The 43,030-nt window shown below is 60.1% G+C and carries 40 protein-coding genes and 1 pseudogene; 14 read left to right on the top strand and 27 right to left on the bottom strand.

What is annotated here, in order from left to right; genetic code table 11:
• Positions 1–287 (bottom strand): annotated as a pseudogene (locus tag AB5Y76_RS01245) (IS3 family transposase); the annotation flags it as partial.
• A gap of 105 nt (positions 288–392) precedes the next feature.
• Positions 393–1,787 (bottom strand): PepSY domain-containing protein, encoded by a 1,395-nt coding sequence (locus AB5Y76_RS01240; RefSeq protein WP_263719164.1) that lies wholly within the window; start codon positions 1,785–1,787, stop codon positions 393–395.
• 268 nt (positions 1,788–2,055) lie between these two features.
• Between AB5Y76_RS01240 and AB5Y76_RS01235 the strand changes: the two genes are divergently transcribed.
• On the top strand, positions 2,056–2,463 hold the full coding sequence (locus tag AB5Y76_RS01235; protein ID WP_005335923.1) for a hypothetical protein: 408 nt from the start codon (positions 2,056–2,058) through the stop codon (positions 2,461–2,463).
• A gap of 27 nt (positions 2,464–2,490) precedes the next feature.
• On the opposite strand, the gene AB5Y76_RS01230 is transcribed toward AB5Y76_RS01235, so the two are convergent.
• Entirely contained in the window at positions 2,491–2,781 is a 291-nt protein-coding gene (locus tag AB5Y76_RS01230; protein ID WP_005335921.1) for a YkgJ family cysteine cluster protein, read from the bottom strand.
• Between the two features lie 89 nt (positions 2,782–2,870).
• Positions 2,871–4,250: an ATP-dependent RNA helicase DbpA gene (gene dbpA / locus AB5Y76_RS01225; protein ID WP_115544615.1), complete on the bottom strand. Its 1,380-nt coding sequence runs from the start codon at positions 4,248–4,250 to the stop codon at positions 2,871–2,873.
• 542 nt (positions 4,251–4,792) lie between these two features.
• Here dbpA and AB5Y76_RS01220 point away from each other — a divergent pair.
• Complete coding sequence (locus AB5Y76_RS01220) at positions 4,793–5,998, top strand: NupC/NupG family nucleoside CNT transporter (RefSeq protein ID WP_005363118.1); 1,206 nt, start codon at positions 4,793–4,795, stop codon at positions 5,996–5,998.
• A gap of 64 nt (positions 5,999–6,062) precedes the next feature.
• On the opposite strand, the gene AB5Y76_RS01215 is transcribed toward AB5Y76_RS01220, so the two are convergent.
• Together AB5Y76_RS01215 and AB5Y76_RS01210 are read right to left on the bottom strand one after the other, a co-directional pair.
• Positions 6,063–6,563: a metal-dependent hydrolase gene (locus tag AB5Y76_RS01215; RefSeq protein WP_069526960.1), complete on the bottom strand. Its 501-nt coding sequence runs from the start codon at positions 6,561–6,563 to the stop codon at positions 6,063–6,065.
• 125 nt (positions 6,564–6,688) lie between these two features.
• Entirely contained in the window at positions 6,689–7,138 is a 450-nt protein-coding gene (locus AB5Y76_RS01210) for a YaiI/YqxD family protein (protein ID WP_005335916.1), read from the bottom strand.
• Between the two features lie 140 nt (positions 7,139–7,278).
• Here AB5Y76_RS01210 and zntB point away from each other — a divergent pair, with 140 nt between their 5' ends.
• Both zntB and AB5Y76_RS01200 read left to right on the top strand, forming a co-directional pair.
• Entirely contained in the window at positions 7,279–8,244 is a 966-nt protein-coding gene (gene zntB / locus AB5Y76_RS01205; protein ID WP_021231682.1) for a zinc transporter ZntB, read from the top strand.
• Positions 8,245–8,257: 13 nt separating this feature from the next.
• Positions 8,258–8,770, top strand: a complete 513-nt coding sequence (locus AB5Y76_RS01200) for a mechanosensitive ion channel domain-containing protein (protein ID WP_005354921.1) — start codon at positions 8,258–8,260, stop codon at positions 8,768–8,770.
• Positions 8,771–8,830: 60 nt separating this feature from the next.
• Here AB5Y76_RS01200 and AB5Y76_RS01195 read toward each other — a convergent pair whose 3' ends face one another.
• The 7 genes from AB5Y76_RS01195 to lpxL form a co-directional block, all read right to left on the bottom strand.
• A complete protein-coding gene (locus AB5Y76_RS01195; RefSeq protein ID WP_005354919.1) occupies positions 8,831–9,079 on the bottom strand; it encodes a hypothetical protein in 249 nt (82 codons plus the stop codon).
• Positions 9,080–9,143: 64 nt separating this feature from the next.
• Positions 9,144–9,716: a DNA-J related domain-containing protein gene (locus tag AB5Y76_RS01190; protein ID WP_103251428.1), complete on the bottom strand. Its 573-nt coding sequence runs from the start codon at positions 9,714–9,716 to the stop codon at positions 9,144–9,146.
• Complete coding sequence (locus AB5Y76_RS01185) at positions 9,713–11,500, bottom strand: sodium:proton antiporter (protein ID WP_103251427.1); 1,788 nt, start codon at positions 11,498–11,500, stop codon at positions 9,713–9,715. The genes AB5Y76_RS01190 and AB5Y76_RS01185 overlap by 4 nt, the downstream gene beginning before the upstream one ends.
• A 190-nt stretch (positions 11,501–11,690) precedes the next feature.
• Positions 11,691–12,212, bottom strand: coding sequence for an MltR family transcriptional regulator (locus AB5Y76_RS01180; protein ID WP_263719163.1), 522 nt, complete (start codon positions 12,210–12,212; stop codon positions 11,691–11,693).
• Positions 12,213–12,345: 133 nt separating this feature from the next.
• Positions 12,346–13,491, bottom strand: coding sequence for a mannitol-1-phosphate 5-dehydrogenase (locus AB5Y76_RS01175; protein ID WP_047436917.1), 1,146 nt, complete (start codon positions 13,489–13,491; stop codon positions 12,346–12,348).
• Between the two features lie 37 nt (positions 13,492–13,528).
• Positions 13,529–15,451 carry a PTS mannitol transporter subunit IICBA gene (locus AB5Y76_RS01170; protein WP_064335382.1) on the bottom strand — a complete coding sequence of 641 codons (1,923 nt, stop codon included), beginning with the start codon at positions 15,449–15,451 and terminating at the stop codon, positions 13,529–13,531.
• A gap of 626 nt (positions 15,452–16,077) precedes the next feature.
• Positions 16,078–17,001 carry an LpxL/LpxP family Kdo(2)-lipid IV(A) lauroyl/palmitoleoyl acyltransferase gene (lpxL, locus tag AB5Y76_RS01165; protein ID WP_021231687.1) on the bottom strand — a complete coding sequence of 308 codons (924 nt, stop codon included), beginning with the start codon at positions 16,999–17,001 and terminating at the stop codon, positions 16,078–16,080.
• Positions 17,002–17,205: 204 nt separating this feature from the next.
• Between lpxL and hldE the strand changes: the two genes are divergently transcribed.
• Positions 17,206–18,633 carry a bifunctional D-glycero-beta-D-manno-heptose-7-phosphate kinase/D-glycero-beta-D-manno-heptose 1-phosphate adenylyltransferase HldE gene (gene hldE, locus AB5Y76_RS01160; protein ID WP_263719162.1) on the top strand — a complete coding sequence of 476 codons (1,428 nt, stop codon included), beginning with the start codon at positions 17,206–17,208 and terminating at the stop codon, positions 18,631–18,633.
• 116 nt (positions 18,634–18,749) lie between these two features.
• Here the strand turns inward: hldE and tolC are convergent, their stop codons facing one another.
• Positions 18,750–20,069, bottom strand: a complete 1,320-nt coding sequence (gene tolC / locus AB5Y76_RS01155; protein ID WP_005335902.1) for an outer membrane channel protein TolC — start codon at positions 20,067–20,069, stop codon at positions 18,750–18,752.
• A 304-nt stretch (positions 20,070–20,373) separates the two neighbouring features.
• On the opposite strand from tolC, the gene nudF reads away from it, so the two are divergent.
• The 7 genes from nudF (at position 20,374) to AB5Y76_RS01120 (ending at position 28,730) form a co-directional block, all read left to right on the top strand.
• Positions 20,374–21,015 (top strand): ADP-ribose diphosphatase, encoded by a 642-nt coding sequence (gene nudF / locus AB5Y76_RS01150; RefSeq protein WP_005335901.1) that lies wholly within the window; start codon positions 20,374–20,376, stop codon positions 21,013–21,015.
• 1 nt (position 21,016) lies between these two features.
• Positions 21,017–21,466, top strand: coding sequence for a DUF1249 domain-containing protein (locus tag AB5Y76_RS01145; protein WP_005335899.1), 450 nt, complete (start codon positions 21,017–21,019; stop codon positions 21,464–21,466).
• Between the two features lie 22 nt (positions 21,467–21,488).
• Positions 21,489–22,307 (top strand): 3',5'-cyclic-AMP phosphodiesterase, encoded by an 819-nt coding sequence (gene cpdA / locus AB5Y76_RS01140; RefSeq protein ID WP_041202814.1) that lies wholly within the window; start codon positions 21,489–21,491, stop codon positions 22,305–22,307.
• A 12-nt stretch (positions 22,308–22,319) separates the two neighbouring features.
• Positions 22,320–22,907 carry a YqiA/YcfP family alpha/beta fold hydrolase gene (locus tag AB5Y76_RS01135; protein WP_263719161.1) on the top strand — a complete coding sequence of 196 codons (588 nt, stop codon included), beginning with the start codon at positions 22,320–22,322 and terminating at the stop codon, positions 22,905–22,907.
• Between the two features lie 132 nt (positions 22,908–23,039).
• Entirely contained in the window at positions 23,040–24,950 is a 1,911-nt protein-coding gene (gene parE / locus AB5Y76_RS01130; RefSeq protein ID WP_100645015.1) for a DNA topoisomerase IV subunit B, read from the top strand.
• Positions 24,951–25,033: 83 nt separating this feature from the next.
• The gene (parC, locus tag AB5Y76_RS01125) at positions 25,034–27,328 is read left to right on the top strand and encodes a DNA topoisomerase IV subunit A (protein ID WP_263719160.1); all 2,295 of its coding nucleotides are present in this window, start codon (positions 25,034–25,036) and stop codon (positions 27,326–27,328) included.
• A gap of 148 nt (positions 27,329–27,476) precedes the next feature.
• Positions 27,477–28,730 (top strand): hypothetical protein, encoded by a 1,254-nt coding sequence (locus AB5Y76_RS01120; protein WP_263719159.1) that lies wholly within the window; start codon positions 27,477–27,479, stop codon positions 28,728–28,730.
• Between the two features lie 538 nt (positions 28,731–29,268).
• On the opposite strand, the gene AB5Y76_RS01115 is transcribed toward AB5Y76_RS01120, so the two are convergent.
• The 8 genes from AB5Y76_RS01115 to AB5Y76_RS01080 form a co-directional block, all read right to left on the bottom strand.
• Positions 29,269–30,756: a peptide MFS transporter gene (locus tag AB5Y76_RS01115; protein ID WP_263719158.1), complete on the bottom strand. Its 1,488-nt coding sequence runs from the start codon at positions 30,754–30,756 to the stop codon at positions 29,269–29,271.
• 633 nt (positions 30,757–31,389) lie between these two features.
• Positions 31,390–31,773: a hypothetical protein gene (locus AB5Y76_RS01110; RefSeq protein WP_263719157.1), complete on the bottom strand. Its 384-nt coding sequence runs from the start codon at positions 31,771–31,773 to the stop codon at positions 31,390–31,392.
• Positions 31,774–31,987: 214 nt separating this feature from the next.
• Entirely contained in the window at positions 31,988–32,890 is a 903-nt protein-coding gene (locus AB5Y76_RS01105; RefSeq protein WP_042032641.1) for a hypothetical protein, read from the bottom strand.
• 11 nt (positions 32,891–32,901) lie between these two features.
• A complete protein-coding gene (locus tag AB5Y76_RS01100; RefSeq protein WP_005335887.1) occupies positions 32,902–33,669 on the bottom strand; it encodes a hypothetical protein in 768 nt (255 codons plus the stop codon).
• A 12-nt stretch (positions 33,670–33,681) separates the two neighbouring features.
• Positions 33,682–34,224: a hypothetical protein gene (locus tag AB5Y76_RS01095; RefSeq protein WP_005363079.1), complete on the bottom strand. Its 543-nt coding sequence runs from the start codon at positions 34,222–34,224 to the stop codon at positions 33,682–33,684.
• Between the two features lie 23 nt (positions 34,225–34,247).
• Entirely contained in the window at positions 34,248–34,532 is a 285-nt protein-coding gene (locus AB5Y76_RS01090) for a DnaJ domain-containing protein (RefSeq protein ID WP_005343121.1), read from the bottom strand.
• Positions 34,533–34,826: 294 nt separating this feature from the next.
• Positions 34,827–35,567 (bottom strand): SDR family NAD(P)-dependent oxidoreductase, encoded by a 741-nt coding sequence (locus tag AB5Y76_RS01085; protein WP_263719156.1) that lies wholly within the window; start codon positions 35,565–35,567, stop codon positions 34,827–34,829.
• A complete protein-coding gene (locus AB5Y76_RS01080) occupies positions 35,564–36,442 on the bottom strand; it encodes an NAD(P)-dependent oxidoreductase (protein WP_263719155.1) in 879 nt (292 codons plus the stop codon). Before AB5Y76_RS01080 ends, AB5Y76_RS01085 begins: the two co-directional genes overlap by 4 nt.
• A 130-nt stretch (positions 36,443–36,572) precedes the next feature.
• On the opposite strand from AB5Y76_RS01080, the gene AB5Y76_RS01075 reads away from it, so the two are divergent.
• A complete protein-coding gene (locus AB5Y76_RS01075; protein WP_263719154.1) occupies positions 36,573–37,397 on the top strand; it encodes a LysR family transcriptional regulator in 825 nt (274 codons plus the stop codon).
• 76 nt (positions 37,398–37,473) lie between these two features.
• On the opposite strand, the gene AB5Y76_RS01070 is transcribed toward AB5Y76_RS01075, so the two are convergent.
• From AB5Y76_RS01070 to AB5Y76_RS01055, 4 genes are read right to left on the bottom strand one after another with little or no spacing between them, the layout of a single operon-like run.
• Positions 37,474–37,989: a protein disulfide oxidoreductase gene (locus AB5Y76_RS01070; RefSeq protein ID WP_263719153.1), complete on the bottom strand. Its 516-nt coding sequence runs from the start codon at positions 37,987–37,989 to the stop codon at positions 37,474–37,476.
• A gap of 3 nt (positions 37,990–37,992) precedes the next feature.
• Positions 37,993–38,736 carry a DsbA family protein gene (locus tag AB5Y76_RS01065; protein WP_263719152.1) on the bottom strand — a complete coding sequence of 248 codons (744 nt, stop codon included), beginning with the start codon at positions 38,734–38,736 and terminating at the stop codon, positions 37,993–37,995.
• 9 nt (positions 38,737–38,745) lie between these two features.
• Positions 38,746–40,788 (bottom strand): protein-disulfide reductase DsbD, encoded by a 2,043-nt coding sequence (locus AB5Y76_RS01060; RefSeq protein WP_263719151.1) that lies wholly within the window; start codon positions 40,786–40,788, stop codon positions 38,746–38,748.
• Between the two features lie 52 nt (positions 40,789–40,840).
• On the bottom strand, positions 40,841–41,218 hold the full coding sequence (locus AB5Y76_RS01055; protein WP_101530226.1) for a hypothetical protein: 378 nt from the start codon (positions 41,216–41,218) through the stop codon (positions 40,841–40,843).
• 185 nt (positions 41,219–41,403) lie between these two features.
• Here AB5Y76_RS01055 and AB5Y76_RS01050 point away from each other — a divergent pair, with 185 nt between their 5' ends.
• Positions 41,404–42,132, top strand: coding sequence for a 1-acylglycerol-3-phosphate O-acyltransferase (locus tag AB5Y76_RS01050; protein WP_005335875.1), 729 nt, complete (start codon positions 41,404–41,406; stop codon positions 42,130–42,132).
• A gap of 49 nt (positions 42,133–42,181) precedes the next feature.
• Here AB5Y76_RS01050 and AB5Y76_RS01045 read toward each other — a convergent pair whose 3' ends face one another.
• The gene (locus AB5Y76_RS01045) at positions 42,182–42,595 is read right to left on the bottom strand and encodes a hypothetical protein (protein WP_263719150.1); all 414 of its coding nucleotides are present in this window, start codon (positions 42,593–42,595) and stop codon (positions 42,182–42,184) included.
• Positions 42,596–43,030 lie beyond the last annotated feature (435 nt).

Here is a 43,030-nt window from a genome sequence, read left to right as displayed (position 1 = left end):
TGACTCATCAGCGCCAGCTGCTGCTCGAGTTCCTTGATGCGCTGTTCGGGCGTCTGGTTGTCGGGGTCAGGCATGGTGATGCTCCTGCCGGCGCGTACAGAAGCCCCCTGGCTCCAATCTTGCCGACCATGTTTACGCAACCATACCAGAACGGTGGAGCGGCCCTGAATGCCATAACGCACCTGAGCCTGTTTGTAGGTGAGCTCGCCTTTTTCAATCTGCTCGACCAGTGCCAGTTTAAAAGTCAGCGAGTAATCGCGCTGTGTCCGTTTCACACCTTGTCCCATCGGGTTCTCCATTTATTGGGGGGAAAGGTGTAAACCATATTCAGGACGGGACACGAATAATGAAAAGGGCTCCTGAGATGGGAGCCCTTTTTGGTTTTAGCGGGTTTAGCTGGCGCGCGCCACCTTGAGGGGGCGACGGGAGAAGAGCAGGGTATCCAGCAGCCAGATGGCGACCATGGAGGCGCCCACCAGCGGGAAGGCGATCCCCAGCAGGATAAGCAGGGTGATGGCACCTCGCATCGGCGGGAGTTTGGCGGGCAGCGGCGGCGCGGCGAGACGGCCCTGCGGACGGCGGCACCACCAGATCCAGAGGCCGCTCACGGCGCTGGCCAGCACCATCAGGCAGATAAGCAGCATGGCGAGCTGATGGGGCCAGCCGTAGAGCTTGCCCATGTGCAGCATGACGCCACTCTCTACCGTCTTGGCGACCGGGCCGTAATCCTGCCAGCGCACATCGGCCAGCACCTTACCGCTGTATTGATCGATATGCAGGGTGGCATCGTTGCGCGGATCATCGGCAAAGATCGCGATGGTATAGATACCGGTGGCGCCGACCGGCGGGGTGATGCTGTACCCCGGACTCACTTTCCGGGCAGTGGCGATATCCACCACTTGTTGCAGCGGAATCCGCTGGCTGGCCATCACCACTCCCTCATGCTCGCCGTGGTTCATGGCACCGTGATCGTGCCCCTCATCGACCGGCTGCGAGCTGGGCATAGGGGTGTTCTCCACCGCCCAAGGGACGGTCTGCTCGTGGGCCTGATTCAGGCTTCGGGCCAGCGGTGCCGATTTGGGCACCTCATTCCACATGGTGGCGGGGAAGCGGTTCCAGACCGCGGCAAACTGATCGCCCCAGAAACCGGTCCAGGTCATGCCGCTCAGCAACAACAGCAGCAGGAAACCGGCGCCCCAGAAGCCGACCACTGCGTGCAGATCCCGCCACCAGAGGCGGCCGCGCTGGCTCACTCTGGGCCAGAGGATGCCGCCTACCCCGGGCCCCTTGCGTGGCCACCAGAGGTAGAGGCCGCTCAGCTGCAGTACCAGCCCCCAGCCTGCCGCCAGTTCGATCAGCCTGTCCCCCGTGGTGCCGAGCAGCAGGTCGGCGTGCAGGGAGCGAGCGACCGCTTGCAGATTCCACTTGTTATCCATGGTGCCGAGCAGGGCACCGCTGGCGGGATCCATAAACAGGGTCAGTTCCTGCTCACCCCGATTGACGATGAACTGGGCGCTCTGGTCGGGAGCGACAGGCGGCAGGTATTTACGCAGGCTGGCATCGGGCATGGTCATCATCGCCTTGGCCAGCAGTTGGTCGGCACTCAGGGTCTGGCTGGCGGGGGCGACCTTCATCAGCTCGGGGTACATCAGGTTGTCGAGCTGGGGTTTGAACAGATAGACGATCCCGGTCAGTGACAGCAGGATCAGGAAAGGGGCAACAAAGAGACCGGCGTAGAAGTGCCAGCGCCAGATCCGTTGGTAATGACTCGAGTCCCTGTTTTTCATTGCACATCCTTGTTGGGGTGCCAAACCTTTCGGCAGGTGGAATGTTTGTGGCGGCGCGGATAATAGCAGTAACGTTTCGTTAACTGCAATCACACATCTCGAGATCGATTCAGTGCGGGATGTGGGTAACATAAGGTGCCGACGGCTTGCTGGATAGGATGAGCCCGCTTTGGGGAAAGTCTGTTTGCTGCTGGACTTTTCCTTATAAATTATTACCTTGTGGTAACAATTTGCAGGCGATGGTGGTGGTAACGGAATGGGAGCAGTCATGCAGCCACATGGGCAATTTGACATGGAGCGCAGGGGCCAGATGCTGATCTGCCGCCCGAGTGGCCCCTTCAATCTGGCTGGTGCCATGGCCTATGAGGCGCGCTTTCGTCACGAACTGGCCGGATTGATGGATGGCCCTTGGGGGATTGTCGAGGTCGCGACCGAGTTTGAAGCGGCCGGGCCCGAGGTGCTGGCCCGTTTTCGTCGCCAGTTTGGCTGGTGTGCCGAGAGTGGCTGTCAGTTTCTGGCGGTGGTTTTCGTAGGGGGCTTCAAGCGCTATCTGGCGGATAACATCTTCAAGGGATTGCCCTTTCGGGCGGTACGTTACTTCGAGCAGGAGGCAGCGGCCATCCAGTGGCTGGGGGAGCAGCTCAACACCGCTCCCTGTGAACCTGCGAGCGCTTGACCACCCCGCTCCCCGCATGGACGGGCTTCACTCCAGCTTGATAAACCACTTGTCCCGTTCGTCAACGCAGTCGGGTTCACCCATTTCGAATTCGCGGCAGATCAGCGGTCGCACCTCGTAGATACGGCACATCATGGTGTTGCGGTCGAGGGCGGCGCACCAGCCATCGTCCAGCCGGCGCATGACCGGTATCTCGCCATCCCGTTCCAGTACATAACGGTCCGGCACGCCGGTATCGGTAAAGAGCATCACTTCGAGGCGGCAGCAGCAGGCTTCGCAGTTCTGGCAGCTCACATCGGTTTGGATTGCTTGGGTCATGGTGCCTGTCTTGCCGCATGGCGGCATCGGAGATATGAAACAGGCGCCTGTCAGGCGCCTGTGGTCTGGCTAACGGCTTGCAAAGAACCTTAGCCCAGTTTGCGGACGCGGTAGCTGCGACCCTTGATCTTGCCTTCCTGCAACCGCTTGAGGGCGGCGCTCGCCACGCTGCGCTTCACGGCGACGTAGGAGTACTGCTCGGAGATCTGGATCTTGCCCACATCGGCGCCGGCAATGCCGCCTTCACCGGTCAGGGCGCCCAGAATGTCACCGGCCCGCACCTTGGTCTTGCGGCCTGCATCGATGGAGAGGGTCACCATCTGCGGGGCGATCGGCTTGATGTCGCGGCCGATGCTGTCGAGATCACCCAGCGGCATCGGAGCCTGCTGGTACTCTTCGATAAAGTTGACGCGCTGGGCCTCGTTCGGCTGATAGAGACTCAGGGCCAGACCCTGTTGGCCGGCACGACCGGTACGACCGATGCGGTGCACGTGCACTTCCGGATCATAGGTCAGCTCGTAGTTGATGACGGCGCCCAGCTCCTTGATGTCGAGACCACGGGCCGCCACATCGGTGGCCACCAGAATGGTGGCGCTGCCGTTGGCAAAGCGCACCAGCACCTGATCCCGCTCGCGCTGTTCCAGATCGCCGTTCAGCGCCAGCGCCGAGAAGCCCTTGGCGGCCAGATGGTCGGCCACGTCGTTACAGGCGCGCTTGGTGTTGCAGAACACCACGCAGGAGCTTGGCTGGTAGTGACTCAGCAGCCAGGTGAGGGCGTCGAGGCGCTGACCGGCAGGCACTTCATAGAGCTTCTGTTCGATGGCGCTCCCCTCGTGCAGGGACTCCACGCTCACCTCGACCGGATTGCGCTGCACGCCGCGGCTCATCTGGGCGATCCCTTCCGGATAGGTCGCGGAGAAGAGCAGGGTCTGGCGCTGCTGGGGGGCATAGCTGATGACCCGGTTGATATCTTCGCCAAAGCCCATGTCCAGCATGCGATCCGCTTCATCCAGCACCAGCGTCTTGAGGCCGGAGAGCTCCAGCGTGCCTTGCTCCAGATGCTTGAGAATACGACCCGGGGTGCCGACGGCGATGTGGGCACCAAAGCTCAGGGTGGCGGACTGCGGTGCGGTCGGGGTGCCGCCGCACAGGGTGACCAGCTTGACGTTGGGCAGGGCGCGCGCCAGACGACGGATCTCCTGAGCCACCTGATCCGCCAGTTCGCGGGTCGGGCAGAGCACCAGCGCCTGCACTTCGAGGCGGTTGACGTTGAGCTTGGCCAGCAGGCCGAGGCCGAAGGCGGCGGTCTTGCCGCTGCCGGTTTTTGCCTTGGCGATCAGGTCTTTGCCATCGAGCACCAGGGGCAGGCTCTGGGCCTGGATCGGGGTCATCTGCAGGTAACCCAGGCTGGTGAGGTTCTCTTGCAGGGCGGGGGAGAGATTGAGGCTGCTAAATTCGCTGTTGTTCACAAAAGGACTCTATTTCGGAGAAAACGGGGATGCGCGAGCGCTAAGGCCGCGCATCATACCAGAATGTGGCACCGGATGTGGCGGATTTTTGAACGGCTGGTCACGAGGGGCCATGAAAGGTTCATTTGTTGCCAAACCAATCGCGGGTGAGCACTGACAATGTAATAAGGACTATTTTTCAAACACCCATCTAATTATTTATCGCGGATAAACGTTTTCTATTTTCGGTATTTTAATATAATGATTGGGGAATATTACACGGACAGTTACTGCGTCACAGGGAATGTTGCGAAAATGCTGATTAAATATTTTCAAAGAACATGAAAACGGCACAACCATTACTCAACGTGATGTTTTAAAAGGATTTATGTTGTCCGTGTTGCGCGATTAATATCAGTTCATTGCACAATTAATTTAAAAACGTTTGTATTATCCTGCCTCCATAATATTGCGCGGGATTGTGATGGCTATCTGATTTTTAAATGTGCAAATGTCTATGATGGCGCCGGTCAAAAATTACAATTTACTCAGGTGCTACAGGTATGGAATACGTTCACTTTGTGCTCGGACTGGTGATGGTCCTCGCTCTCTCTCTGCTGGCTAACCGCCACAACTGGAAACAGATCAAACTGCGTTATATCGGCCAACTGTTGGTGGTCGAACTGGCGCTGGCCTGGTTCATGCTGAACTCCGAAGTGGGTCTGGCGGTGGTGGGGGGCTTCGCGGCCGGCTTCACCAAGTTGATGGAGTTTGCCAAACAGGGTACCGACTTCGTGTTCGGTGGTCTGGTCAACGAAGGGGCCTTCTCCTTCTTCCTGATGGTGCTGATGCCCATCGTCTTTATCTCCGTGCTGATCGGTATTCTGCAGTACATCCGCCTGCTGCCGCTGGTGATCCGCGGTATCGGTACCGTGCTGGCCAAGATCAACGGCATGGGCAAGCTGGAGTCTTTCAACGCCATCAGCTCGATGATCGTCGGCCAGTCCGAGAACTTCATCGCCCTCAAGAACATCCTGCCGCACCTGAACGAGAAGCAGATGTACACCCTGGCGGCGACGGCCATGTCTACCGTCTCCATGTCCATCGTCGGTGCCTACATGCAGCTGATCGAGCCGCGCTACGTGGTCGCCGCGCTGGTGCTCAACATGTTCAGTACCTTCGTGGTGCTCTCGCTGATCAACCCCTACGAGCCGGATAACTCCGTGACCGACATCAAGGCCATTGCCGAAGGTGACGAGCACCACACGCCGAAGAAAGAGAACTTCTTCGAGATGCTGGGCGAGTACATCATGGCCGGTTTCACCGTTGCCGTTATCGTGGGTGCCATGCTGGTGGGCTTCATCGCCCTGATTGCCCTCATCAACTACCTGTTCGAGATGGCATTTGGCGTGAACTTCCAGTTCGTCATGGGCTACCTCTTCTACCCGATCGCCTGGATCCTGGGGATCCCGAGTGGTGAAGCGCTGCAAGCCGGCTCCATCATGGCGACCAAGCTGGTGACCAACGAGTTCGTGGCGATGATGGATCTGGGCAAGGTGGCTGCCGAGCTCTCTCCGCGCACCGTCGGCATCCTCTCCATCTTCATGGTCTCCTTCGCCAACTTCAGCTCCATCGGCATCATCGCCGGTGCGGTAAAAGCGCTGAACGAAGAGAAGGGCAACATGGTTTCCCGCTTTGGCCTGAAGCTGGTCTACGGTTCTACCCTGGTCAGCCTGCTCTCTGCCGTTATCGCAGGCATCATGATCTGATCCTCTAGTGGTTCGTACCACTGCTTGGGCCCCTGACCTCGTCAGGGGCTTTTTTGTTTCTGGCTCACAGCCGCCAGCCGCACCACCAGCCAGCGACCAGCAAGGTGAGAGTGCAAAAGCCGGTTTCGATGGCGCCGCCGCTGCGCAGCGGCCAGCCCGGCAGCCGGAAGCGGCGTTTGATGGGCCAGAAGAGCGGAATGCCCGCCGGGGTGAGCCAGTCCCCCAGCAGATGGCTGAGGTAGCCGACGATAAGCGCATCCTTGACCCCCATGGGCAGGGTGTCCGGCGGCAGGCTCTGGTTCAGCCCCCAGACGGCGGCGGCGACTGCCAGCAGACTGTGGGTGAAGCCGCGATGGCCGAACAGTCGCGACAGAGGTTTCGAGATCCACGGCAGGCGCTGCCCCAGCACCGATTTGGGGTGGTCGAGGTCGGGCAACAGGGCGCTGGCCAGCGCGGCAGGGATGGTCTGCCACAGGCTGGCATCGGCCAGCGCCGGAGTGAGCTGCAGTTTGTGGGCGATCAGGGTGCAGGTAACGGAGAAGAGCAGGTGCCCTTGGGCTGTCATGATGATTACGGCGTGGACAAGATGGCGGCGCATCTTACCAGCCTGACGGTTGTGGTCAGCTCTTATTTTAAAAATCAGGATGTTACGGCGAAAAAGCGCCCAAGCAGGGCGCCTTTAGGGTCTCTTTACAGCTTGCCTTTGACCAGCCACTTGTCGAGGGCGTTGGCGAAGCGCTGTTTGTCGGCAGCATTGAAGGGGGCCGGGCCGCCGGTCTGCACGCCGGCCGAGCGCAGCTCTTCCATAAAGTTGCGCATGCCGAGCCGCGCCTTGATGGTCTCGCGGGTGTAGATCTCGCCGCGGGGATTGAGCGCCTCGCCGCCAGCATCGATCACCCAGGAGGCGAGGGGGATGTCGCCGGTGATCACCAGATCGCCGGGCTGAACCTGCTGGGCGATGACATGATCTGCCACATCGAATCCCTTCTCCACCTGCTGGGTTTTGATGAAAGGCGAGGGGGGCACCCGCAATCCCTGATTGGCCACCAGGGTGGTGACGACCTGGGCGCGGTGGGCGGCGCGGTAGAGGATCTCCTTGACCGGAATGGGGCAGGCATCGGCATCAACCCAGATGGGCATGGCATGGTTTCCTGTAGTGAAAGCGGATAGAAAACGAGAGTGGTCATGTTAACACAAGCCTCCCCTTCCCGGCGCGGGGCTGAGTCGGCCCAACCTTTGGTGTAAGCTGGGGCCAGCACATGAAACGAGAAGGAGACGAGATGGATCGGGTGCCCGGTGAAGTGATTTATGCCCTGACCCTGGATGGCAAGGGTGGCATGGCGCCGCTGATGGCGGGAAGCGAAGTCCCGGCGGCGCATCCCGGCTGGCTGCATCTGGATTACGGCAATCCCGATTCGGCGCGCTGGCTGTTGCAGACCCCCTTGCTCAGCGAGGCGGCCAGGGAGTCGCTGCTCGGCCAGAGCAATCGTCCCAAGCTGGTGCGGATGGGGGAGACGGTGCTGCTGATCCTGCGCGGCATCAACCACAACAAGGATCACAGGCCCGAAGAGATGGTGGCGCTGCGCATCTTCATCACCCCGGATCTCATCATCAGCAGCCGTCGTCGTCCGCTGCTCTCCGAGCAGGATGTGTTCAACCAGCTCAAGCTGGGGGGCGGCGCCGATACCCCGGCCGACTGGCTGGTGGAGATCTGCGATGCCCTGACCGATCGGGCGGGGGAGTTTGTCGAGGAGCTGCACGACAAGATCCTCGATCTGGAGGAGATGGTGCTGATGCGCGACATGCCCGCCAATGGCCGGCTGGCGCTGATCCGCAAGCAGCTCATCATGATCCGTCGTTACCTCTCCCCCCAGCGGGATCTGGTGGCGCGGCTGGCCAACGAGAAGATCAGCTGGCTGGATGAGGATGACCGCCGTCGTCTGCTCGATATCGCCGATCGGCTGCGGCGCTGGCTCGATGACCTCGATGCCGGGGTGGCGCGCACCGCTGTGCTGGCAGACGAGATCAACAATCTGATGGCGGAGGCAACCAATCGCCGCGCCTACCAGATGTCGGTGATGGCGCTGCTCTTTTTGCCTGCCAGCTTCCTGACCGGCCTGTTTGGCATCAACCTTGGCGGTATCCCCGGGGCCGAGAATCCGACCGCCTTCTGGGTCTTCTGTGGTTCGCTGGTGGCGCTGGCCAGCGGGCTGGCTATCTGGCTCAAGCATCGGCGCTGGTGGTAAGGAGGCATAACCCATGTGGCAATCCATTGGCCTGACCCTGCTGCTGTTGCTGGGTCATACCCTGATCCGGCGGCTGATTCACAAGAGCCTGCTGGCGCTCGGTCAGAGCAGGCAGGTGAGCGAGAACCGGGTGCTCTACGTGGCCCATGTGTTCCACTTCCTGCTCGGCTGCGCCACCTTGCTGGTACTGGCCGGGGTGTGGGGGCTCGACTTCTCCCGACTGGTGGTGCTCGCGTCCTCCTTCTTTGCGGTATTGGGGGTCGCCATGGTAGCCCAGTGGTCGATCCTCTCCAACATCACCGCCAGCATCACCATCTTCTTCGCCTTCCCCTACAAGATTGGCGACCGGATCCGCATCCTCGACAAAGATGATTCGGTCACCGGCGTCATCACCGAGATTGGCTTGTTCTACGTGCGGGTGCGTGATGACAACGGCGATCTGGTCACCTATCCGGCCAACCTGATCCTGCAAAAGCCGGTCAGGAAGCTGGAGGGCAAGGTGGCGGAACCGCTGCAACCGGAATAGAAAGCAACCGGAATAACAAAAGGCTCCCTCGGGAGCCTTTTTACTGTGCGGTGGTTGGCGCTAGCGTTCGAAGAAGCGGTAGAGGTGCTCCACCTGAACCGGGCAGTCGGCCACCTGATGCAGATGTTCGCGGGCCTGCTCGACGGTGCCGAAACTGACCGGGCAGCCGAGGGTGTCGGTCAGCTCGTAGAGGGCGCCATCCTTGCCTCTGAATTCGATGATCCAGCCGGGAATAGCCACGTCGTGGAGTATTTCAGCCTCTTGCAGGATCTGTTGCTGATAGAGCTTACGAAGTTCACTGACTGTCATGATGCTCTCCTGTGGGGAATATCCAGCTCCAGTCTATGCCTGCCCTTTATATGCGGCAACGGGATCATCCCCGCAGGACCTCCCATGCCCAGCGGATGCGGATAAAGGTCTCGGCATTGCCGCCCCGATCCGGATGGTGCTGCAATGCCAGCTCCCGCCAGCGGCGGCGGATCGCCTCCTGACTCGCCCCTTCATTCAACTCGAACAGGGCCAGCGCCTCGGCTTTGTGCCCCTCACCGTCATAAGCGCGCCAGAAGCGGTTGAGCAGGGCCTCAACTTCGGCACGATCGGTCTGCCAGAACACCTGCCAGTCTAGATAGTAGCTACGCAGATTTTCGCCAAGGGCAAAGCCGTGGTTGGTTTGTAGGTTCTCGGCCAGCGGTTCGAGCCGGATATCCAGAGTGCTGATCACCAGCCACCATCCTTCTTGCCAAAGCTCGGCCTGCAACTGGTAGAGGGCGTTCATGATCAGGAAGTTGACCCGAAACAGCTGCAGCTGCTCGTCGTCGGCCAGCCGGGGGATCGCCCCCTGCTGGCGCAGAGCCGCCATCAGTTCATGCACCTTGTAGCTACCCGCCGCCTGTTGCAGCAGCACCAGCAGAGGGGCGATCAGCGGATTGTTGTTGGCTTCGTTCATTCGGCGCCCTGCTCTCTGGGCGGCTGCAGGGCGATCAGCAGCTCACCCGCCTGCGGGGTGACGGGGCCGGTAACGATCTGGGGCTTGCCCTTGCCATCCATGATGAACAGCGGGATGGCGCCGGGATTGGCGGTCTGATACTGGGCCCAGTCGAACGCCTCGCTCAGGCGGGTCGCCTTGATCTGGCCGCCCCGGCTCAGCAGGCTGCTCAGCCTGGCATAGTTGATGTCGGGGCCGAACAGGTTCTGGCGAGCGCGAAAGGTGGCGCTCTCCCGGTTAGCCTTGCCGTGCTGCTCGCTGGATCGCAGGGAGTAGACCTGCTCCTCGCCGTAGAGGTGGGCAAAGTGCAGTACCCCGAGGGCGTTGTTGTGGCGATTGGGGGAGAGCGCCAGCACGGTACTGATGCTGGTAAGCGGCAGGTGCAGCTCGGCATGTTCCGACTGGGGGTTGCCGAAATAGCAGGGGAGGTTGCTCATCCGCGCCTGTTTGCAGAACTCCCAGGCGGGATCGCAGAGCTGTACCGGCACCCCCTGATCCGCCAGCGCCCGGCCGATGGCCCGCGCCACCGAGTTGGCCCCTATGATAAGCCAGGTGTTGGGGGCGCTCTGGCGCATCTTGAGCAGGCTGGCCAGCGGTGCCGAGGTGAGGCTCTGCAACACCACGGTGGAGATGATCACTGCAAATACCAGCGGCACCAGCTTGTCGGCATCGGGGATCTCGGCCTGATGCAGGCTGATGGCGAACGAGGCACTGACCGCCGCCGCGACTATGCCGCGCGGGGCGATCCAGCTCAGCAGGGCGCGAGCTCGCCAGGAGAGATCCGAGCCCCAGGTCGAGACCAGAATACAGAGCGGGCGCGCCACGAACTGCACCACGCACAGCAGCGCCAGCACCATGGGGCCGAGCTGCCAGAGCTGGGCCAGATCGAGGCGTGCCGCCAGCAGGATAAACAGGCTGGAGATGAGGATGACCGCGAGATCCTCCTTGAACGCCAGCACCTCCTCCAGATCCAGCCCCTCCTGATTGGCGAGCCAGATGCCGAACACGGTCACTGCCAGCAGGCCCGATTCGTGGCTCAGCCAGTTGGAGAGGCTGAAGGTGACCAGCACCAGCGCCAGCACGCCGAACTTGTGCAGGCTGACCGGTAGCCAGTCCTTGCGAATGAGCAGGGTGGTGAGCCAGCCTGCTGCCACCCCGATCAGGGAACCGACCAGCACTGTCTTGCCCAGCGCCAGCAGGGTATGGCTGATGAGATCTCCCTGACTGCCGAGGCGTACCGCCTCGAACACCAGCACCGCAAACAGGGCGCCGATGGGGTCGATGACGATCCCCTCCCAGCGCAGGATGCGGTCCACCTCCCGGGTGGGGCGGATCACGTTGAGCATGGGGGCGATCACTGTCGGGCCCGTTACCACCAGTACCGCGCCGAGCATGGTGGCGACCCGCCAGTCCAGCCCCAGCAGGAAGTAACCGGCGCTGCCGATGACGGCGAAACTGACCAGCATGCCGGTGGAGCAGAGATTGCGCACCACCTTGCCGATCCCCTTGAGCTCGGCCAGATGGAGGGTCAGTGCCCCCTCGAACAGGATGATGGCCACCGACAGAGAGACCAGCGGAAACAGCAGATCCCCGAGCAGGGCATCGGGGTCGAGCAGGCCGCTGACCGGGCCCAGAGTCAGGCCGGTGAGCAGCAGAAACAGGATGGCGGGTACCCGCAGCGACCAGGCAAGCCATTGGGCCAGCACGGAGACCAGGGCGATCCCGGCCAGAGAGAGGGCAATCATGCAGACCTCGATTCAGGCAGTGAGTATGGAGCTAGTGTAGTGGCTAAGTTGGTCAGATTGACACCTGAAGGATCGTGCATCATGGCCGGGATGGGGAGATGTGCGACAGTCGGCGTCATGGTGGCTGGCTGTGGTGTGCAGGGCGCCAGCCAGACGCCAACCGTGGTGATGGGGTGGCCTCGGGGCCGGATTAGATGGGGCTCTCCTTGTGGAGCTCGCCGACACAGTCGGCCAGCGCCAGTACCAGTGCGGAGCGCACCATCTGATCGAGCCGGTTGAGCTGCATCTGGTAGAAGGCCCAATCCTCTTCGCTGGCGGGGGGCTCCAGCTTCATCATGCCGCCCTGATTGACCCCGTGCAGGCGGTCGAGCAGATCGCGGATCGGCTTGTCGCTGAAGCGGTAATCCTTGGGGTCGCGCACCAGAAAGTCGCGGATCTTGATATAGGCTTCGATATCCTGATAGCGCTCGAGTGAGATGAGGCCGAGGGCGAAGATGAGCTTGAGGCGCACCTCCAGCTGGCCGAGGGGGCCGCTCTGGTTGAGCAGGGGTTCGATGGCGTATTTGACGGCATACTCCTCCTGACGGAACGCGCGTCGCATCAGGGAGTCGACCGCCTCTTCCAGGATGGTCACGGCTTCGAGAAAGAAGCCGCGGGGGCCATCCTGCTCGTTCAGTCGTTCCAGTATTTCATCTTCCTGGTGTGTGGTCATAGGTGCATTGGGTCCAGCTGACAGGGAGAGAGTGGGCCTCTCTCCCGGTTTTTATCATATGGGGCACATTCCCTTGCCATTCAAGCGCTTGGCGCGCTATCAGTGGTGGCTGAATGCGCCGCAAGCAGGGTCATTACAGGGTTTCGTAACGGGCGACGATGGCGCGCACCACCTCGCTCTCTTCATCCAGTCCGGTGACGCGGGCCAGCGCTTTGGCCGGGCCAAGCTCCGCCAGCAGGGCTTGCAATTCCACCGCCTGCGGGTCATCGGCATTGCGATAGTGGAGCGCCGCAGCGATCCCCTCCTGCAACTGATCGCTCGGCAGGCCGTACTCCAGGGTGCCGAGCAGCGGCTTCACCAGTCGATCCCCCGCCGCCAGCTTGCGCAGCGGCTGACGACCGACCCGGTCAATCTCGTCCACCAGATAGGGGTTGGCGAAGCGGGCCAGGATCTTCTCGATGTAGGCGGCGTGCAGGCGTGGGTCGAAGCCGTAGCGTTTCACCAGCACCGCACCGCTCTCCTCCATGGCGCGGCGTACCTTGCTGCGGATCACTGGATCCTCGATCGCCTCGCGCACGGTGCGGTAGCCCCGCAGTTTGCCGAGATAGGCGGTGACGATGTGGCCGGTGTTGAGGGTGAACAGCTTGCGCTCGACGAAGGCCATCAGGTTGTCGGTGGGTTCCATGCCCGCCACCTGTGGCAGCTCCCCCTTGAACTGGGTCTGGTCGACGATCCACTCGCTGAAGCTCTCTACCGTCACTTCCAGCGGATCATCGTTGGCAGCCGCGGCGGGTGGCACGATGCGATCCACCGCCGAGTCGACGAAGCCGATACAGGATTCGAGCGTGGCATGATACGCGACCGGCAGGTACTTGAGTACCTCCCGCTTGAGGTGGCTGGTGCCGCGCACCATGTTTTCGCAGGCGATGACGTTGAGCGGAGTCAGGTTGCCGGCATCGAAACGGGCCTGCAGCCCCTTGGCCAGGGTGCTGGCAATCTTGTCCAGAATGTTGGGGCCGACGGCGGTGGTGACCAGATCGGCGGTGATGATGCGGGCGATCACCTCGTGACCGGCGGAGCTCACCGCCGCAACGTTGCGCACCACATCCAGCTTCTGATCCGCCCCTACTACATGGACCTTGTACTCCTGACGGTGGTTGAGCTGGTCGATCAGGGTGTCGTTGACGTCGGCGAAGGTGACCTGATGGCTGGCATCCGCCAGCACTTTGCCGATAAAGCCGCGACCGATGTTACCAGCACCAAAATGCAATGTTTTCATGATATTAACCTCTTGAACCAAAGACGATGAAAGATGATTACGCAGCCTGTTCGGCACCCAGCAGATCCAGGAAGGCCTGGGGATCCGTGGTGCTGGCCAGCCGGTCGATGAGACCGGGTTCATCCAGTGCATTGGTCAGGCGGGTTATCACCTGCATGTGTTCGTCGTTGCGGGCGGCGATACCGATCACCAGCCGCGCCACCTCATCGGCAGCCTCGCCAAAGGCGACCCCGGCCGGGTACTGGCAGATGACGATGCCGGTACGCTTCACAAACTCCTTGGCGGCGATGGTGCCGTGCGGCACGGCGATGGATTCGCCGAGGTAGGTGGAGACCAGCTGTTCGCGCTCCAGCATGGCGTTGACGTAGTCGGGCGCCACGTAGCCGCGCTCGGCCAGCAGTCGGCCAGCGGTCAGGATGGCGGCCTCCTTGTTGTCCGCTTTCAGTCCCAGATGCACGTCATGACGGCTCAGGGTAAAGACTTCGGCGGCCTGCGGCTCGTAGCTGTCGTCGTTGGCCGCTACCAGCAGTTGCGGGTTGGCGACGTCATCGTTGGCGGCGCGGCTCAGGCTCTGTACCAGCTCCTGATAGAGGCCGTTGTCGAGGAAGTTGGTCAGGGAAATATGGTGAGCGTTCGGCGCATGGCGACGGGCCCGCTCGGTCAAATCCTTGTGGGTGATGACCCAGTCCACCTGATCGTCGAGCTGATCGATGGCACGGTTGGTGACGCTGATATCGAGCCCGGCGGCTTGCACCCGCTTGCGCAGCATGCCGGCGCCCATGGCGCTGGATCCCATGCCCGCATCGCAGGCGACCACGATATTGCGTACCGCCATCAGTTCGCCGCCCGGCTTCTTGGCCGCTGCGGTTTCGGGCTTGCCGCCCTTCATGGCTTTCATCTTGCGAGTGGCTTCACCGAGGGCATCGGCCTCGTCAGCTTCCGGCTGTTGGGCGCGGACGAACACGGCGGCGACCAGGAAGGAGACCAGAGTGGCGCTGATGATGGAGAGGGCGACCCCGATCAGGGAGGCTTTCGGCGTCATCAACAACACGGCGAAGATGGAGCCCGGTGAGGCGGGTGAGACCAGACCTGCATTGAACAGGGTCAGGGTAAAGACCCCGGTCATGCCACCGGCGATCACCGCCAGAATGAGGCGCGGGTTCATCAGCACGTACGGGAAGTAGATCTCGTGGATGCCGCCGAAGAAGTGAATGATGGAGGCGCCAGCCGCGGACTGCTTGGCGGCACCACGGCCGAACACCATGTAGGCCAGCAGCACACCCATGCCCGGGCCCGGGTTCGCTTCAATCAGGAAGAAGATGGAGCTACCGTGCTCGGTCGCCTGCTGGATCCCCAGCGGCGAGAAGATGCCGTGGTTGATGGCGTTGTTGAGGAACAGGATCTTGGCCGGTTCGACGAAGATGGAGGTGAGCGGCAGCATGTGGTTTTCCACCAAGAAGCCGACGCCACCGGCCAGCAGGCCGGAGAGCACCTTGACGAAGGGGCCAATCACGAAGAAGGCGAGGATGGCCAGCAGCATGCCGATAAGGCCGGCGGAGAAGTTGTTGACCAGCATCTCGAAGCCGCTCTTGACGCGACCGTCCATCGCCTTGTCGAAGCGCTTGATGGCCCAGCCACCGAGCGGGCCGACCATCATGGCTCCCATGAACATGGGGATGTCGGTACCCACGATGACGCCCATGGTGGTGATGGCACCGACCACGCCGCCACGATCACCGCCCATCAGCTTGCCGCCGGTGTAGCCAATCAGCAGTGGCAGCAGGTAGGTGATCATGGGGCCGACCAGCTTGGCCAAGGTTTCATTGGGCAGCCAGCCGGTGGGAATGAAGAGGGCGGTGATAAAGCCCCAGGCGATAAAGGCGCCTATGTTGGGCATGACCATATTGGACAGGAAGCGTCCAAAATTCTGTATCTTGACTTTGGTATCCGGTGATAACATGTCGGGACCCCGTTTTAAGCCTGTTTGATTAAAAGTGGTAGTCGGGATGGTCGGTTTTGCCGAACCGCCATCCCGGTCGTCTAAGCAACTTCAATCTACCAGCTTGCGATCAAATTAGGCTGAAAACGGGGTGTCTTGTGATCCACCTCTCAGATACCCAGCGATCTCCCCTCCATAACCAGTGATCCACATCACATACTCATGCTGTAATTCGGCTACATTTCGATCTTTTCTGTTTTGAATGACCATTTTTTGTGATTGATATCACCAATCCAGTTTTAACGTTCCTTCATATAAAGGTGATTTACATCACAAATTCAGTTTTTGTATTCGAATGGGACAAATCACTCAGTCACTCATCATCGGGTAGTGACGATGGATCTATCGAAACACTCCATTGCTTACCAATGAATCAATAAATTTGTAACCCGCTTTCAGTTTTTACGGTTGGTGATGAGGTCTCTTTTGCTGCTGGTTGATGGGAATGGGCGCCAACATGCAGGATGCTATCGAGCGGCAGATGTTCGGGGCGCTTGTTTGCCGCGCAGGGTTGATAGCAGATAAAAACAAACCGCCAGCAGGCGGTTTGTCAGTTTTTGCGATCTGGCCCCTGTCGAGGCTGCGGTTTAGTAGAAACCGGCATCCTCGGGGGAGGGGCGGGTCTTGAAGCGGCGGTGGAGCCACATGTACTGCTCCGGCGCCTTGCGTACGGCGGCTTCAATCTCGCGGTTGGCGCGGGCGGCATCAACCATGTCATCCCCGCTCGGGTAGTCGGCGAGCGGCGCGCCGATATGCAGGGTGTAACCCTCGCTGGTGCGGATGTTGTAGCAGGGCAGGGTGACGGTGTTCTTCACCCGCGCCAGGGTGGCGGTGCCGGTGATGGTGGCCGCCTGCTCTACCGCGAAGTAGGGCACGAATACGCTGGCGTGGCTGCCGTAGTCATGATCCGGTGCATACCAGAGGGCGTCGCCGTTGCGCAGCGCCTTGATCATCCCCTTCACATCCATCCGGTCCACCAGATATTTGTTGGAGGCGCAGCGACCGTGATACTGGGCATACTCCAGCACCGGATTGGTGTTGGGGCGATAGACCCCCACCCCGGGCCGTACCAGCCCGAAACAGCGGGCGTTGAGTTCAAGCGTCAGGAAGTGGCAGGAGAGCAGCAGCATGCCCTGTCCCTTCTCCATGGCTGCGATAACGTGCTCTTCCCCTTCCACCTTCATCAGGTTGCGCATCCGCCAGTCTGGCCAGAACCAGGCGATCCCCACCTCGAACACGGCACAGCCCACGCTCTCGAAGTTTGCCTTGAGCAGTTTCTCCCGCTCATCCCGGGTCAGCTCGGGCATCGCCAGCTCCAGATTGCGACGGGCAATCTTCACCCGGGACTTCAATATCCTGGCGGCGAGGCGACCGAGCTGACGGCCCAGCCACATCTGGCTGCGCCACGGCAGCAGGGTCAGCAGCCAGAGCAGGCCGAGGCCGAACCAGCTGGCCCAGTAACGGGGATGAAACAGGCGGGGCTCCAGGCGGGGAGCGTTGTCATGGGCCATGGCTAATCTCTTGTTCGCAAACACAATCGGGGGATTCTAGCCGAAAAGGGGGGGCGGGGGCGAATGGCTGTGTGCTGGTCAGAGGGGTAGCCTGCGTCCGGTTAGCGTGACAGCGGCGGCAACTGCGGTCGGCTTTTTCTACACCGGATAAAAGAGTGTGATAAAATCGCCCGCTGATTTTTCAGGTTTTGAGAGTCGATACAGATGAAGATCACCCTGCCCGATTTTGAAAAAGCCCGCGTTCTGGTCGTTGGCGATGTCATGTTGGACCGTTACTGGCATGGCCCTACCGGTCGGATCTCCCCCGAGGCGCCGGTGCCCGTGGTCAAGGTTGAACACATTGAGGAGCGTCCCGGTGGCGCAGCCAACGTGGCCCTCAACTCCGCTGCCCTTGGCGCCCATGCCGTGCTGCTTGGCCTGACCGGTCAGGATGAAGCGGCCGATGCGCTGGCTGGCCAGATGGCTGGCGTCAAGGTGGCCTGTGACTTCGTTCGTCTGGCCGACTTCCCGACTATCACCAAGCTGCGGGTGCTGTCCCGCAACCAGCAGCTGCTGCGTCTGGACTTTGAAGAGCCCTTCCACTCCGTCGATGCCACCCTGCTGATGAGCAAGGTGGAGCAGGCGCTGCCGAATAGCGACGTGATGATCCTTTCCGACTACGGCAAGGGTGCTCTCAACGACGTACCCGGCATGATCCAGCGCGCCCGAGCCGCCGGTATTCCGGTGCTGGTCGACCCCAAGGGGACCGACTTCGAGAAGTACCGCGGCGCTACCTTGCTGACCCCCAACATGTCCGAGTTCGAGGCTGTGGTGGGCAAGGTGAAGAACGAAGAGGAGCTGGTCGCCAAGGGGCTGGATCTGGTCAAGCGTTTCGAGCTGGATGCCCTGCTGGTCACCCGTTCCGAGAACGGCATGACCCTGATCCGCGAAGGTCAGCCGGAGCTGCATCTGCCGGCTCAGGCCCACGAGGTTTACGATGTGACCGGTGCCGGTGATACCGTCATCTCGACTCTGGCTACCTCACTGGCGGCAGGCAAGAGCCTGGACGAAGCCTGTGCGCTGGCCAATACCGCAGCCGGTATCGTGGTCGGCAAGCTGGGTACCTCTACCGTTAGCCCGGTCGAGCTGGCCAACGCCCTCTACACCGAGCAGGAGACAGGCTTTGGCGTCATGTCCGAAGCCCAGCTGAAAGTGGCGGTTCGTGCCGCCCGTCTGCGCGGCGAGAAGGTGGTGATGACCAACGGCTGCTTCGACATCCTGCACGCCGGCCATGTCTCCTATCTGGCCAACGCCGGCAAGCTGGGGGATCGCCTGATCGTGGCGGTCAATACCGATGAATCGGTTCGCCGTCTGAAAGGGCCGGGTCGTCCGGTCAACCCGACCGAGCGCCGCATGGCGGTGCTGGCTGCGCTGGGCGCGGTGGATTGGGTAGTGCCGTTTGGTGAAGATACGCCGCAGCGCCTGATCGCCGAGATCCTGCCCGATCTGTTGGTCAAGGGCGGTGACTACAAGCCGGAAGATATCGCCGGTTACGCCGAAGTGACTGCCAATGGCGGTGAGGTGCGCGTTCTCAACTTCGAGGATGGCTGCTCCACCACCGACATCATCAAGACGATTCGCGAGCGCGGCTAACGCGCCGCTGGCCCCGCAATCTGGCGGGGCTCATTATCGGTCGTAGCAAGCCGACAGAAATACGGATAACAAAAAGGCGACCTTGCGGTCGCCTTTTTCATGTCCGATAGCGGCTATCAGCCCTTGGCTTTTGCCGTGGCTGGCATCAGACCCTGGTTCACTTCCACCAGGTCCTGCGCTTCCAGAATACCGGCAGCCTGTTTCAGGCTCAGGATATTGAGGATGTAGTTGTAACGGGCTTCGGAGAGCTTCTGCTTGGCCTCGTACAGCTTGCGAGTGGAGTCCAGCACGTCGACGATGGTACGGGTACCCACTTCGTAACCGGCTTCGGTCGCCTTCAGGGCGCTGTCGGCGGAGACCACAGACTGGCTGTAGGCGCGCACCGAGCCGATGCTGGCGTTCACGTTGTTGTAGGAGGAGCGCACTGTGCTCTGCACCGAGCGGAAGTTCTTCTCCAGCAGTTCGCTGGCCGCTACGTAGTTGTATTGAGCCTGCTTCACCTTGGAGCTGGTGGCGCCACCGCTGTAGATGGGCAGCTTGAAGGTCAGACCGATATTGGCCTGATTGTCATTGCCGCCCGGAATGCTATCCAGCTTGTAATCGGTATTGCTGGTTTGCAGTCCGGCACCCAGATCCAGCGTCGGCTCATGGCCGGTCTTGGCGAGATCGATCTGCTCCTTGGCAATGTCCTTGCTGATGCGGGCACTGTGCAGTTGCAGGTTCTTGTCCAGCGCCAGCTCCAGCCACTTGTCGGAGCCGAAGGCGGTCTTCTGCGGGCTGAAACGATCGGTGTTCAGCACGTCCAGATTGCGGTGATCGATACCGGTCAGCTCGCGCAGGGTCTCGTAGCTGTTGTCCAGCGAGTTTTCTGCATTGATCTCGTCAGCCAGCGCCTGGTCACGGGAGGCTTCTGCTTCATGGACGTCGGTGATGGCGGTCAGGCCCACTTCGAAACGCTGCTGGGTTTGCTCCAGCTGACGCTCTACCGCAACCTTGTTGGCACGGACGAACTCCAGGGTATCCATCGCCTTGAGCACATCAAAGTAGGCTTTGGCGGTGCGCACCATCAGGTTCTGGATCTCGAGGTTGTAGGCGACATCTGACTGAGTGGCCTGCTTCTCGCTGATATCCAGATTGACCCAGTTACTGCGACGATAGAGGGATTGCGACAGCGTCACCTCGCCCTTGGCGTTGGTATTGCTCTGGGTATCGTTCTTGTTTTGCAGATAATTGAGCCCGGCACCCAGATCGATCTGGGGCAGCAGAGGGGCACGGGATTCGTTGATCTTCTCGAAGGCCTGGTCGCGAACGGCTTTGGACTGCAGCAACTGCGGGTCTTTGATCTGGGCTTGCTGGTAGATGTCGAGCAGGTTTTCGGCATGGGCACCGGCACTGACGCCCAGCAACACCATGACTGACAAAAGTGTTCTTTTCATAGATCGTTTTAACCTTATGTAGTAACCCAAACTGGTTGCTGGAGAGGCAAATATTGTCACCGACCAAGCTTGATTGCAGCTTAATCACTCAACTATAAGCAAAATTTAATGCTAAGAGTCTCAGGTCCGGTGACGGGAACGTCAAGAACCGGACGCAGTTTTCTCCCCGCGCGCCTAGCCAAATGGTCTGTGGCTGCTAAAATCCACCCCTCATTACCATGGCACGCTGAGTGAATGAACGTTCATTCATGTTCCTCGGATTTTATGGTCAAACTGATACAAGTCAAGCTGACGGGAGCCCCGGATGTCGCAGCAACCCTTGCCGCAAGATCGGCATTACGCCGCCGATGATGTAAAAATCATTGAAAAATCAGCTGGATATAACGGCTTCTTCAAGGTGAATGTCTATCGTCTGCAGCATCGGTTATTTGCGGGCGGCTGGAACCAGCCCATCGTGCGCGAGCTGTTCGAGCGGGGTCATGCCGCCGCGTTGCTTCCCTACGATCCGGTGCGCGACCAGATAGTGCTGGTGGAGCAGTTCCGCATCGGCGCGATGGAGACCAGCCCGACCCCCTGGCTGCTGGAGCTGGTGGCCGGCATCATCGACGAAGGGGAGACCGCCGAGGCGGTGGTGCGCCGCGAAGCGGTGGAAGAGGCCGGGATCGAGGTGGCCCGCTGCGAGCATGCCATCAGCTATCTGGTGAGCCCGGGCGGCAGCACCGAGCGGATCGAGGTCTTTGTGGGCGAGGTGGATGCCAGCAAGGCCGAGGGGCTGCACGGTCTGGCGGATGAGGGCGAGGATATCCGGGTGCACGTGGTGAGCCGCGAACAGGCCTACGCCTGGCTCAAAGAGGGACGCATCGATAATGCGGCCTCGGTCATCGCCCTGCAGTGGCTGGCCCTCAACCATGGCGAGCTGCGTGCCCGCTGGCTGGCGGATCGCTGAGGTGGCGCTGACCCTGCAACAGAGCAGGCGCTATGTGCCTGACCTGATGTCCTTGCAGCGTACCTGCGAGGTCAATTACATGGCATTGATGAAACTGCTGCCGCCTGATGGGGAAGTCGGCGCCGAGCGCCGCTATCGGGTCGGCAACGATCTGCAGTTCCAGCTCACCATCATTGGCGAGAGTCGCTTCACCAATCAGGTGATCCTGAGCCAGCACAACCCCGAATTGCCCGAATATTTACAAGCTCAGATAGAGATTCGTTTGTATCATGATGTGCGGATGGCGGAAGTGTGTGCAGCGCAACAGATTTCCCGTTTGCAACCACGTTATGATTATCCCAATAAAAAGATGCACCAGCGGGACGAAAAGGAGCAGGTAAATCTGTTTCTGGCCGAATGGCTAAAATTTTGTCTCAGACATGGTACCAGCCCGATCAATATCTCCAGTTGAACAAATAAAAAGAAGCGTGATTTTGGAAACAGAGCTCCCCCAGGCGCAGGACGGCAGTGTGCGCCTGTTGCAAATTACCGACACCCACCTCTTCGCGAGTGCCGAAGGGCGGCTGTTGGCTGTGCGCACCGCAGAGAGTCTGGCCGCCGTGCTGGAACAGGTGCAGGCCAATGAACACCCCTACGAGGTGATTCTGGCGACCGGCGATCTGTCGCAGGATCACAGCCCGGAATCCTATCAGCGTTTCGCCTCCATGATGGCGCCCCTGGGCCGCCCCATCTACTGGCTGCCGGGCAATCACGATGACAGCCCGCTGATGACCGAATATCTCCATGCCGCCGGGATCAGCGAATCCAAACAGCTGGTGGGCGACCACTGGCAGGTGATCCTGCTCGACACCCAGGTGCGCGGCAAACCCCACGGCATGATTGGCGATCACCAGCTGGCCGCCCTCGACCGTGCCCTGCGCCAATATCCTGATCGCCACGCTCTTATCACCCTGCACCATCAGGCGGTGCCGGTGGGTTGCGCTTGGCTGGATCAGCACAATCTCAAGAATGCCGATGACCTGTTCGCCGTGCTGGCCCGTCATCCGCAGCAGAAAACCATCCTGTTCGGCCACGTTCATCAGGAGTTTGACGAAGTGCACCGCGGGGTGCGGCTGATTGCCAGCCCATCGACCTGCATCCAGTTCAAACCGCTCTCTGATGGCTTTGCGCTGGATGAATCCGGCCCGGGCTGGCGTTATCTGACCCTCTATCCGGATGGGCGGGTGGCCAGCGAGGTGTGGCGCCTGCCGGTGGGGCAGTTTGTGCCCGACCCCAACGCCACCGGTTATTGAGGAGAGCATTGCATGAAGTCGGTTCTCCTTTATCTGCACGGTTTCAACTCCTCACCTGGCTCCGCCAAGGCGCAGCAGATGGCTGCCTGGGTGGCCGCCAATCGGCCGGATATCGAGGTGATCATTCCGGCCCAGCCCAATACGCCAGCGGCGGCCTGGGCGGCTATCGAGCAGACCATTGCCGATCTGCAGCGTCGTTATGGTAGTGAATTCAAGCTCGGCGCCGTGGGTAGTTCCCTCGGCGGCTTTATGGCGACCCGGGTGAGCGAGCGGTACGGCTGCCGCGCTGCGCTGATCAATCCGGCGGTGCGCCCGCACGAGCTGCTCTGTGACTACCTCGGCCCCCAGACCAATCCCTATACGGGTGAGCAGTATGTACTGCTGCCTGAACATATGGATGAGCTGCGGGCACTGGCGGTACCGGTGGCGGCGCCGGAGCGACTCTGGGTGCTGCAACAGCAGGGGGATGAGGTGCTCGACTATCGCAAGGCGCTGGATGAATACCGCTTTGCCCGCCTCTCGCTGGAGTGCGGCGGCAACCACGCCTTTGTGGCGTTCGAGCGCTACCCCGCCCAGATCATCCGTTTCCTCGGGTTATAGTCAGGTTCGAGTCAATAAGGGCGGTCTCGCCCTGCTTGTTCTTCTCCAGATCAAGCTTTCGGTGCGGGGAGTTTGTTCTGCCCCCGCCGAGCAGTTAAGATTCCCTCCAAACGTCAATTCGCAAGGCCCTCCATGTCTACTCAATACAATGCGGATGCCATTGAGGTCCTCAATGGCCTTGAGCCGGTGCGTCGCCGCCCCGGCATGTATACCGACACCACCCGGCCCAATCACCTCGGCCAGGAGGTCATCGACAACAGCGTCGATGAAGCGCTGGCAGGTCACGCCCGCAATCTGGAGGTGATCCTGCATGAAGACCAGTCCCTCGAAGTGATCGACGACGGCCGCGGCATGCCGGTCGATATCCACCCGGAAGAGGGGGTCAGCGGGGTGGAGCTGATCCTCTGCAAGCTGCACGCGGGCGGCAAGTTCTCCAACAAGAACTACCAGTTCTCCGGCGGTCTGCACGGGGTGGGTATTTCGGTGGTGAACGCCCTCTCCGATCGGGTCGAGGTGACGGTACGTCGTGACGGTCAGGTCTACGACATCGCCTTTGAGCGTGGCGAGAAGGTGCAGGAGCTGACCATCACCGGCACCTGCGGTCGTCGCAACACCGGCACCCGGGTGCGCTTCTGGCCGCAGGCGAGCTACTTCGATTCGCCCAAATTCTCGGTCACCAAGCTGGAGCACCTGCTCAAAGCCAAGGCCGTGCTCTGCCCCGGCCTCACCATCAAGTTCCTCGACAAGAACACCGGCATCAAGCTGGAGTGGTGCTACGAAGATGGCCTCAAGGATTATCTGGTCGACGCGGTCAAGCAGTACACCTGCCTGCCGGAGCAGCCCTTTATCGGCTCGTTCAGCTCCGAACAATCGGCGGTGGACTGGGCGCTCTGCTGGTTGCCGGAAGGGGGCGAATGCCTCGCCGAATCCTATGTGAACCTCATTCCCACCGCCCAGGGTGGTACTCACGTCAACGGCCTGCGTCAGGGCCTGCTCGACGCCATGCGCGAGTTCTGCGAGTTCCGCAACCTGCTGCCGCGGGGGGTCAAGCTGACACCGGAAGATATCTGGGATCGCTGCGCCTACATCCTCTCCATCAAGATGCAGGATCCGCAGTTTGCCGGTCAGACCAAGGAGCGCCTCTCCTCCCGCCAGAGCTCGGCGTTTGTCTCCGGCGTGGTGAAGGATGCTTTCAGCCTCTATTTGAACAGCAACACCGAGCTGGCGGAGCAGATCGCCGAGATCTGTATCAGCAGCGCCCAGCGCCGGATGCGCGCCGCCAAGACGGTGGTACGCAAGAAGATAACCCAGGGCCCGGCGCTGCCCGGCAAGCTGACCGACTGTAACTGCGCCGACCCCATGCAGGGCGAACTGTTCCTGGTGGAGGGTGACTCCGCGGGCGGCAGTGCCAAGCAGGCGCGGGATCGCGAGTTTCAGGCCATCATGCCGCTGCGCGGCAAGATCCTGAACACCTGGGAGGTGGAGGCCGGTCAGGTGCTCGCCTCGCAAGAAGTTCACGATATCTCGGTCGCCATCGGTCTTGACCCCGACTCCGAGGATCTCAGCGGCCTGCGCTACGGCAAGGTGTGCATCCTCGCGGATGCGGACTCGGACGGTCTGCACATCGCCACTCTGCTCTGCGCCCTGTTTGTGAAGCACTTCCGCACGCTGGTGGAGAAGGGGCACGTCTATGTCGCCATGCCGCCCCTCTACCGGATCGATATCGGTAAAGAGGTCTACTACGCCCTCGACGAGGACGAGAAGAACGGCGTGCTGCAGCGGGTCGAAGCCGAGAAGAAGAAGGGCAAGGTGATGGTGACCCGATTCAAGGGGCTGGGCGAAATGAACCCGAAACAGCTGCGGGAAACCACCATGGATCCCAACACCCGCCGTCTGGTGCAGCTCACCATGGAGCCGGCAGGAGAGAGCGAAGGGGATGCGGCTGACGAGACCCTGCAGCTGATGGACATGCTGCTGGCCAAGAAGCGGGCGAGCGATCGCCGTGAATGGCTGGAAGAGAAGGGCAACCTCGCCATCATCTAAGCCGTCGGCTGGCCCGCACAGGGCCAGCAAGCATTTAGCCGGAGTCGCCCTGTGGCGGCTCCCGAACCGAAAGAGAAAATCACATGAGTGATGCTATCGAGCTCAGTCTGGACGGGGTAGAGCGCCAGCCAATGCGCACCTTTACCGAACAGGCTTACTTGAACTACTCCATGTACGTCATCATGGATCGGGCCTTGCCGCATATTGGCGATGGCCTCAAACCGGTGCAGCGGCGCATCATCTACGCGATGAGCGAGCTGGGTCTGTCGGCCCTCTCCAAGCACAAGAAATCTGCCCGTACCGTGGGTGATGTGCTGGGTAAGTACCACCCCCACGGCGACAGCGCCTGTTATGAAGCCATGGTGCTGATGGCCCAGCCCTTCTCCTACCGCTACCCGCTGGTGGACGGTCAGGGTAACTGGGGTGCGCCGGACGATCCCAAATCCTTCGCGGCCATGCGATATACCGAAGCGCGCTTGTCGCGCTTCTCCGAGCTGCTGCTCTCAGAGCTCGGCCAAGGCACGGTGGAGTGGACGCCGAACTTCGACGGCACCATGAAGGAGCCGGTGGTGCTGCCCGCCCGTCTGCCGCACATCCTGCTCAACGGGGTGACCGGTATTGCGGTGGGCATGGCGACCGACATCCCGCCCCACAACGCGCGGGAAGTGGCCTACGCCTGTGCCGAGCTGCTCGACAACCCCAATGCGGGGCTCGATGTGTTGATGCAGCACATTCAGGGGCCGGACTACCCGACCAACGCCGAGATCATCACTCCGCGCGACGATATCCGCAAAATCTACGAGACCGGCAAGGGCTCCATCAAGCAGCGGGCGGTCTGGAGTGAGGAGGATGGCGACATCGTCATCACCGCGCTGCCCCATCAGGCCTCCGGCGCCAAGATCATGGAGCAGATCGCCGCCCAGATGGTGGCGAAAAAGCTGCCGATGGTCACCGATCTGCGCGATGAATCTGACCACGAGAACCCGACCCGTCTGGTGATCGTGCCACGCTCCAACCGGGTGGATGTAGAAGGGCTGATGGCCCACCTGTTCGCCACCACGGACCTGGAGAAGAACTACCGGGTCAACCTCAACATCCTCGGCCTCGACAACCGGCCGCAGGTGAAGTGCCTCAAGACCATCCTCAGCGAGTGGATCCAGTTCCGCCGCGAGACCGTGCGTCGCCGTCTGCAATTCCGCCTCGACAAGGTGCTGGCTCGCCTGCACATCCTCGAAGGCTTGCTGATCGCCTATCTCAACATCGACGAGGTGATCGAGATCATCCGTACCGAGGATGAGCCGGGCAAGGTGATGGTGGAGCGCTTCAACATTACCGAGACCCAGGCCGAAGCGATCCTCGAGCTGAAACTGCGCCATCTGGCCAAGCTCGAAGAGTTCAAGCTGCGCGCCGAACAGAACGAACTGGCCGAAGAGCGCGACAAGCTGGAGCTGATCCTGGGCTCCGAGCGTCGCCTCAACACCCTGCTCAAGAAAGAGCTGCTGGCCGATGCCGAGAAGTACGGCGACGATCGCCGCACCCCGCTGGTGGAGCGTGCTACCGCCGTGGCGCTGACCGAGAAAGAGCTGGTGCCGAGCGAGCCGGTCACCGTCATCCTCTCCGACAAGGGGTGGGTGCGCGCCGCCAAGGGCCACGACGTGGATGTCGAGGGGCTCTCCTACAAGGCGGGGGACAGCTATCTGGCCCACGCCTGTGGCCGCAGCAACCAGCAGGCGGTGTTCCTCTCCACATTGGGAAGAACCTACGCCCTTGAATCTCACACCTTGCCATCCGCGCGCAGTCAGGGCGAGCCGCTCACCGGCCGCTTTGCGCTGGGGGCAGGGGAAGAGGTGCGCCATCTGGTGATGGGCAACGAGGGCGAGCCGTATCTGATCGCCAGCGATGCCGGTTACGGCTTTGTCTGCACCTATGACGACCTGATCGGCAAGAACAAGAACGGCAAGGCGCTGCTCACCGTGCCGGAAGGGGGTCAGGTGATGGCCCCCCAGAAGATTGGCTCGCCGGAGACCGATCTCTGCATGGCTATCTCCAACGAGGGGCGCATGCTGCTGTTCCCGATGAACACCCTGCCGGTGCTCGGCAAGGGCAAGGGCAACAAGCTCATCAGCATCCCGTCGGCGCGGGTGAAGGCGCGGGAGGAGTTTGTGGTGATGGCCGCCGTGATCCCGCAGGGCCAGTCGGTCACCCTGTTTGCCGGTAAGCGCAAGCTCACTCTTAAGCCATCTGACCTTGACTACTACCGCGGCGAGCGCGGCCGCCGCGGCGCCAAGCTGCCCCGCGGTTTGCAGCGCGTGGATCGCATCGAGATTGAACCCGCTGCCGGAACCGAACCGGTAGCCGAGGAAAATCAGGAAGGGTAATTAATATTGAAGGGCGCGAAAGCGCCCTTCTTATATTCAATAATGTTTATTATATTGCAGTCGTTATACTTCCTTGGAAATAATGTCTATGGTTATTTAGGTAAGAGTAAATCAACCATCTATGTCAACCTTAACTAAGGGGCTTAAAATGGCAGCTACTGTTTATTCTTGCCAATTACATGAAAGTAAAGGGTTGTGTAGGATAATATATTTCTCTGGTTTGGAATTTGATCTAATATTACATCCTTATGTATATGGGGAACCGTTGGTAACTACGCAGCCTTTATACTTTTTAGAAGATATTGGATCAATTGCAAAGCTAAGCGTTGAGCATCCGAAGAAAATCACTGATATTGAAATGGAATATTTGATTGATAATTATCTGTTTGAGTATAGTCTTTCGGATGAAACCTCTAAAGTTTGCGCAAAAATAACAGACCCTGCTTTCTGGCACCCCGATTATAGTGACGTTTATCAGTATCATGATAAACGTAATACCAGAGCCCTTACTCTTGATCCATACAATGATGACTCAATATTGGAAATAACAGATATTGATGGGAATGAGTGGGCATTTAGCGATTATTGTTTTCCTAAAGAGTTAATTGATGATGCTTTATCAGAAAGCGCATTAAAAATCAAAGCCATATATGAAAGAAAGATTATTGTGAAAATAATTCCGAATTGGGAGAGGGATGGTTATTTCGGAAAGCTAAGGTTAGTTGAGTGTGATGGTACATTATTAGATTATACTCAGGCACTTAATTTGGATTGTATAAATTTCTACAATATAAAAGATAAATCAGTGTTTAGGGTTGAGTCAAATTTGGATAAGTCAGTTCTGGAATTATCCATTCAGAATATTAACTGTAATCAGAGATACTCACCAACCTTGTTGTCATATTACTTTTCAGGTTTAAGGGAGAGGAATTGTTTATTGAGCTTTATGGGGTGTTATAATGTATTAGAACATTGTTTTGAGGAGGCATCCATCATTCTTAAAAATCATAACACATCAGAGAAAATAAGTTTAAGAATGGTTTTGTCTTTGATTGCTACTCATGGCGAGTTATTTGAATTTATAACCAGCAGCTCCCTAGATTTGGCATGTAATATAGCAAAAGATATTGAGACATCATCTGGAGTAAAGATAAAAGGAGTAGTTGTTAATAATTACTCTAGTGCTCTAGAGAATATTAGTGATTGGTTGTACGCAATTAGATGTGCAGTAATCCATTCTAAAAAACGTAGGAGGGGGAAAATAGAAGCAATATTTGAGCCTTACTCATCACAATCAGAAAATATATCATCTGCCTTGAAAGTTATAAAATGGTTATCTCAAAAGTGTATTCTTAAATATGATGAGCTGAGTGAGGCAGTAGGTCTGATTAGCGAAGCGTAATCAGACGATCGCGAAAACAGGTTGCCGCAATTCTGCTGGTGTTCCAGCTGATCTCTTCTCTATATCCATCATCCATCGCCACCGGGATTGCGGTACGGACGATTACGCTTCGCTAATCGACCCTACTCGATCCTGCTTGATTTAACGCTCTGCTGCTTGTCGGTGGCTTCTGTTGTGATGGTTTGTTCCCCTTCATCCCCGACCTTTCTCCCCTTATTTCTATGGCAAAGAGTGGGAGAAGGGAGTAGAGATCGCAGCCATTGATAGTGACCGTGGTATGACGTGATAGCTAAGGGTGACAGCTATGGCTACAGGTTGGCAGGCGCTGGTTCCCTCTCCCCTTGGGAGAGGGTTAGGGTGAGGGAAAGCTGACGATAGGGGCAAACGCCGCAACAGGCACCAGGTTGCCAACCTGAAAAGAGCCACACATCCCGCCAAAAAAGAGGGCCCCGCCATCCATGATGGCGGGGCCCTTCGCATTATCAGCCGCGTTGCTGATTCAACCGAGGGGCCACTGAAATGGCTGGCCCGAGCCCGATCAGACGGGAATGGCAGTGGCCGCCGGTGGCGGGGTGATCTTGGAGGCGATCAACTGGCGCAGGCGGGGCACCAGCAGTAGCAACACCACGCCGCCAGCCAGCGAGCCCCAGCCGAGCATATTGAATACCGAGCTGTAACCCGGGTTGGTGGCCACCGGAGAGCTGCCGATATTCTGCGGCATGGCGCTGGAGACATAGCCCGCCAGCACCGAGGCGACGCCGGTCACCATCATCCAGCAGCCCATCATCAAGCCTTGCAGGCTGGCGGGGGCCAGCTTGCCAATCATGGCGTAGCCGATGGGGGAGATCAGCAGCTCGCCAAAGCTCTGCAGCACATAGCTGATGGCGATCCACTTGAAGGCGACCAGCCCGTCGGCCCCCGCCAGATGAATGCCGAGCGGCAGCACCAGCATGCCGAGCCCCATGCAGAACAGGGAGGCGGCAAACTGGGAGGGGATGTCGATATTCCACCCCTGTTCGCGCAGTCGCTTGAACAGCAGCGCCATCAAGGGGCCACCGATGACGATGACGATAGTGTTGATGTTCTGGATCCACTGGGGAGCAACCCGCAGCCCGAACACGTTGAGGTTGATGTTGTGCTCGGAGAAGAGCATCAGCCCCATGGGCGCCAGCTGGTAGAGCGACCAGAAGATGAGGGAGCCGAGGGCGAGGATCAGATAGGCCACCATGCGGCTGCGCTCGGCGGCGTCCGGATGGCGGGCGGTCATCACGCAGAGCAGTACCAGCACCACGGCCCCCAGGATCAGCACGAAGCTGCCGCTGAAGCTGGCGTGGGTCAGCAGCAGGCGCAGCGCCGGCACCAGCATGGCCAGAATGGCGATACCGGCCAGCATGCGGCGGTAGAAGCCGCTCCCTTTGACATGGCGCAACGGGGTGCTGATATCCGCCAGAATCGGCCAGCAGGCGAAGGTAGCGATGATGGCGATGATGTTGCCCAGCGTCGCAAACAGGAACAGGGTGCGGTAATCCTCGGTGAGCTGGAAGTAGCCCGCCACCGTGAAGCCGATAAAGAAGCCCAGATTCATCCCGGCGTAGTTCCACAGGAAGGCGCTCTCGCGACGGTGATCATCCGGGGCGAAGCGCTGGGTCAGCATCATGTTGAGGCAGGTGACGTTGAGGCCGCTGCCGGTAAGGAACATGGCGAGCCCCCAGTAGAGGCCGGTGATCCCCATCTCGGCGATGAAGTAGCAGCCGATCACCTGCAGCACCATCCCCATCACGAACAGGTTGCGGTTGCTGAGGTAGCGCCCGCCGAGATAACCGCCAAACAGGTGCAGGCCATAGTTGAAGGCTCCGAAGACCCCCATCATGGTGTTGGCCTGGGATTCACTGAAGCCGAGCCGCTTGGTGGCGTAGAGCACCAGGGTGGAGTAGAGCACGGCAAACCCCAGGGTCGAGAAGGTCTGGATAAAGAACAGCGCCCCGGAGCCGGGGGGAATGGTGGGGTGTTGATTCGAAGCGCTCACGGTCTGTCTCCTGTGAGAGAAGAAAGTCATAACTCGTCCTGAGAGCGTACCGGTCTGCTGCCGGCTAGCCTTGTTCGCTTCCATGCTGGTCTGAAGGCCGGTCTGTCATTTAGCGGCCAAGCGGTGCAAATAGCCATACCTGAAATTTAATCCGGCGCGATTAATTGCTTTTTATTGATCTATTCCGCCTTTTTATGCGGTTTTTGTTTCTGGGATGCTGGCGCTGGCAGGGCTGCAATCATATTGAGAGGGGTTAAATGGAGCCCTTTATGGCCTTGACTGATTTAATAGTGAGATCGCCATCCCGCTTTTGGCTGCCTTTTCGCCATCGCCGCCGACATGTTGAGTGGTAGCTTATTTATTCAGTTTCACTGTTTGAGTGAATAAATATTGAAAATGAGGGTCTGTCAGAGCCTGATAGTATGGGGGATTTTTGAGCGTTTCATCGCAGGGCTAATATATATTCTTGTTGTAATAACGTGATATAGATTAGTTTCGGCAGATAGGTGACTTAAGATAGCCTTATAATATATCAATCAGAGCGTTTTTGGGGCTGGGAATCGTGATGCTATCTTTTAGGGGAATATATTTCCTTTGCATCCTTTGAGTATTTTACTCAGAGATAAAATCTGATTATGGTGAGAAAAACTCGTAGTCCGGTGTGATAATAGAGCCTTTCCGATAGGTCATGTACACAATGGTTCCTTCCTCATCGACCATGGCATATGGCCATTTTCCGTTGGCTCCGTACATGGCCACATAGAGTGGATTGAAATAATCTTGAGTCTGCCCAGCTGGGTCATACGGGAGTCGAACATGATAGATTGGATATTTGCCATCGTTACATAACTCGACTTTTTTTAATATAACGCCTCGTTCCAGTAATACCTTTCTGGTCGGATGTTGCCAATTTTCCAAATCTACCTTTTTACAATTATTGGCAACTTCTCGATAAAGGCGGGTATCTGACAGTAGCGGAGTATTGGCGCTGATAAGCATTAAAAGTGGCAGCAGCATAAAAATCTGACCTGTATTATGACCGGTTTATTCAGCCCTGAATCAGGGGCGCAGTATAGCTGCGAACAAGGTTTGAATGAAGCCATCAGAACTGGTTGCATCCCGATTTGTTAGGTCAATCGTGGGGCTGATGACGTAGATATAACAACGCCCGGCAGGCCGGGCGTTGGGTCATCCCACATGGGGGGCAACAAAAGAGGCGGCGAAGCGCGCCCTAGAAGTTGTGGTAGAGCGGCCAGCCGAGCAGCGGGTGCTTGAGACCGGCACGCATCTCGATGTTATCGAGCTTCTCCGGCGAGGCGTTCTCTTTTTGCAGCAGCTGGTACTGGCGCACAAAGCCGAGGGTGTGGAGCAGATTGGGCACAAAGCCCGGGCTCAGCTCCTGACGCAGGGCGGCGGCCATGTCGGCGGGTAGCGCGCTCAGCATCAGGGCCAGCTGGGCGGCGAGGTAGTCGGTGTCATACCAGCCCTCGTCGAGCTCAATCTCCCGCGCCAGCTTGCGCTTGAGATCCTGCTTCACCTTGAGCGGGGCGGCGCCACTGCCCTTGCCGCAGAGGATGCGGTAGAGCAGTGCTTCGGCCAGCTTGTCCTCCATGGTGGGGTGGTCGCTTTCGCAGGCGAAAAAGTGCTGGTCGATGAGCTCCATCAGGCGGCTCTTGTTGTGCTCGGTCAGCGCCTTCTCGTACTCCTGCCACCCTTGCCACTCCTCCACATCGGGCGGGCTCGAGATCTTGTCCAGCAGGCGGGCATCCACGTCACCGTAGAGGCTGTTGCCAGCCTGCTTGGGGCTGACGGTAATGAGCATCGACCAGCCCTTCTGGAACGGCTTGATGGGGCCTTCCGGCGCCTGCAGCAGCGCCAGTGCCTTGGCCGGATCCCGCGCCGAGAGCTCCTGCAGGCCGAGGCTCACCACGCCGATGACGTCGTGGGCCGCCTGCTCCAGCAGGTGCATCTTGTACTTGTTGTAGTACTTGTCGGCGAATTTGAGGCTCATCAGCACCGCCTTGCCCTTGATGGCGGCCAGCTGCTGCTGACTCAAGAGTTCGTTGTCGCGGCCAAAGCGCAGCACCTGAGTCAGAAAGGGGCCCTGGTTGGCATCGCGAATGACTAACTGCATGAATGGGCTCCTTAATCCAGAAAGCTGAACATGTCGTCGACGTCGCCGTACTCGTCTTCCTCGACCTTGTTCTTCTCTTTGGCCTGCATCACCAGCTCGGCGGCAAACTTGTTGATGATGCCGTCCCAAGTGGAGTGCTCGTTGCGCAGCAGCGCCTTGATGGCTTTCTCCACCTCGGGGGCCAGCTCGCGAATGAGCATCAAGAGGCTGCGCGGGTCGTCCAGCGCGTAGTCGTGGACATCCTCGCTCTGCTGGCGCTCGCTGTAGCGCAGGGACTCTTCGAGATCTTCCTCTTCGGCATGCAGCACGTCGCGATAGCCTTCGTCCTCTTCATAGCGATCGCCGCGATAGAACTCGATAAAGGGGATGGCGAGGTAGAAGAGACCGGCCGGATCTTCGGCCACGCACTCGAGGATCTCGCGCTGCTTGGCTTCGCTATCCTGGGTGCGGATCAGGTAGTTGAGGAAGTCGAAGGTGTGCTGTTGCAGCTCGTCGGCGTTGTTCTTGATCGCCTCTTCCCAGTAGAGCGGCTGCTGGCAGACGATGTCGCGGATCCGCTCCGGGGTCATCAGCTCGGAGATGATGGAGGGGAAGGAGATATCGTGCTGGCCGTTAATCTGGGTCAGGGTCACGATATCAATGTTTTCAATCACTTCTGCCAGCTGGTCGTCAGACATGGTCTTGGCGATCAGCTCGAACTTCTCGCTGGCCTGCTTCGGCTCGATAACGGCCAGCTCTTTGATCTCGATGGCGGTAATTTCTATCAGACTATTGCTCATGCCTTGCCCCAATTAGAAACGGACTTCGTCGTACATATCCTGATCGCCGTCGTCATCACCATAGCGGTCACTGCCGCCATGGTAGTCGGCGTCGGCATCTTCCCCGTCTTCATCTTCTTCATCACGCAGCTCATAGTCGTCATCGGCGCGGTGGCTGCCGCGCGGCAGCGGGTTGTCGAGCAGGAACAGCACGGCGCAGGCTTCCATCAGCTGATCTTCGCTCTGGGCCCGCACTGCCTTGACCAGCGGCAGGGCGGCGTTGTTGAAGCCGACGCTCACCTTGAACTCGTCCCAGCTTGGCTGCTCGCCGCTGGCGAGCCACTTGTTCCACTGCGACTTGGCCTTGGCCGGGAACTGCACCCGGCCATAGAGGGCCAGCGGCAGATACTCGGGCATAAACTCCAGCATGCTCATATCGGCCAGCAGCAGGCTCTTCATCTGGTCGGTGAACTGTTCCAGCCCCTTGGGGTCGTCCTGATCCCGGTAGGATTCGATGTTTTCGCTGGCATCGCTTTGCAGCGACTTGAGCCGCGCCTGGTCCCATCTCTTTTGCATAGTTGCTCTTTCTGCCTGCTGTTTCAGGGGTAGAACTGATCCCACATCTCCTGCATGGCGGAGGCGGGGTCGGTCACGATGACGTTGTTGAAATCCTTGATAAAGGCGGCTCGCTGTTTCGGATCGGACAGCACTTCATAGGCCTGCTTTACCTGGTGCAGCTTGATGGCTGCCTGCTCTTTCTCTTCTTCACTGGCCCCGTGCAGCTTGTCGGGGTGGTACTGGTTCGACAGCCGACGATAGGCTTTCTTGATGTCGTTTTCGCTGGCGTTGGACTTGACGCCCAGCACCCGAAAGTAGTTGTTCATGGCAGATCCTGCATCACTGGCATCATAGGATTCACGCTGCGAGTGCCTGATGGTGGGGATTGGCAAACCAGGCACGGCAAAAACCCGTCATTTTAACGGAAACAACCCGCCAACGCGATGAGTTGGGCGATCAATTAACGGGCGAGATGAAGAGGTGTCAGTTGAGCGTCTATTGTTGCCAGTCGGTCTGGCCAGTGCAAGGGGCGGGCACGGGAAGGCGATGAAAAAATGGTCAGGGGCGAGTGTGGGGGTGAGATGGCGGCGGCAGCGCAAATCGGGCTGCCGCCGCAGGGGTTACTCCTCCCAGAAGGAGGCTGAGGTGTGGTAGATCATCTTCTTGTTCATCCCGCCATCGACCACCAGATTGGCACCGTTGATAAAGTCGTTCTGGGGATCCGCCAGAAAGAGGCAGGCGCGGGTGATGTCGTCGGGGCGCCCGACTCGGCCACTCGGGTGTTGGCGATGATCCGCCTCGGTCAGGGTGTGGTAATCCTCCGCCTGGATCCAGCCCGGACTGATAGCATTGACCGTGATGGGGTAGTCGGCCAGCGAGTTGGCGAGGGACTGGGTGAGAGCGACCAGCGCCCCCTTGGAGGCGCCGTAGGCATCCCAACCCGGCTCGTTCTGCTGCCAGCGGGTGGAGGCAATATTGATGATACGGCCATAGGGCAACCCGCGGTTGGCCTGCACAAAGGCGCGGGCGCAGAGCATGGCGCCGCGCACATTGACCGTCATCACCTGATCGAACTGGGCTGCGCTCAGCTCCTCGAAGCGGGTGTGGAACTTGCTGATGGCGCCGTTGTTGATCAGCAGATGGATGCCGCCATGCTGCGCGCTAACCTCGGCAAAGAGCCGCACGATGGCCTGCTCATCGCGCAAGTCGAGGGGGTGAAAGTGGATTTCGGGATGGTCGAAAGCGTGAGGAGCCAGATCGGTGGCGATCACCCGATAACCCGCTTCGGCCAGCCCGATGCAGAGCTGGCGGCCAATCCCGCCAGCGGCGCCGGTGACCAGTGCGATTTGTTTACCGTTCATAGTGCCGCTCCATTGCGCGCCCGCAGCACCTTGATGAGGGCCGACACTTCCTGCTGACCAAGCCCTTGCGCCACCCCTTCCTCAAACAGATCGGCGGCAAAGCGCGGGAAGCGGCTGTCGATCCCGGCATCGGTGGCATGACCGGCGAGGCGGCTGATGGCGGCGCTCCAGGTTTTCAGGCTGGCGTAGGGGTGATCGAAATCGCCGCTCGCCAGCGTCTTGCCAAGGTGGGCCACATCGCCACCGAGAATGGGGGAGAGCTCGCTGAACTGGGCGCACACCTTGGCCACCGGTAGTCCTTCCGCCTCGCAGATCAGGGCGCCGTGCAGAGCACCGAGCAGACCACCGGCAAAGTAGGCGGCGACGGCACAATCTTGCGCCGCGGCGGCGCCCACCGCCTCGGCCACATGGTCGAGGGTGGGGGCGAGCAGGCGCAGCACCGGCTCGGCCTCACTAAAGGTGGTGTTGGCCCCCGAGCAGATGATGCTGGCATCAGTGGTGCCGATCTGATCCGGGAAGCAGAGGATGGCGCCATCCAGATAGCGGGCGCCGCGGGCGTGGCTCCAGCTCTCCAGCGCTCTGGCCCCCTGCGGGCTGCCGGTGGAGAGCTGCACCAGCAGCTTGCCCGCCACGGCGTCGCTCGCCTCGTCCAGCAACTGCTGGCTGACGGCGTAGTTATCGACGCAGACAAGGGTGATATCGCTTGCGGCAATAGCCGCGCCAACCGAGGGGGCGAGAGTCGCTCCCAGCGCTTGCAGCGGTGCGGCCTTGGCGGCGCTGCGATTCCAGACGGTGACCGGATGGCCCGCCTTGAGCAAGGTGGTGGCGAGGGCGGAGCCCATGGCCCCGAGGCCGATGACAGAGAGATGGCGCATGATGGCTCCTGGCTGTGTTGATAGACGCTGATATAGAAAATTGGGATGCCTTGTGGCAGGTTGACCACTATATTTGCCCCGTGCCGCCGTGAAAAATGGCTTTTATGACTGTCTGGTATAGGTGAATTCTATGGATGTGCGAACCCTGCGTGCGTTTGTCGCTGTCTTCGAGGAGCGCAACATCACGGCGGCCGCTACCCGTCTCTTCATTACCCAGCCCACCCTCTCCACCACCATCAAGAGGCTGGAGGATGAGCTGGGGGTGACCCTTTTTGTGCGGCAGGCGCGCGGGGTGGAGGGAACCGAAGCGGCGCACCGGCTTTATCCCCGCGCCAAGCGGCTGATCGCCGATACCGACTCCCTCGCCCGCGAGTTTCGTGAAACCTCCCCCTGCCTCGAGCTGACGGTGGGGATTGAGGCAGACCTTGGCGATGGCGTGGTGGGGACGCTGGTGCAAGGGGCGCTCGCCCACGAGGAGATCCTGCTGACTCTGGAGGAGGGCTGCTGTGGCGATGTGCGGCTGGGCTGTGAATCCCTGCGTTGTGGCGACGAGCTCTTTATCCCCCTGCTGGAAGAGGATTTCGTGCTGGTGCTACCGCCGGACCACCCGCTGGCGGGCAAGGGGGCGCTCACCCCGGCAGCGTTGGCGGACGAGCCCTGGGTCACCTGCCCGCGCCACGATTCCCATCTGCGGCTGATCGCCATCCTCGGTAATCAGGCGCCCCTCTATCCACGGCGGGCTGGGTCGCTGCGACTGGCGGCGACTATGGTGGCCGCCGGTGCAGGCATTGCCTGGTTGCCCCGTTCGCTTTGTCCGCCCGGCTGTACCGTCGCCGAGCTGGCGGCCTCTTCCTTCAAGCGGCGGGTGGGGCTCTGCTACGCCCCGGATGCGTTGCGATCGGCGGCGGTGACCGCCCTGCTGGCTCAGGTGCGCGGGATGCAGCTCCCCGTCTGATGTCGGGATAAAAATGTCGGCATAAAAAAGGGCCATCCGGTGGGATGGCCCTGTTAAAGGCAACGAAGTTGCGTGGCTAGAGCGACGCCCACCAGAGCCGCAGTTGCAAGCCCCACTTCGAGCTCCAGCCGGTGGTGCTGCTCACCAGCTTGCCATCCTTGATAACGAGGAAAGTCGGGGTGACCCCTACCTGCCACTTGGCGGCCAGCGCTCCCGACTCGTCATTGTGGGTCGGGAAGGTGAGCCCCTTCTTGCTCATCCCCTTGGCTAACTGCTCCGAATTGCCGGAGCGCAGCGCCACCGTCAGCACGTTTTCCCCCTCCTGCCAGAGCTGTTGCACGGCCGGGGTGGTGAAACGGCAGACACCGCACCAGCTGGCCCAGTAGTAGACCAGCAGCGGCTTGCCCTGACTTAAGGTAGCGAGATCCGTGCTGCTGCCATCCTGCAGGGTGACGGGGGCGCTCATCGCCCCCTCTGGCAGGGTCGGGCTGCGCCACAGATCGAGCAGGATCGAGATGACCAGCGCCATCAGCAGCAGCCAGAGCGCCTCCTTGCCCCAGCGGCGCCAGCGGGGTTGAGGGTTGGTAGTCATCGCTTACCCCTGCTTGGCCAGTTCGGCCTTCACCAGCTGCTCCAGCTCCTCATAGGGGATGGCGCCCGGCACCAGCTGGTTGCCGATAAGCGTCGCCGGTGTGCCCTGTACCCCCAGAATGGTGCCGATGCGCAGGCTGTTGCGCAGCTCCTCGGTCGCCTTGGCGGTCGGTTTGAGCGCGGTGTTGCCGGTGGCGGCCAGCGCCTTGTTGATGTCCGCCTCGGTCAGCATCCCCTGCTTGCTCATCAGCTTGTCGTGCAGGGTGAGGAAGCGGGCGGGATCTTGCTGCCACAGGGTCAGGCTGTATTGGGCCGCCTTGGCGGAGGTCTGCCCCTTGAACGGCAGCAGCTTGATCACCAGCCCCAGATCGTCCGGATAGGCCTTGAGCAGCTTGGTCAGCTGGGGATCGAACTGCTTGCAGTAGGGGCAGTTGTAGTCGGTGAACAGCACCAGCGTCAGCTTGGGGTTTTTGGCTCCCAGACGTGGGCTGGTGGCGCTGTTGAACAGCACATCCTTGTTGCCCTTGATGAAGTTGCCAAGCTGCGCCTCCTGGGCTGCCGCGTTCTGCTTCTCCCAGGATTCGGCGGCCTCGTCGAGGATCTTGGGATTGGCGATCAGGGTCTCGCGGATCAGCTCCTTGATGCGCGCCTCCTGCTCCGGGGTGAAGGGGGCGGCGTGCAGGGCCGGAGCCAGCAGGGTTGCGGAAAGGGAGGCCAGCAGGATCAGGGCGCTAAGAGTCGGTTTCATGGTTGCTCCTTAAAATCGGGTGGTGCCAGCCTGAAGCAGGCCAGCCTTGTGCAATGTGGTCAGCAGATCGTCCTTGTCGAGCAGGGGTGACAGCGTGACCCCCTGCGGCAACTCCGGGCCGTAAATCTGGTTGAAGGGGACGGCCGCCGCGCCCCGCTTACGCAGGAAGGCGGCGATGGTGTCGCTTGGTTTGCTCCAATCGCCGCGCAGGGCCACCACATCCGGGGCCGAGAGGGCCTGTTGTACCTCATCGCGCAGCAACACGTTGTATTTGTTGGCCTTGCAGGTGACGCACCAGTTGGCGGTGACATCGATAAAGACCCGCTTGTTCTGGGCCAGCGCATCTGTGATAGCGCGTTCGGAGAGCGGCTGCCAGACCACCTTGTCAACGCTGGCCGAGCCCTGCGCGCTAAAGGCGCCGCTCAGCAACAGGGGGCTGCCAATCAGGGCTGTGAGGGCGATCGCCAGCGTGAAGCCGCGCATGCCGTAACGCCAGATGATGCCAGCCAGCAGTGCCAGCAGGATGGCAACCATCAGCCAGCCGGTGGCATAGCTGCCGAGATGGTTGTCGAGCAGGCTGGTGAGCCAGAGGCTGGAGCCCAGCATCATCAGGCCGAGCAGGATGCGCAGATGGTTCATCCAGCGCCCTGGTTTCGGCAACCAGAGGGCGAGCCTTGGCAGGGCTGCCACCAGCAGCCAGGGCAGGCTCATGCCAATTCCCAATGCCGTGAAGATCAGCCAGAGCTGGCCGAGCGGCGCCGCCAGCGCAAAGGCCACCGCGGTACCGAGGAAGGGGGCCGAGCAGGGGGTCGCCAGCAGAGTGGCGAAGCTCCCCTGCAGGAAGTGACCGCCGAGGCTGTTGCCGCCGCTGGTGGCGAGGCGGGTGCTGAGGGCGCTGGGCAGGCGGATCTCGAACAGCCCCAACAGGTTGGCGCAAAACAGCAGGGTGACCAGCACCATCAAGCCGATAAAACCGGCGCTCTGGAACTGGATGCCCCAGCCGACGGCCCCTTGCGTGGCGCGCAGCAGGCTGCTCATGGCGGCCAGCACCCAGAAGGAGGTGATGATCCCGGCGCTGGCGGCGAGGAACTGCTTGCGCACCGTTCCCTGTTCACGCTCCTGATGTTGCAACACAGTTCCCAGCTTGAGCGCCAGCACCGGCAGCACGCAGGGCATCAGGTTGAGGATCAGGCCGCCGAGCAGCGCGGCTCCCAGCAACCAGAACAGCGAATGGCTCTGGTTGGGCAGTGCGAGTGGCGCGCCGATCGTCCCCTTGCCCTGCAACGCCTGTTCGCCGCTGGTGAGCAGCAGGCCGAGGGATTGGCCGCGCAGATCCGGCGCATCCCCCTGCCAGCCGTCGCTCACCGGTACCCGGGCGATCAGGGTGTTGCCTTCGACCTCAAGCGCCGGTTTGCCAAACTCGGCCCCCTCCAGAGCGTCGATAAAGAGCGCTGGTGATTGCCAGCCCTCTGCTCGCTCGGCGCGCAGTTGCAGCTGGTTGTGCTGATAACCGAGCTCGATCCGGGTCTCGGCAGGCAGCGGCTGGGGCAGGGTGCTCATCGCCTTCGCCCAGGCAAAATCGAAGTCGGCTGGCGCTCGCCCATCCACCGCGAGGGTGAAGGGGAAGTCGGTCAGGATGCAGACATTGCTGCAGGTGGAGAGGCGCAGAGTTCCCTTGAGCGGTTGCCCAGCGGGATAGTTGAGGCTCAGAGGGAAGGTCACGTCCCCCTGATAACCCTGGGTGCTGAGCCCGGCTACCTCGAAGTGACGTGGCACCGGCCAGCGCCACTGAAAGGCACCGACCGGCTCGTCCCACAGGATCTGGGGGGCAATGCCCCCTTCTCCCGGGCTGTGCCAGTAGGTTTTCCAGCCTGACTCCAGCTCGACATCGAGCAGGATGCGGGTCTGATCTGCCGTGCTGCGGTCGGCCTGCAGCCGTACCCGGGCGTGATCATTCTGTGGGCTGGTGAGCCAGCCCGTGTCGCTGGCCAATCCCATGGATTGCCACAGCAGACCGCCCAGTAGCAGGGCCGTCTTGAAGAGATTCGACATCTTTTTGGTCTCGCAAAAATGAGTGACAGCTAACGAAAGAACGCTGCCGAACTCATTCCCGCCAGACGCACAGGGTGAGGTGCAGACGCCGCTCGGGCGGCGAGATGACTCTGGGAGGGGGCAGTGGCGGTGTGTAGCGCCAAAGGGGGGTCAGCAGGGCGATCAGCACGGCCACGGCAAAGAAGAGCTGTTCGACGCAGAGCAGGGTGGCGGCACTTAGCCACTTGCCGTTGAGTTGGCAGCTGGTGGGTTGCGGGCTGGCCGGTTTGGCATCCTCTTGATCCGTTGCCGAGCCTGGGACGGGCAGTGCCTGACAGCTGAGGGCGTGATCGAGCAGGGCAAGCCTGGCCAGCGGCTGGGCCGCGCAATTGAGCACCAGCAGGCAGACCAGCAGCAGGAGATGTTTCGCTACCCGTTGTTGCAACATCATGTTCGCCCCGTCCATCAAGATGGGGCCATCCTAACGACCAATGGCGGGTGGGGCAAGTCGGCGGCGTATTGATGAGCAGTACGGTGGGTGGCGCGACGGGGAGGGTGGTCGGTTCTGTTTGGCGAACGCTTGTTCGCTAAAAGGGGGATCAGTATACTGCGCCGAGTTAAAACTCGAGGTGTTCGATGCTCAAAATTGCCCGTGTGCTGCTGCTTGGTCTGCTGCTCATTTTCTGGTTCCTGTTCGGCCTGCTGCTCTGTCTGGTTCGTCCGCGCCATCCCAACAACGTCTATGTCTTCGCCCGCATGTATCACGCGGTCTGCCCGCTGATCGGGCTGCGAGTCAAGGTGACGGTGGCCGACGAGGTCAAATCGGTCGGCCCGGCGGTCTACGTCTGCAACCACCAGAGCAACTTCGACATCTTCACCGTGACCGGTGCTGTGCAGCCCGGTGTGGTGGCGGTGGGCAAGAAGAGCCTGCTCTGGCTGCCGCTGTTCGGCCTTATCTTCTGGCTCTCCGGCAACGTGCTGATCGACCGCTCCAACCGCTCCCGTGCCATCGGCACCATAGGTCAGGTGGTGGATCGCATCAAGAACCGTGGCACTTCCATCTGGATGTTCCCGGAAGGGACCCGCTCCCAGGGGCGTGGCCTGCTGCCGTTCAAGGCGGGCGCTTTCCACACTGCGGTGCAGGCTGAAGTGCCCGTGGTGCCCATCGTCTGCTCCAGCTACTTCGGTCAGGTCGACCTCAATCGCTGGGACAACGGCGAAGTGCTGGTGGAAGTGATGGCGCCGGTCTGCAGCAAGGAGCACGGTGCCAGCGGCATTCGCGATCTCTCCGATACCTGCCGCGCCCGGATGGAGGCCAAGCTGACCGAACTGGACAGCAAGCTGGGCCACAGCCACGCCGCCTGACGGATAGCGCAGATGAATTGAAAAGGGCTATCTCTACATCACTGATGGTTCAGTGCGGCTGCCCGGTGATCTCATCCTGGGGCTTGTGTTGCCACACAGCGCCGAGCAGCAACTTGAGCAGCAGTCCGGGCGGGTTGTCCAGCAGCTTGCCGGACTCCAGCAGCAGCTGACCATCGACGCGAAATCCGAGGCTGGCATATATGGTGCCATCCTCCGAGACCACCTGGATCAGGCCATTGAGGGCGGATCGCTCACCGGGCTGACAGCGCAGCCGCAGTTCGCGGGGTTCCCCCAGCAGGGTGAAGGCGCGGCTCAGCGGGGGCGAGTCTTCATAATCGGGCCAGTTGAAGAAGTGATACTGCTCGGCCAGGGCGCCCGCCTGCTGGCAGAACTGGTCGAACAGCTGCCCGATCGCCTGATACTCCTGATCGAGTCGTCTTGCCTGCTCTTCAATCCGTTTCATTGTTTACTCCTTGTCTATCCACTTGATCAGACATTGCTTTTCTGACCCCGTGACTGCCGTTTTCCAGATATGAGGCCAAATGGTCACGAGGTCTGTGAGCCGGATCGAAGATTCAGTCTGAAAACGTTATCTTGTTGAAACTAGATGGTTTTTTTGCCATTCCGCTCACATTTGAATCGATTGCCGCTGATTAGAATTTCGCGCTTGAAATGGGAACTGAAGCTTATTGAGCTCGGGGGATGGCTCGGCGCCCCCGGGTTGAATTCCACCTTGCCAAGGGTGGGATAACTCCGAGAGAGTAAGCAAAGCGCGACTGCCGACCGGCAGGCGCGCTTTTTCTTTGTCTAGTCCTGAAATAGGTTTACACATTTTCAACTAACATTTCTCTACTCAGAACCCCCTATGTACCGCATCGGGGGTTCTGTATTTCAACGC

It is taken from the genome of Aeromonas sp. R1-2 (genome assembly GCF_040908505.1).
In the GTDB taxonomy this organism is placed as follows: domain Bacteria; phylum Pseudomonadota; class Gammaproteobacteria; order Enterobacterales; family Aeromonadaceae; genus Aeromonas; species Aeromonas veronii.
Note: the sequence above shows the minus strand (reverse complement) of the source record. Positions and strands in the feature narration are given on the sequence as shown.

What these genes read in the sequence shown, in the direction of transcription:
- AB5Y76_RS01240 (WP_263719164.1), bottom strand. Translation starts at nt 1,787, where the DNA reads ATGAAAAACAGGGACTCGAGTCATTACCAACGGATCTGGCGCTGGCAC.
- AB5Y76_RS01235 (WP_005335923.1), top strand. Translation starts at nt 2,056, where the DNA reads ATGCAGCCACATGGGCAATTTGACATGGAGCGCAGGGGCCAGATGCTG.
- AB5Y76_RS01230 (WP_005335921.1), bottom strand. Translation starts at nt 2,781, where the DNA reads ATGACCCAAGCAATCCAAACCGATGTGAGCTGCCAGAACTGCGAAGCC.
- AB5Y76_RS01220 (WP_005363118.1), top strand. Translation starts at nt 4,793, where the DNA reads ATGGAATACGTTCACTTTGTGCTCGGACTGGTGATGGTCCTCGCTCTC.
- AB5Y76_RS01215 (WP_069526960.1), bottom strand. Translation starts at nt 6,563, where the DNA reads ATGACAGCCCAAGGGCACCTGCTCTTCTCCGTTACCTGCACCCTGATC.
- AB5Y76_RS01210 (WP_005335916.1), bottom strand. Translation starts at nt 7,138, where the DNA reads ATGCCCATCTGGGTTGATGCCGATGCCTGCCCCATTCCGGTCAAGGAG.
- zntB (WP_021231682.1), top strand. Translation starts at nt 7,279, where the DNA reads ATGGATCGGGTGCCCGGTGAAGTGATTTATGCCCTGACCCTGGATGGC.
- AB5Y76_RS01200 (WP_005354921.1), top strand. Translation starts at nt 8,258, where the DNA reads ATGTGGCAATCCATTGGCCTGACCCTGCTGCTGTTGCTGGGTCATACC.
- AB5Y76_RS01195 (WP_005354919.1), bottom strand. Translation starts at nt 9,079, where the DNA reads ATGACAGTCAGTGAACTTCGTAAGCTCTATCAGCAACAGATCCTGCAA.
- AB5Y76_RS01190 (WP_103251428.1), bottom strand. Translation starts at nt 9,716, where the DNA reads ATGAACGAAGCCAACAACAATCCGCTGATCGCCCCTCTGCTGGTGCTG.
- AB5Y76_RS01185 (WP_103251427.1), bottom strand. Translation starts at nt 11,500, where the DNA reads ATGATTGCCCTCTCTCTGGCCGGGATCGCCCTGGTCTCCGTGCTGGCC.
- AB5Y76_RS01180 (WP_263719163.1), bottom strand. Translation starts at nt 12,212, where the DNA reads ATGACCACACACCAGGAAGATGAAATACTGGAACGACTGAACGAGCAG.
- AB5Y76_RS01175 (WP_047436917.1), bottom strand. Translation starts at nt 13,491, where the DNA reads ATGAAAACATTGCATTTTGGTGCTGGTAACATCGGTCGCGGCTTTATC.
- AB5Y76_RS01170 (WP_064335382.1), bottom strand. Translation starts at nt 15,451, where the DNA reads ATGTTATCACCGGATACCAAAGTCAAGATACAGAATTTTGGACGCTTC.
- lpxL (WP_021231687.1), bottom strand. Translation starts at nt 17,001, where the DNA reads ATGGCCCATGACAACGCTCCCCGCCTGGAGCCCCGCCTGTTTCATCCC.
- hldE (WP_263719162.1), top strand. Translation starts at nt 17,206, where the DNA reads ATGAAGATCACCCTGCCCGATTTTGAAAAAGCCCGCGTTCTGGTCGTT.
- tolC (WP_005335902.1), bottom strand. Translation starts at nt 20,069, where the DNA reads ATGAAAAGAACACTTTTGTCAGTCATGGTGTTGCTGGGCGTCAGTGCC.
- nudF (WP_005335901.1), top strand. Translation starts at nt 20,374, where the DNA reads ATGTCGCAGCAACCCTTGCCGCAAGATCGGCATTACGCCGCCGATGAT.
- AB5Y76_RS01135 (WP_263719161.1), top strand. Translation starts at nt 22,320, where the DNA reads ATGAAGTCGGTTCTCCTTTATCTGCACGGTTTCAACTCCTCACCTGGC.
- parE (WP_100645015.1), top strand. Translation starts at nt 23,040, where the DNA reads ATGTCTACTCAATACAATGCGGATGCCATTGAGGTCCTCAATGGCCTT.
- parC (WP_263719160.1), top strand. Translation starts at nt 25,034, where the DNA reads ATGAGTGATGCTATCGAGCTCAGTCTGGACGGGGTAGAGCGCCAGCCA.
- AB5Y76_RS01120 (WP_263719159.1), top strand. Translation starts at nt 27,477, where the DNA reads ATGGCAGCTACTGTTTATTCTTGCCAATTACATGAAAGTAAAGGGTTG.
- AB5Y76_RS01110 (WP_263719157.1), bottom strand. Translation starts at nt 31,773, where the DNA reads ATGCTGCTGCCACTTTTAATGCTTATCAGCGCCAATACTCCGCTACTG.
- AB5Y76_RS01105 (WP_042032641.1), bottom strand. Translation starts at nt 32,890, where the DNA reads ATGCAGTTAGTCATTCGCGATGCCAACCAGGGCCCCTTTCTGACTCAG.
- AB5Y76_RS01100 (WP_005335887.1), bottom strand. Translation starts at nt 33,669, where the DNA reads ATGAGCAATAGTCTGATAGAAATTACCGCCATCGAGATCAAAGAGCTG.
- AB5Y76_RS01095 (WP_005363079.1), bottom strand. Translation starts at nt 34,224, where the DNA reads ATGCAAAAGAGATGGGACCAGGCGCGGCTCAAGTCGCTGCAAAGCGAT.
- AB5Y76_RS01090 (WP_005343121.1), bottom strand. Translation starts at nt 34,532, where the DNA reads ATGAACAACTACTTTCGGGTGCTGGGCGTCAAGTCCAACGCCAGCGAA.
- AB5Y76_RS01085 (WP_263719156.1), bottom strand. Translation starts at nt 35,567, where the DNA reads ATGAACGGTAAACAAATCGCACTGGTCACCGGCGCCGCTGGCGGGATT.
- AB5Y76_RS01080 (WP_263719155.1), bottom strand. Translation starts at nt 36,442, where the DNA reads ATGCGCCATCTCTCTGTCATCGGCCTCGGGGCCATGGGCTCCGCCCTC.
- AB5Y76_RS01075 (WP_263719154.1), top strand. Translation starts at nt 36,573, where the DNA reads ATGGATGTGCGAACCCTGCGTGCGTTTGTCGCTGTCTTCGAGGAGCGC.
- AB5Y76_RS01070 (WP_263719153.1), bottom strand. Translation starts at nt 37,989, where the DNA reads ATGACTACCAACCCTCAACCCCGCTGGCGCCGCTGGGGCAAGGAGGCG.
- AB5Y76_RS01065 (WP_263719152.1), bottom strand. Translation starts at nt 38,736, where the DNA reads ATGAAACCGACTCTTAGCGCCCTGATCCTGCTGGCCTCCCTTTCCGCA.
- AB5Y76_RS01060 (WP_263719151.1), bottom strand. Translation starts at nt 40,788, where the DNA reads ATGTCGAATCTCTTCAAGACGGCCCTGCTACTGGGCGGTCTGCTGTGG.
- AB5Y76_RS01055 (WP_101530226.1), bottom strand. Translation starts at nt 41,218, where the DNA reads ATGATGTTGCAACAACGGGTAGCGAAACATCTCCTGCTGCTGGTCTGC.
- AB5Y76_RS01050 (WP_005335875.1), top strand. Translation starts at nt 41,404, where the DNA reads ATGCTCAAAATTGCCCGTGTGCTGCTGCTTGGTCTGCTGCTCATTTTC.
- AB5Y76_RS01045 (WP_263719150.1), bottom strand. Translation starts at nt 42,595, where the DNA reads ATGAAACGGATTGAAGAGCAGGCAAGACGACTCGATCAGGAGTATCAG.